This is a genomic window from Curvivirga aplysinae, assembly GCF_009711445.1.
GTDB lineage: Bacteria > Pseudomonadota > Alphaproteobacteria > UBA8366 > Aestuariispiraceae > Curvivirga > Curvivirga aplysinae.
Window position 1 is genome coordinate 1 of sequence record NZ_SMMC01000210.1, and the last position, 54,937, is coordinate 54,937.

49 protein-coding genes are annotated in these 54,937 nt (G+C 42.7%); 28 read left to right on the forward strand and 21 right to left on the reverse strand.

The window, feature by feature from the left end:
• Positions 1 to 39: 39 nt before the first annotated feature.
• Complete coding sequence (locus E1160_RS14845; protein WP_155156574.1) at positions 40 to 873, forward strand: hypothetical protein; 834 nt, start codon at positions 40 to 42, stop codon at positions 871 to 873.
• A gap of 59 nt (positions 874 to 932) precedes the next feature.
• On the opposite strand, the gene E1160_RS14850 is transcribed toward E1160_RS14845, so the two are convergent.
• Entirely contained in the window at positions 933 to 1,697 is a 765-nt protein-coding gene (locus E1160_RS14850) for an MOSC domain-containing protein (protein ID WP_155156576.1), read from the reverse strand.
• A gap of 144 nt (positions 1,698 to 1,841) precedes the next feature.
• Here E1160_RS14850 and E1160_RS14855 point away from each other — a divergent pair, with 144 nt between their 5' ends.
• The 6 genes from E1160_RS14855 (at position 1,842) to E1160_RS14880 (ending at position 9,453) form a co-directional block, all read left to right on the forward strand.
• Positions 1,842 to 2,438 carry a D-sedoheptulose 7-phosphate isomerase gene (locus tag E1160_RS14855; RefSeq protein WP_155156578.1) on the forward strand — a complete coding sequence of 199 codons (597 nt, stop codon included), beginning with the start codon at positions 1,842 to 1,844 and terminating at the stop codon, positions 2,436 to 2,438.
• 178 nt (positions 2,439 to 2,616) lie between these two features.
• On the forward strand, positions 2,617 to 5,370 hold the full coding sequence (secA, locus tag E1160_RS14860) for a preprotein translocase subunit SecA (RefSeq protein WP_155156580.1): 2,754 nt from the start codon (positions 2,617 to 2,619) through the stop codon (positions 5,368 to 5,370).
• Positions 5,371 to 5,504: 134 nt separating this feature from the next.
• Positions 5,505 to 6,158 (forward strand): NeuD/PglB/VioB family sugar acetyltransferase, encoded by a 654-nt coding sequence (locus tag E1160_RS14865; RefSeq protein WP_155156582.1) that lies wholly within the window; start codon positions 5,505 to 5,507, stop codon positions 6,156 to 6,158.
• A gap of 126 nt (positions 6,159 to 6,284) precedes the next feature.
• The gene (locus tag E1160_RS14870; RefSeq protein ID WP_155156584.1) at positions 6,285 to 7,358 is read left to right on the forward strand and encodes an alcohol dehydrogenase family protein; all 1,074 of its coding nucleotides are present in this window, start codon (positions 6,285 to 6,287) and stop codon (positions 7,356 to 7,358) included.
• 96 nt (positions 7,359 to 7,454) lie between these two features.
• The gene (gene msrP / locus E1160_RS14875; protein ID WP_328597167.1) at positions 7,455 to 8,438 is read left to right on the forward strand and encodes a protein-methionine-sulfoxide reductase catalytic subunit MsrP; all 984 of its coding nucleotides are present in this window, start codon (positions 7,455 to 7,457) and stop codon (positions 8,436 to 8,438) included.
• Between the two features lie 187 nt (positions 8,439 to 8,625).
• On the forward strand, positions 8,626 to 9,453 hold the full coding sequence (locus tag E1160_RS14880; protein ID WP_155156586.1) for a sulfite exporter TauE/SafE family protein: 828 nt from the start codon (positions 8,626 to 8,628) through the stop codon (positions 9,451 to 9,453).
• A 5-nt stretch (positions 9,454 to 9,458) separates the two neighbouring features.
• Here E1160_RS14880 and E1160_RS14885 read toward each other — a convergent pair whose 3' ends face one another.
• A complete protein-coding gene (locus E1160_RS14885) occupies positions 9,459 to 9,974 on the reverse strand; it encodes a PAS domain-containing protein (RefSeq protein WP_155156588.1) in 516 nt (171 codons plus the stop codon).
• 16 nt (positions 9,975 to 9,990) lie between these two features.
• On the reverse strand, positions 9,991 to 11,715 hold the full coding sequence (locus tag E1160_RS14890) for a U32 family peptidase C-terminal domain-containing protein (RefSeq protein ID WP_235914172.1): 1,725 nt from the start codon (positions 11,713 to 11,715) through the stop codon (positions 9,991 to 9,993).
• 389 nt (positions 11,716 to 12,104) lie between these two features.
• On the opposite strand from E1160_RS14890, the gene E1160_RS14895 reads away from it, so the two are divergent.
• On the forward strand, positions 12,105 to 13,982 hold the full coding sequence (locus E1160_RS14895) for a DEAD/DEAH box helicase (RefSeq protein WP_155156590.1): 1,878 nt from the start codon (positions 12,105 to 12,107) through the stop codon (positions 13,980 to 13,982).
• Between the two features lie 20 nt (positions 13,983 to 14,002).
• Here the strand turns inward: E1160_RS14895 and E1160_RS14900 are convergent, their stop codons facing one another.
• From E1160_RS14900 to E1160_RS14920, 5 genes are all read right to left on the reverse strand, one after another.
• Entirely contained in the window at positions 14,003 to 14,545 is a 543-nt protein-coding gene (locus E1160_RS14900) for a PAS domain-containing protein (protein WP_155156592.1), read from the reverse strand.
• Between the two features lie 23 nt (positions 14,546 to 14,568).
• Positions 14,569 to 15,132 (reverse strand): DUF3035 domain-containing protein, encoded by a 564-nt coding sequence (locus E1160_RS14905; RefSeq protein ID WP_155156593.1) that lies wholly within the window; start codon positions 15,130 to 15,132, stop codon positions 14,569 to 14,571.
• A gap of 66 nt (positions 15,133 to 15,198) precedes the next feature.
• A complete protein-coding gene (gene lspA / locus E1160_RS14910; RefSeq protein WP_235914173.1) occupies positions 15,199 to 15,738 on the reverse strand; it encodes a signal peptidase II in 540 nt (179 codons plus the stop codon).
• 5 nt (positions 15,739 to 15,743) lie between these two features.
• Positions 15,744 to 18,578 (reverse strand): isoleucine--tRNA ligase, encoded by a 2,835-nt coding sequence (ileS, locus tag E1160_RS14915; RefSeq protein WP_155156595.1) that lies wholly within the window; start codon positions 18,576 to 18,578, stop codon positions 15,744 to 15,746.
• 330 nt (positions 18,579 to 18,908) lie between these two features.
• Positions 18,909 to 19,865 carry a bifunctional riboflavin kinase/FAD synthetase gene (locus tag E1160_RS14920; protein WP_155156597.1) on the reverse strand — a complete coding sequence of 319 codons (957 nt, stop codon included), beginning with the start codon at positions 19,863 to 19,865 and terminating at the stop codon, positions 18,909 to 18,911.
• A 172-nt stretch (positions 19,866 to 20,037) separates the two neighbouring features.
• Between E1160_RS14920 and E1160_RS14925 the strand changes: the two genes are divergently transcribed.
• Entirely contained in the window at positions 20,038 to 21,153 is a 1,116-nt protein-coding gene (locus tag E1160_RS14925; RefSeq protein ID WP_155156599.1) for a CobW family GTP-binding protein, read from the forward strand.
• Between the two features lie 74 nt (positions 21,154 to 21,227).
• On the opposite strand, the gene E1160_RS14930 is transcribed toward E1160_RS14925, so the two are convergent.
• The 6 genes from E1160_RS14930 to E1160_RS14955 all read right to left on the reverse strand — a co-directional run bounded on the left by E1160_RS14930 (position 21,228) and on the right by E1160_RS14955 (position 28,197).
• On the reverse strand, positions 21,228 to 21,656 hold the full coding sequence (locus E1160_RS14930) for a GlcG/HbpS family heme-binding protein (RefSeq protein ID WP_155156601.1): 429 nt from the start codon (positions 21,654 to 21,656) through the stop codon (positions 21,228 to 21,230).
• 123 nt (positions 21,657 to 21,779) lie between these two features.
• Positions 21,780 to 22,907, reverse strand: a complete 1,128-nt coding sequence (locus tag E1160_RS14935) for a hypothetical protein (protein ID WP_155156604.1) — start codon at positions 22,905 to 22,907, stop codon at positions 21,780 to 21,782.
• Between the two features lie 109 nt (positions 22,908 to 23,016).
• A complete protein-coding gene (locus tag E1160_RS14940; protein WP_155156605.1) occupies positions 23,017 to 23,592 on the reverse strand; it encodes a sarcosine oxidase subunit gamma in 576 nt (191 codons plus the stop codon).
• 21 nt (positions 23,593 to 23,613) lie between these two features.
• On the reverse strand, positions 23,614 to 26,637 hold the full coding sequence (locus tag E1160_RS14945) for a sarcosine oxidase subunit alpha (protein WP_155156607.1): 3,024 nt from the start codon (positions 26,635 to 26,637) through the stop codon (positions 23,614 to 23,616).
• A 2-nt stretch (positions 26,638 to 26,639) separates the two neighbouring features.
• Positions 26,640 to 26,933, reverse strand: a complete 294-nt coding sequence (locus E1160_RS14950; RefSeq protein ID WP_155156609.1) for a sarcosine oxidase subunit delta — start codon at positions 26,931 to 26,933, stop codon at positions 26,640 to 26,642.
• Between the two features lie 19 nt (positions 26,934 to 26,952).
• On the reverse strand, positions 26,953 to 28,197 hold the full coding sequence (locus E1160_RS14955; RefSeq protein ID WP_155156611.1) for a sarcosine oxidase subunit beta family protein: 1,245 nt from the start codon (positions 28,195 to 28,197) through the stop codon (positions 26,953 to 26,955).
• A gap of 724 nt (positions 28,198 to 28,921) precedes the next feature.
• Between E1160_RS14955 and E1160_RS14960 the strand changes: the two genes are divergently transcribed.
• Positions 28,922 to 29,944, forward strand: a complete 1,023-nt coding sequence (locus E1160_RS14960) for a GlxA family transcriptional regulator (RefSeq protein WP_235914175.1) — start codon at positions 28,922 to 28,924, stop codon at positions 29,942 to 29,944.
• A gap of 50 nt (positions 29,945 to 29,994) precedes the next feature.
• Here the strand turns inward: E1160_RS14960 and E1160_RS14965 are convergent, their stop codons facing one another.
• Together E1160_RS14965 and E1160_RS14970 are read right to left on the reverse strand one after the other, a co-directional pair.
• Complete coding sequence (locus E1160_RS14965; protein WP_155156613.1) at positions 29,995 to 30,348, reverse strand: cell division protein ZapA; 354 nt, start codon at positions 30,346 to 30,348, stop codon at positions 29,995 to 29,997.
• Positions 30,345 to 30,647 (reverse strand): hypothetical protein, encoded by a 303-nt coding sequence (locus E1160_RS14970; protein ID WP_155156614.1) that lies wholly within the window; start codon positions 30,645 to 30,647, stop codon positions 30,345 to 30,347. The genes E1160_RS14965 and E1160_RS14970 overlap by 4 nt, the downstream gene beginning before the upstream one ends.
• A gap of 399 nt (positions 30,648 to 31,046) precedes the next feature.
• Between E1160_RS14970 and tkt the strand changes: the two genes are divergently transcribed.
• Both tkt and gap read left to right on the forward strand, forming a co-directional pair.
• The gene (gene tkt, locus E1160_RS14975) at positions 31,047 to 33,035 is read left to right on the forward strand and encodes a transketolase (RefSeq protein ID WP_155156616.1); all 1,989 of its coding nucleotides are present in this window, start codon (positions 31,047 to 31,049) and stop codon (positions 33,033 to 33,035) included.
• Between the two features lie 148 nt (positions 33,036 to 33,183).
• Entirely contained in the window at positions 33,184 to 34,188 is a 1,005-nt protein-coding gene (gene gap, locus E1160_RS14980) for a type I glyceraldehyde-3-phosphate dehydrogenase (protein WP_155156619.1), read from the forward strand.
• A gap of 53 nt (positions 34,189 to 34,241) precedes the next feature.
• Here gap and E1160_RS14985 read toward each other — a convergent pair whose 3' ends face one another.
• A complete protein-coding gene (locus tag E1160_RS14985) occupies positions 34,242 to 35,015 on the reverse strand; it encodes a type 2 periplasmic-binding domain-containing protein (protein WP_155156621.1) in 774 nt (257 codons plus the stop codon).
• A 220-nt stretch (positions 35,016 to 35,235) separates the two neighbouring features.
• Between E1160_RS14985 and E1160_RS14990 the strand changes: the two genes are divergently transcribed.
• The 10 genes from E1160_RS14990 to E1160_RS15035 all read left to right on the forward strand — a co-directional run bounded on the left by E1160_RS14990 (position 35,236) and on the right by E1160_RS15035 (position 45,447).
• Complete coding sequence (locus E1160_RS14990) at positions 35,236 to 36,300, forward strand: hypothetical protein (protein WP_155156622.1); 1,065 nt, start codon at positions 35,236 to 35,238, stop codon at positions 36,298 to 36,300.
• Positions 36,301 to 36,405: 105 nt separating this feature from the next.
• A complete protein-coding gene (locus E1160_RS14995) occupies positions 36,406 to 37,062 on the forward strand; it encodes a thiamine phosphate synthase (protein ID WP_155156624.1) in 657 nt (218 codons plus the stop codon).
• A 144-nt stretch (positions 37,063 to 37,206) separates the two neighbouring features.
• The gene (efp, locus tag E1160_RS15000) at positions 37,207 to 37,776 is read left to right on the forward strand and encodes an elongation factor P (protein ID WP_155156626.1); all 570 of its coding nucleotides are present in this window, start codon (positions 37,207 to 37,209) and stop codon (positions 37,774 to 37,776) included.
• Between the two features lie 30 nt (positions 37,777 to 37,806).
• Positions 37,807 to 38,613, forward strand: coding sequence for an inositol monophosphatase family protein (locus E1160_RS15005; protein ID WP_155156628.1), 807 nt, complete (start codon positions 37,807 to 37,809; stop codon positions 38,611 to 38,613).
• 235 nt (positions 38,614 to 38,848) lie between these two features.
• Entirely contained in the window at positions 38,849 to 39,976 is a 1,128-nt protein-coding gene (locus E1160_RS15010; protein WP_155156630.1) for an OmpA family protein, read from the forward strand.
• 165 nt (positions 39,977 to 40,141) lie between these two features.
• Positions 40,142 to 41,311: a MotA/TolQ/ExbB proton channel family protein gene (locus tag E1160_RS15015; RefSeq protein ID WP_155156632.1), complete on the forward strand. Its 1,170-nt coding sequence runs from the start codon at positions 40,142 to 40,144 to the stop codon at positions 41,309 to 41,311.
• Positions 41,312 to 41,341: 30 nt separating this feature from the next.
• Positions 41,342 to 42,523 (forward strand): peptidoglycan -binding protein, encoded by a 1,182-nt coding sequence (locus E1160_RS15020; RefSeq protein ID WP_155156634.1) that lies wholly within the window; start codon positions 41,342 to 41,344, stop codon positions 42,521 to 42,523.
• Between the two features lie 133 nt (positions 42,524 to 42,656).
• Positions 42,657 to 42,875 (forward strand): 50S ribosomal protein L31, encoded by a 219-nt coding sequence (gene rpmE / locus E1160_RS15025; protein ID WP_155156636.1) that lies wholly within the window; start codon positions 42,657 to 42,659, stop codon positions 42,873 to 42,875.
• 274 nt (positions 42,876 to 43,149) lie between these two features.
• Positions 43,150 to 43,602 (forward strand): Hsp20 family protein, encoded by a 453-nt coding sequence (locus tag E1160_RS15030; protein WP_155156638.1) that lies wholly within the window; start codon positions 43,150 to 43,152, stop codon positions 43,600 to 43,602.
• A 345-nt stretch (positions 43,603 to 43,947) separates the two neighbouring features.
• Positions 43,948 to 45,447: a CoA-acylating methylmalonate-semialdehyde dehydrogenase gene (locus E1160_RS15035; protein WP_155156640.1), complete on the forward strand. Its 1,500-nt coding sequence runs from the start codon at positions 43,948 to 43,950 to the stop codon at positions 45,445 to 45,447.
• 107 nt (positions 45,448 to 45,554) lie between these two features.
• Here the strand turns inward: E1160_RS15035 and E1160_RS15040 are convergent, their stop codons facing one another.
• Both E1160_RS15040 and E1160_RS15045 read right to left on the reverse strand, forming a co-directional pair.
• Positions 45,555 to 46,286 carry a glycerophosphodiester phosphodiesterase family protein gene (locus E1160_RS15040; RefSeq protein ID WP_155156642.1) on the reverse strand — a complete coding sequence of 244 codons (732 nt, stop codon included), beginning with the start codon at positions 46,284 to 46,286 and terminating at the stop codon, positions 45,555 to 45,557.
• A gap of 14 nt (positions 46,287 to 46,300) precedes the next feature.
• Complete coding sequence (locus E1160_RS15045; protein ID WP_155156644.1) at positions 46,301 to 47,266, reverse strand: calcium/sodium antiporter; 966 nt, start codon at positions 47,264 to 47,266, stop codon at positions 46,301 to 46,303.
• A gap of 377 nt (positions 47,267 to 47,643) precedes the next feature.
• Here E1160_RS15045 and pabB point away from each other — a divergent pair, with 377 nt between their 5' ends.
• The 6 genes from pabB to E1160_RS15075 all read left to right on the forward strand — a co-directional run bounded on the left by pabB (position 47,644) and on the right by E1160_RS15075 (position 53,310).
• On the forward strand, positions 47,644 to 49,107 hold the full coding sequence (gene pabB, locus E1160_RS15050) for an aminodeoxychorismate synthase component I (protein WP_155156647.1): 1,464 nt from the start codon (positions 47,644 to 47,646) through the stop codon (positions 49,105 to 49,107).
• Positions 49,104 to 49,700, forward strand: a complete 597-nt coding sequence (locus tag E1160_RS15055) for an anthranilate synthase component II (RefSeq protein ID WP_155156649.1) — start codon at positions 49,104 to 49,106, stop codon at positions 49,698 to 49,700. Before pabB ends, E1160_RS15055 begins: the two co-directional genes overlap by 4 nt.
• The gene (locus E1160_RS15060; RefSeq protein WP_155156651.1) at positions 49,697 to 50,473 is read left to right on the forward strand and encodes an aminotransferase class IV; all 777 of its coding nucleotides are present in this window, start codon (positions 49,697 to 49,699) and stop codon (positions 50,471 to 50,473) included. Before E1160_RS15055 ends, E1160_RS15060 begins: the two co-directional genes overlap by 4 nt.
• Before the next feature lie 567 nt (positions 50,474 to 51,040).
• Complete coding sequence (locus tag E1160_RS15065; protein ID WP_218048934.1) at positions 51,041 to 51,820, forward strand: alpha/beta fold hydrolase; 780 nt, start codon at positions 51,041 to 51,043, stop codon at positions 51,818 to 51,820.
• Positions 51,821 to 51,836: 16 nt separating this feature from the next.
• Positions 51,837 to 52,271, forward strand: a complete 435-nt coding sequence (locus tag E1160_RS15070; protein WP_155156655.1) for an acyl-CoA thioesterase — start codon at positions 51,837 to 51,839, stop codon at positions 52,269 to 52,271.
• 121 nt (positions 52,272 to 52,392) lie between these two features.
• Positions 52,393 to 53,310, forward strand: coding sequence for a hydrogen peroxide-inducible genes activator (locus E1160_RS15075; protein ID WP_155156657.1), 918 nt, complete (start codon positions 52,393 to 52,395; stop codon positions 53,308 to 53,310).
• A gap of 2 nt (positions 53,311 to 53,312) precedes the next feature.
• Here E1160_RS15075 and E1160_RS15080 read toward each other — a convergent pair whose 3' ends face one another.
• Both E1160_RS15080 and kynA read right to left on the reverse strand, forming a co-directional pair.
• Positions 53,313 to 53,936, reverse strand: a complete 624-nt coding sequence (locus tag E1160_RS15080; RefSeq protein ID WP_218048935.1) for a glutathione S-transferase family protein — start codon at positions 53,934 to 53,936, stop codon at positions 53,313 to 53,315.
• 70 nt (positions 53,937 to 54,006) lie between these two features.
• Complete coding sequence (gene kynA, locus E1160_RS15085; RefSeq protein ID WP_155156661.1) at positions 54,007 to 54,852, reverse strand: tryptophan 2,3-dioxygenase; 846 nt, start codon at positions 54,850 to 54,852, stop codon at positions 54,007 to 54,009.
• Between the last annotated feature and the right edge of the window lie 85 nt (positions 54,853 to 54,937).

Genomic DNA, 54,937 nt, shown 5'->3' on the forward strand with positions numbered 1-54,937 from the left:
TTTGTAATAGCATCGGTATAAAATAGGACACAATTGAATATGGAAATCGACAATACTACATCACAGGTCAACGCACCTCTTATTGGGCAAAATATTCTGTCTATCGGCCAAGGGACTAATGCTTTAGATAAAGATAAAGATAAAGACGACGGATACGGGCCCGCGTTTAAAATCAATCTATCCAAAGAAGCACAGACCCTTTCACTAAAAGCATCTAAGAAGGATGAAAACAACCCGATTGCAGCAGAAGTAAATGCTATGCTGAAAGATGTTTTTAGCGGTGTTGCAGAAGTCTTATCATTTGCAAATGAGGCGGGCAAAGAAGGCGCCGCAGACATTAATAAAGCGGGTGAGGAATTTCAAGAAGAAGTCCTAAAAATAGCAAAAGAAAATAACGGAAAACCTCTAAACGAAGATCAGATCATTAAGATTTTAAATGCCGAGGAAAAGTTTCTGAAAACCGCGGATAAAGCATTCAGTTTTGATGACATTGAAGAAAATGGCTTAAACAATTTTGGGGCGTATGGAAGTGAAGGCAATTCGAATGATGGTGCAAACCAGTCACAAAACACCACTGATCGACAAGCTTCTGGAGCCGAAGGAAAACAGTTAAGCAAGCAAGAACTTGAGGCACAAGAAGCAGTAATAGCAGGTGCAGAATCATCAGGGGCAGCTGCAGGATCAGCTGCAAGTAAAAAAGCAAATGCAGCCGCAAAAGCACGTTTAGCAGTTCTTGAAGCACAAGTAAGAGCAAAGAAAATAGAACTTAAATCTGCGGAAAACTCTGAACAGACCACCTTAAAAAATGAAATTACTAAGTTGGAAACTGAGGTAAAAACCTTAAAAGAAAAACAAAAGGCCGATAAGGCTTAATCACGACAAAAAAATAGGCGGCTCCAATTTGAGCCGCCTTACCTTCTATATAGTTAAATTCACTCCGATATTAGAACATCCTGCCCTTTGACAATCGTACCAGCCTCAACCACCTTCGCATAAACGCCCATTTCCATATGATCAAAGCCTTGTCTCAGGCTTAAGGGAATATTCATATCAATCTCCCCCGTGCCTGGAACAACATTTGTTGCTGCACAGCGCCCAATCCCTTCGGTCACTTCTAAAACAGCATCACCAATTTTAAGTTGCTTTCCAAGCCAATTGCGTTCTCGCCATGCCTCGGCACCTTCAATATATAAATTTCCTCGAAAGCGAATTGGATCGATAGCTTTACGAATTACACGAGTTTCCAAATCATTCACACTTGCAAGGTTAATAATAGATACCCATTTCGTTGGTACATCTTGGAAAGAGCTGCCCTTTGGCGCTTCCACAATTCGAGGACGACCACGTGGGCCTTGCTCAACAAAACCAGATAGAAAAGTTTGTAATATATTTCGTCCCATCGCTTCATCGAGGCGCCCCTTGCTTATGGTGCGACCTTTACGCAAAATACTGACGGTACGAGTTGCTTCATCAAACGAAAGCCCTAATTGTGCCAGTTTCTCATCTTTTGCAAGTTGAAGAAAATTCTTCTTCGGCGCCCATTCTACAGCAGCAGGATCAACATCAGAAGCAGCATGAATAATGCCCCATTTACGGTCAAAAGGTAAGCCGCGCTCTGGCTCTAAGTCCGCGCTATCCATATAATCTGCAGCTAGTCCTTTTACCGGGAAGCGGCAGATGTCTTTTATCGTAATCATCGTGGTATCAACATTTTATTTTTATACTGCACTGCAACATACATGAGGTTAGACTTTTGTAAAAGCTAAAAAATATGAATGTATATCTAGCTCCTCTTGTATCAGTCCTTGCAGCCCCGTTTCGAAGCGACTACATTTGCGCCCATGACTGAACTCGATAATTTTTATAATAGCGAATTTGATGATCATGCAGCGGTAGTTGCAGCAACCAAAGACGCATGCCGTGATGGCTTTACACATATGTTAGCCGGTTGTGTTGCAGCCATAAGAGACGGCAACAAGATAATGTTCTTCGGCAATGGCGGTAGCGCAGGTGATGCTCAACATCTGGCAACAGAGCTTGCGGTCCGTTATGTGAAAGATCGTGCACCTATTGCTGCTATAGCCCTGACCACGGACACATCGAGCCTCACCGCAATTGGTAACGACATGGGATTTGACGCATTATTCGAACGTCAGGTCCAAGCAATTGGCAAGCCGGGAGATATTGCAATTGGTATCTCGACAAGTGGTAAAAGTGAAAATGTGAATCGCGCTTTAATCGCTGCTAAGAAAATGGGCATTCAGCCTATGGGCCTAAGTGGTCGCGATGGTGGTGCAATGATAGATTTATGCGACCCTTGCATCATTGTTCCTAGTCAAGTAACCGCCCGTATACAGGAAATGCATATTACTTTAGGGCAAATGTTATGTGGTGCCTTGGAAATTGAACTTGGTCTTGTTTCACCTAGCTCAGACTGATTTTTCATTCTATTTCCTCAAAACGACTGTTATTTGTCGATTCTTCAATAATTCAGGGTGACTTCGCATTGACAGGTCCGCTCTGGAACACTATCTCAAATTGTTCAGTTTTCTATGAACTTCACGAATTTGATTCGTATCTTAATTTAATTTCTTAATTACAAATGGGGCGCCTTCCATGATTGGCGGATTATTAAAAGCTGTTTTCGGGTCTACAAATGATCGCATCGTAAAAACACTGGCAAAAAAAGTTGAGCGTATTAATGCGCTCGAACCAGAAATGGAAAAACTGTCAGATGATGCACTGAAAGCAAAAACCGATGAATTCAAAACACTCCTGTCCGAAGGGACAAGTGAAGATGACATTCTGGTAGAAGCCTTTGCCGTTGTCCGGGAAGCCTCCAAACGCGTATTAGGTATGCGCCATTTTGATGTTCAGCTTGTAGGAGCCATGGTCCTTCATAGTGGTAAGATTTCCGAAATGCGTACAGGTGAAGGTAAAACACTTGTTGCGACCTTGGCGGTTTATCTAAATGCACTTTCGGGAAAAGGCGTGCATGTCGTTACTGTGAACGATTATTTGGCTGCACGTGATGCCCGTTGGATGGGACAGCTTTATAACTGGCTTGGACTAACAATCGGAATTGTCGTGCCGGGCATGGATGATGCCTCTCGCCAGGCATCCTATAATGCGGACATTACATATACCACCAATAATGAACTAGGCTTCGATTATCTGCGTGATAACCTAAAAACCAGTATCGAACAGATGGTACAACGCGATCCTAACTTCGTGATTGTTGACGAAGTAGACTCCATCTTGGTGGATGAAGCCCGTACGCCACTGATTATTTCTGGCCCAGCAGAGGATTCATCAGAAACATATGCCGCAGTTGATAAATTAATTCCGTTAATGCAAGAAGAACATTACGAAATTGATGAAAAAGCCAAAAACATCACGATGACAGATGAAGGTACAGAATTCATCGAAGGTGTCCTTCGAGATCAAACCGACCTTCTTAACGATGGTAATATGTATGATGTGGAAAATGTCAGTATCGTCCATCACGTCAATCAAGGTTTACGCGCTCATAAGCTTTTCACAAAAGACGTAGATTACATCGTTCAGAACAATAAAGTTGTCATTATTGATGAATTTACAGGCCGCATGATGGAAGGTCGCCGTTACGGTGATGGCCTTCATCAAGCAATCGAAGCCAAAGAAGGTGTGCAAATTCAAAATGAAAATCAGACATTAGCTTCTGTAACCTTCCAGAATTACTTCCGCATGTATCCAAAACTTGCTGGTATGACAGGTACTGCAATGACGGAAGCGGCAGAGTTCGAAGAAATTTATAACTTGCCGGTTGTAGAAATCCCAACAAATAAGCCAACAGAACGTAAAGATTATGATGACGAAGTGTATCGTACATCGCGTGAACGTGATAACGCTGTTATCTTACAGGTAAAAGAATGTGTTGAAAAAGGACAGCCTGTCCTAGTTGGTACGGCAAGTATTGAACGTTCCGAAGAACTTTCCGCTTTGATGAAAAAAGCCGGTATCAAACATGAAACCCTGAACGCACGCCAACATGAACGCGAAGCGCATATTATTGCTGATGCAGGTATTCGTGGTGCAGTCACATTGGCGACCAATATGGCTGGTCGTGGTACTGATATTCAGCTAGGTGGTAACCTTGAAATGCGTCTAGAACGTGAATTGGCTGATATTAAAGACGAAGCAAAACGCGACAAACATACCGAAGAAATTACCGCTGAAATCGAAGCAGAGAAAAAGCTGGTTTTGGAAAATGGTGGTTTATATGTCATTGGTACAGAACGTCATGAAAGTCGTCGTATCGATAACCAATTACGTGGTCGTTCTGGCCGTCAAGGTGACCCGGGTGCTTCCAAATTTTATGTATCTCTTGAAGATGACCTAATGCGCATCTTCGGATCAGATCGCATGGATGGCATGCTCCGTAAACTGGGTCTAGAAGATGGTGAAGCTATCATCCATCCTTGGGTAAATAAAGCATTAGAAAAAGCACAACAAAAAGTCGAAGCACGTAACTTTGAAGTACGTAAGCAGCTTTTGAAATTCGACGATGTGATGAATGATCAACGTAAAGTGATCTTCGAACAACGTAAGGATTTGATGCGCGCGGAAGATGTCAGCGACACTATTGCCGATATGCGTGCTGAAGTCCTAGAGGATATGGTTAATCGCTGTATGCCTGCTGGTTCCATGCATGATCAATGGGACTTGGATGCATTACATGAAGAATGTATGCGCCTTTTCAGTATGGATATTCCTGTCCAAGAATGGGGCAATGAAGAAGGCATCGCGAACGAAGAGATGCTAGATCGCATTTCAACCGCTGTTAATAAGAAGATGGCAGAGAAAGCGGCAAATTATGGCCCTGAAATCATGCGGGCTGCGGAAAAATCCTTCTTGCTGCAAATCCTTGATCACCAATGGAAAGATCATTTATTACAACTAGATCACCTGCGTCAGGGTATTGGCCTTCGTGCATATGCGCAGCGTGATCCATTAAATGAATATAAACAGGAAAGTTTTAACCTGTTTGAGAACATGCTGGATAAGCTACGTGAACATGTTACACAATTCTTGTCTCATGTGGAATTCCGCACAGAACCAACACCGGAAGAAGCAGCAGCTGAGCAAGAACAACGTCAAGCTTCTGCATCTGCCGCTCAAGTCAATCAGGCTGGTGGTACAGCAACAGCTGGCGGCCAAGCTAGTCAATATGCATCTTTAGATGAAGCACCTGATGGCTGGGTGGAACATGCTGCTACAGGGCGTATTCTTGACCCTGAAAATGAAGAAACATGGGGAAAAGTTCCACGCAATGCGGAATGCCCTTGTGGATCGGGCAAAAAATACAAACATTGCCACGGCAAGGCATAACAAGTAAAACCGCAAAGTAAACACTTTGCGGTTTTCTTTTTTTATTGCCCCATTTTCGATCTTTGGCAATAATACCCTAGAACGTATTGATGTATTTAGACATTCAAGTCAGAGTTCGGAAAGGATAGGCAATCATGCCAAAGAAGCATAAGCCCCTTATTATCCTCGGCGCAGGTGCTGGCATTAGCTCTATACTCAGCATAGCCTATGCCCGAAATTATGTGGTTTCTAGACTGGTAGACCCACGCCTTGCAGGGGAAAGTAAATATGACGTACCCATCAAAGCTGATTTCCAAGATGTAGATCCAGATGAATATTATTTTGCGATCGGTGTAGGAGATAACACCCGTCGTGAAAAAATCTATCAGGAAACTTCCGCCAATTATCCTGAACTTGTCTTTTTGCCGTTAATCCATCCAAGTGCGGTCATTTCACAAGGTGCAAAAATTGGTGAAGGTACGATCATTATGCCAAATGTTGTGGTTGGTGCGCAATGTGATATTGGCCAATTCTGTATGTTAAATACAATGTCATCAATTGATCATGACGGGGTCATGGCTGACTTTTCATCCCTTGCCCCCGGCGCAATCTTAGCAGGACAAGTTACACTTGGCCCAAGAAGCAACATTGCTATAGGCGCTAAAGTTAAACATAGCGTAACTATTGGTGCGAATACAGTGATCGGCGCCAACAGTTATGTTCATAATGATATGGAAAACAATGTGGTGGCTTATGGCACGCCCGCACGAGTGATTAGAGCTCGCAGTAAAGATGATCCTTATTTATAAACAATAAGTTAACGACCTATATCGATTTTTCACTATTTCCCATCGAAATAATTCATTGCGTATTTCGATACATCTCGCCTTATAATTTCAAGAGCTAAATAAAACATATTGCTTAAGGAAGAAAAAATGAGCGAAGTAATGAAAGGCGTATACCTGACAGGCCATGGGGGTTTTGACAAACTTGAATATCGTAATGATATTCCTAAACCTGTGCCTAATCCAGATGAAGTTCTTGTCAAAATCGGTGCCGTTGCAGTCAACAATACTGACATTAACACGCGTGTCGGATGGTATTCCAAAGCTAATACGGGTGATACCGCTTCTATATCTTCAAGTGAAAATAGCAATTCTGCGGATTCAGATGATGCCTCATGGGGCGGTGATGCCCTTTCCTTCCCACGCATACAAGGCATTGATATTGCCGGTGAGATTGTTGCTGTTGGTTCAGGCACCGATGCAGATCGTATTGGATCACGTGTTTTGGTGGCCCCGTGCCTACCGGGAAAAACAATCAATGAAACTCGTTTTGTTGGATCTGAGTTAGATGGTGGTTTTGCCGAATATGTGGTGATCCCTTCCATCCATGTATTGGATATCAATTCAAATATGACGGATGCAGAGCTTGCCAGTTTCCCATGTTCTTACACTACGGCTGAAAATATGTTGGAACGCGCAAAAGTCTCGGCAGGCGAGAAAGTATTAATTACGGGCGCATCCGGTGGCGTAGGGTCAGCAGCCGTTCAGCTGGCAAAACGCCGTGGGGCGCATGTGATCGCAGTGGCGGGCGCTGCTAAAAAAGATGAAGTTATGGATGCAGGTGCGACAGAATTCTTTGATAGAGGTACAAATCTAATTGAAGCGCTAGGCACGGAAATCGTAGATGTCGTTATCGATGTTGTCGGCGGCAATAGTTGGCCCGACCTGCTTGAAATCTTAAAACGGAAAGGGCGTTACGCTGTTGCTGGTGCAATCGCGGGGCCGATGGTGGAACTGGATTTAAGAACCTTATATCTAAAAGATTTAACTTTGATTGGTGCCACAGCCCTAGAAGACTGCGTTTTCCCAAATTTAATTTCCTATATTGAACAACGTGAAATAAAACCATTGATCGCCAAGGAATATCCTCTATCTGACATTGTTCAGGCGCAAAAAGATTTCCTTGAGAAAAAACATACAGGAAAACTGGTTTTAATTCCTTAATCCTAGTTTCTAACACGCTGATCACATCTGTTTGATTTGGTTGTTATAGCTAAATCCTGCTATGTATAGATCTCCTAAAACATAGCAGGATTATTTATGATGCTGATTAAGAAGAACCGTGGATGGGATATTAAAGAATGCCATCTCACAGATGAAAGTCATTTCCGTAATCGCCGTAATTTAATTAAAGGTTTGGCTGCGGGATCAATTCTTGCTGCAGGCGGCGGCTCTTTACTTGGTAGCACATCAGCTTTGGCAAATGCACCATCACCGCATCCAATTGAGGATTTATTCCCATCAAAGCTTAATCCTGCCTATCCTCTTGATCGTGAATTAACTTTAGAAAAATACGCGACCAGTTACTGTAATTTCTATGAGTTTGGCAGCAGCAAAAACATCACCGATGAAGCCCAGGCCATGAAGCTAGAACCATGGACAATCACCTTTGATGGCATGGTCGAAAATGAAAAAAAAGTCGACGTATATGACTTGATCCGTCAAATGCCGATGGAAGAACGTACCTATCGTCATCGCTGTGTAGAAGCTTGGTCCATGGCTGTTCCTTGGACAGGCTTTGCGATGAAATCCCTCATTGATTTTGCAAAACCGTTATCCGGCGCGAAATATGTGCGTATGGAAACATTAGAAGATAAAGACACCATGCCTGGTCTATCTGCATTCTGGTACCCGTGGCCTTATGTGGAAGGTTTAACCATTGAAGAAGCAACCAACGACCTTACTTTTATGGCGACAGGCATTTACGGTAAACCAATGCCAAAACAAAATGGTGCTCCAATTCGCTTGGTAACACCATGGAAATACGGCTTCAAATCTATTAAGTCCATTGTTCGCATTACTTTCACTGACGAACGACCTGTCAGTTACTGGGAAGAAATCCAAGCATCAGAATATGGTTTCTGGGCAAATGTTAATCCGGATGTACCGCATCCACGCTGGCCACAATCACATGAGCGCGTATTGGGTACAAACCAGCGCGTCCCAACCATGCTTTATAATGGATATGGCGACTATGTAGCCGATATGTATAAAAACATAAAAAATGAAAAGTTATTTATGTAGAATAATTTTTCCTTTCAATACGTTTCATATCAATTTTTGAGGGCTTTGTTACGGTGCTGTCCTATCGTATCCTGCAAGCATCCCTTTATGCAGGATGTAATAATGCCCTCAACTTTCCCTTGCTAAATTTGTGATAAAAGCCACAATACCTTCTTAATAAATATCAATGAATTAGGGATGAGTTCCAATGGAAGGCTTGTTAACAGCTGAAACACTTTATCTTGCCTTGGGCATGCTTGCTTGCGGTGCTGTTGCCGGTGTTCTTGCTGGTTTATTGGGCGTAGGTGGCGGAATTGTTATCGTCCCGGTTTTATATACGACGCTCGGCTTCCTTAATATTGACCCTGACATCCAAATGCATATTGCGGTTGGTACGTCTCTTGCGACGATCATACCAACATCCATTTCGTCATCGCGTGCCCATCATAAACGTGGCGCCGTTGATTTCAGTCTTATAAAAATATGGGCCATTTCTATTGTCATTGGTGCTATTATTGGGATAGCGGTTGCCGGTCAGGTTAAAAGTCCGACACTAACAGCTGTCTTCGCTGTTATTGCTCTTATCGTCGCTTTAAATATGTTAACCAACCCCAATGGCAAGGCGATTTGGCAAAGCTTACCCGATAAACTGGTCGCACAACCGATCGCAGCGGCTGTTGGTGGTTTCTCTGTCCTCATGGGCATTGGTGGAGGTACTTTAAGTGTTCCAATCCTGACCCTGTTCAACTTTCCAATTCATAGGGCAGTCGGCACAGCCGCTTTATTTGGCTTGCTCATAAGTTTACCCGGAACGATTGGTTTTATTTATAACGGTTGGGGACATCCAAGCCTTCCAGCAGCAAGCCTAGGATATGTAAACCTCATCGGTTTAGCGCTTATTTCACCAGTAACAATGCTTTTTGCGCCACTTGGCGCTAAAATCGCCCATAGTATTAGTAAAAAAGCATTACGGATCGCTTTTGGGATTTTCCTACTCTTAACAAGTATACGTATGTTTTCCGGAAAATTGTTTTAAATAGCCTAACGGCCCTGATAGTCCCGGCCATCCCGCGCGTAGCGGACTGTGGCATAGACAATAACCATATCAGGATTCTTATGATCCTTCGCTAATGGTAAAAAAAGACATTCATCTAAAAGATGCATGTCTTTGTGGTCCATAACTTCATTATGTTCATAGAGAAATTTTCCGGTATTTAAGACGAGGTTATAATTATCTATCGCGGGATGTTCATTGGTCGCTAAATGCCCTTGGGCAACCAATCGCCCCGTGGGATCTTCTCCCCGCATCTCAACTTCCATGGTACCGACTAAACGATAACGAAGCTCACCGTCTTCGTTTTTATCAACCAAGGTTATACCCGGTAAAAAAGAGATCATCTCTTCAGGCGTAATATCCTGACGACCAGGCATTCCGTCTTCAGGCTGCTTGCTTTGCCAATATTCATAGAAAGCTTTAATTTTGGGATGGCAATATGTCAAAAAGCTCTCATCCTGACGTTGGTGATCCTTAATCAGTCTTTGAACAACGTTCGACATATTTACCTTTCCTAAATTATTCTGCGGCAGATACCTGCTCTATAGATTGATCTGATAAAGTAAGATCTTCTTTCATATCTCGATCAAACATTTCGCCCTGCTTCTTTTGCTTTAGTAACATACGAGCTTTTTCATAAATAGGATCATTCCAGAAAATCATACAACCATTACAACCTTTACCGCAACAGCCTTCTGTACCCATGCGCGGGGTTTTAAGCTTACGGTCTTTACTGCGATCCTTAATGGATGTGCGGAGTTGTTCAGCGCGTTTTTCGTATGTGCTTTCTTTACCAAGGCCCGCTTCCATCATACGGACTTCATAATCCACCTTCATACGATCCCATTGATCTTGGGTCAAAGGACGTTCTTTACGCAAGATAGTCATAACGGGGAAATTCTTTTTCAAATTTTCCAAATTTTCTTCATGGAACAATGAAAAAGGAATACGAATTTGTGGTTTTTTGCCCGGTTGCACAACTTCTACGGTTTCACCACTACGAATATCTTCAAATTCATACATGCGGATCATCATAGGGTCTTGTTGATACGGCGACATGAATTCAAGAACTTCACCTTTGGTAAGTTTATTCTTAATATCCACGATAAATGCATCATCGCGTACTTCTATTATCTGGCCTGCATATTCGTAATCACCGATATTCTGATTATCATCATAGGCGTGGGAGTAATTTGTTAAGCGACCTTCATGAAACGCCAGAGTATAGCCACGGTTTGGTACCGCTGTTAATTCATCCAAATATTTCTTCGGGTTCCAGTTCTCGGGATCATCATACCAATCATCAATCGCCATGCGATAAGCACGTGCCACCATACCTGCATAATATGCAGATTTACCACGTCCCTCGACTTTTAAACTATCCACGCCAATTTTTAGATAATCATCCAGCTTCGGCATGATACAAAGATCACGTGAATTCAGGATATATGATCCACGTGCATCTTCTTCCAATGGCATCAATTCACCTTGGCGATAATCTTCTTCCAAGAAGAATTCAAACTTATCCATCTCTTCTTCGGACAGCTCCAATTCTTTTAAGGTACCATCTTTAAGGCGGATATGAACTTTATACCCCCAGCGGCAACTATTCGCACAAGCTCCTTGGTTTGCTCCGCGCTCTGCCATAAAGTTTGATAACAAACAACGACCTGAATAGGTCATGCACATGGAGCCATGTACGAATGCTTCCAGTTTAATATCTGGACATTTCTCGCGGATCTCTGTTAGCTCTTCGTAAGAAACCTCACGACCAAGAACTGCCAACTTTGCCCCAATATCTTGCCAGAACTTCACCGACTGCCAGCTACAAATATTTGCCTGTGTAGAAACATGAAGTTCAAGTTCTGGTGCTTTTTCCTTCACAAACATGAAGACGCCTGGATCAGCAACAATCAAACCATCTGGATTTACCTGACGAACTGTCTCAATATATTCATCAAGCTTATTGATGTCTTTGTTATGCGAAAACAGATTAAGCGTTAGATAGACGCGTTTCCCACGGGCATGGGCAAATTCTACACCTTCAATCACATCTTCCAGCGTCACACTTGATTTAGTGCGCAAAGACATATCAGGTGTTCCCATATAAACCGCATCCGCGCCATATAGAATTGCTACCTTCAGCTTCTCTAGAGAGCCGGCAGGCATAAGTAATTCCGAACGTCGTCCGGTTGCAGTTTGGTATGTTGTTTGTTTATCAGAAACAGCTTTCATGTCAGCCATGGTCGATCCATCTGTACTTAAATTATTATCCACTTTTTTGTGAGTGGGCTTTCTATACCCTTATATAGCATGAAATTGCAAGTTTTCTCATAGAAAACGAAGAATTCTGGCTATGCAAAGCTGCTATGCAGCGAATGCAACTTGACTTGACCTGAAAAAACCTTCATTACCTGCGCCACCGAAAAAACATTCCGTGATTGCGCATAGAGGGTCGGCGACCAAACGCTGTAAAGAAATGCCCCTTAATCCGAATGCTGGTTTTAAATATTGATACTTCGTCACCCACGAGTGCGCCTGGTTGAACGACAAACTGACAAACTAACAATAAAGTTGCTGTGGAATTCGCTACGGCCCAATTCTGTCTTTGTCATATACTTAAGGATGAGCCCGTGAGCCATACGAATTTTGACGAATTCGGTCTGGATGACCGAATTCTACGTGCCCTTGCAGAAACCGGACATGAAGTCCCAACCCCAATCCAATCGCAAGCTATTCCAATGCTATTAGAAGGCAAAGATCTTCTTGCAGTTGCTCAAACAGGTACAGGTAAAACTGCCGCGTTTGCGATCCCAACAATCCAGTTACTTTCTGAAAAACCAATTAAAGTTGGACCAAATGAAGTTCGTGCCTTGATCTTGGCACCAACCCGTGAGCTAGCTGAACAAATTCATAAAAACATGCGTATCTATGCGAACCATTTCCGCATGAAGCATGTTGTTGTTTATGGTGGGACAACCTATCGTTTCCAAATTCAGGCAATGAAAAAAGGTGCAGACATTCTTGTGGCAACACCAGGTCGTTTAAAAGATTTGTTGGAACGTGGTGTTGTTAACTTAAACTTCCTTGAATTATTGATTCTTGATGAAGCTGACCGCATGTTAGACATGGGCTTCATCCATGACATCCGCCAATTGATTGAGCATATGCCGGAAGAACGTCAATCCTTACTCTTCTCTGCAACCATGCCGCCAAAAGTAAAAGAACTTGGTGCAAGCTTGCTGCAAAATCCTGAATCTATCGAAATCACACCGGAATCTACACCTGTAGATCGTATCACTCAAAAAGTGATGTTTGTAAGTGCAACTGACAAACTAAACTTACTTATGAAGATCTTCAAAGAGCAAAAAGAAGAATTAGAACGCGTTATTATCTTCACAAAGACAAAGTGGAAAGCGGATAAAGTTGCGGCTCACCTAGATCGTTCTGGCACACCATCTGAAGCTATTCATGGTGATAAGAAGCAAGCAAAACGCCAACGTGTTTTGAATGCCTTCCAGAAAGGTAGAATTAAAGTACTCGTCGCAACAGATGTCGCCGCACGCGGTATTGATGTTAGTAACATTACTCATGTGATTAACTTTGAACTACCAATGGAGCCAGAAAACTACGTCCATCGTATTGGCCGTACCGCCCGTGCGGGCACCACAGGTCATGCTATTGCATTTTGTGACAAGGCCGAAAAAGGCATCTTGAATTCCATTGAACGTATTATGAATATGAAGCTGGATGTGGATGAAAATCATGATTTTCATGACGAGACAGCTGCAAATTCTGGCCGTAAGAAAGATGGTGGACGTTCTCGTAACTCCCGTCCTTCAAAAGGCGGCGCGAAGAAAGAGCGTTGGAGCAAAGATCGCAAACAAGATCGCGCAGCTGCAAAAGATGCTCGTGCAAAAAGAGACCGCAAAAAAGCATCTGAAGATCAAGGTTTCTTTGATAATCCTTCTTCATATCAGGACAACGAAAAGAAACGCAGTCCGTTTAAGAAAGAACGTAGTTTTGATCGTGGACAAGATCGTGACGAACGAAAAGGTCGTAATGATGGCGGTGATCGCCAAGATCGTCGTGAACGCCGTGATCGTGACGACTATCCTGTACGCGGCGGACGTTTTAACCGTGATGAACGCAATGATCGCAGCGGAGACCGAAAATCTCGTGGAGATAGACCACGTCGTGACAATCGTGAAGACCGTTTTGATCATAAAGAAAAAAGTGATTTTAAACGCAAAGATTCCAACCGTGGAGACCGCAAAGATTTCCGTGACAAAAATGACTTTGACCGTCCTTCACGTGATGATCGTAAAACACGTGATCGCAAAAACGATGATCGTAAATGGACAAAAAAATCACGTGGTAAAAATGCGTCTGCTAAACCAGCATCTGACAGAAGCAAAGATATGCATAAAACATCCAAGCCACGTAAAGGACCAAGCAAGATGGATAGCGGTGGTGATCAACCACTCTTCAGAGGTCGCCCTAAGCGCTAAATATGAAAAGGGGAAGTTCTTTAACTTCCCCTTTTTAAATTCAATACATTTTGCCGCTTAGAAAAATCAGTGTAAGTTACACATAAGATGACATTAACCAATTGATCATCATCGGATAATGGCAGCATTACATATTCAAGATTTCTTACATATTTAGTGGAACGATGGGATGGTTTGCCATGATACCAGATAGGAATACCATCTTGGGCAACCATACGCATATTCATGTAACCAAGACTGTTATAAAAATCTTCTTCGATTTCATCCAAAAACTGCCCCGTTTTATCTTGTCCAACTTTTTCAACGATTTCTGTACCAGATAAGCGCACACGAAAACGCAACGGATTGTCATGAAATACATCTAACATCCATATACGAGGCATAAATTTTAGTAGGTCTGTGGGGTCTATATCTGCCCGAGAGGGAAAATTCCGTTTACCTTTACAAGACAACCAATACGCATAGAAATCTTTAATATCATCGCACATAAATTCCGTGGCATCCATTAAAGGGATTTCGGCTTTATTTATAAATTCAACCGGAATGTCCGGCGCGGTTAGCATGTAATCTCCTCATAAAAAGAGAATTAGAATAAAGAATTTTCACCTTCACGAATAATCATTGGTGTATCGCCTTCGGTCACAGGACGTCCAAGACCTGCATTCTCGCTTAGACGCGCATCTTCCGCTTCAGGGTCAACGATAATGCCTGGTTCTTTAGTTTTCCAGAACATGAAATCATCAACGAAACTCTCGTTAGCACGGGCCAAAGCATCTGATTCAGAATCAATCACGTCACGGATATCAGCTTTCGCGCCAACGGCCCCTGCTTCTTCAAGCATCGCAAATTCACCAGCATCGAACTGTGCTTGCACATTCGCTGCTGTTTTCCGTTTTTCACGACTACTTTGCAAACCAAACAAAGCGGCTTCGGCTTGACCTTTCACACGATCTTCTTCCGCTCGTTTGTCACGTGGATCAGGTGGACGCAAACCAAAATCAGGTGGCAATACCAACGGTGCACGTGTTGCAACCGCAAATTCGTCCGGTGCTTCTTTCTCTAGCCCTAGAACTTTACCTACGCTGCCACCACATGCCGTTAATAAGCTTAAACCAGCGGTTAAAAAAATTGATCTGACTAATACAGACATACCTGCATCCTTACCATTAATCTACCATGTAATATATGGCGATTCTTTTCTCATCGATCAAGCAATTTAAGCTGCTTCATCCTTTTTGACAATAAAGCCTTCTAGCAAAACAAGAATGGCGCCTACCGTAATCGCGCAATCGGAAATATTAAACGCTGGCCAATGATAATTTCCTACAAAAAAATCAAGAAAATCAAAAACCGCCCCAAATCGTATACGATCCATTATATTGCCGACAGCCCCCCCCAAAATTAGGCCTAAACTAAACGCAAGAAATCTATTATTTGCCTTTGTAAGCCAAACCATCATCCCAACTGCGATTGCGCTTGTAACAATAACCAATATCCATCTGGTCATATCCGCGGAGTTACTAAACAAACCAAAGCTGACGCCTTGGTTCCAAACCGTCACCAAATTGAAAAATGGCAGAAGCTCAATGCGATCTACCCAAGGAAAACCTTGCTGAGGTGGCCAGAAGGATAAATTGAATACGCCTTCCAGCATCCACCATTTACTCACCTGGTCGGCAACTGCGCAAATCACAGCTACCGTTAATCCCAGTTTCATAAATGGATATTTATCTGCCAATGTTTCACTTTCAGACAAAGGTCTTACTCCGCAGCGGCTAAATGAGATGTCGCTTCATCACAACGGTTACAAATAATATGTTCTTCTGTTATTTCTGGTAAAACTTTCCAGCAGCGCTCACATTTGCCGCCTTCAGCTTCCTTGGCAACAACACCAACACCTTCAACATCATCAAGCTTAAAGGCATCAGCAGAAACATCACCTGTTTCAATTGTGATATCTGATGTAATAGAAACTTCAGCCATATCAACATCAGACAAAATTGTCGCAATTTCTTCAGACACAGTCACAACAGGTGCCGCTTGCAAAGAAGATCCAATACGTTTTTCTGCACGTTCGATTTCTAATGCACCAAGAATAACTCTGCGTACATCACGGATTTTTGCCCATTTAGCTGCAAGATCTGCGTCATTCCAAGAAACCGGTGTTTCCGGGAATTGTTGTAGATGAACAGAGTTTTCCATGCTGTCACCATAACGTTCCAACCATGCTTCTTCAGTTGTGAAAGTTAAGATCGGCGCCATCCAGACAGCTAAACGGTTAAAAATCTCATCCAGAACAGTTAACGCAGCTAAACGTTTAGGATCATCTGATGCATCGCAATAAAGATTATCTTTACGAATATCGAAATAGAAAGAAGACAAATCGATCGCACAAAAGTCATGCAAGGCACGATACATTTTATGGAAATCATATTTATTACATGCTTCACGTACCAATATATCCAACTCTTGCAGACGATGAAGAACCCAACGTTCCAACTCTGGCATATCTTCTACAGCGACACGTTTGGAGGCATCATAATGCGCCATATTCCCCAACAACCAGCGGAAGGTATTACGGAAACGACGATAGTAATCTGCCAATTGTTTCAATGTGCCCTTACCGATACGCAAATCCATTGTGTAATCTTCGGAAACCACCCAAAGACGTAAGATATCCGCACCATATTGGTCATTCACTTCTTGTGGTGTTGTCACGTTCCCCAAGGATTTAGACATTTTCATGCCTTTTTCATCCAATACGAAACCATGAGTTAACACAGCATCATATGGCGCACGATCCCGTGTTCCACAGCCAACAAGTAAAGAGGAATGGAACCAGCCACGATGTTGGTCAGAACCTTCCAGATATAAATCTGCAGGCCATTTTAATTCATCACGACCTTCCAATACGAAGGCATGTGTAGAACCGGAATCAAACCATACATCCACGACGTCTTTTACTTGTTCAAAATCATCTGCGTTATATTGATTGCCCAAGAATTCTTGTGGATCACGAGAGAACCACGCATCTGCGCCTTCTTCTTCATAGGCCGCAAAAATACGATCGAGAACTTCCTGATCACGTAATGGTTCACCTGTTTGCTTGCTCACAAAAATTGGCAAAGGTACACCCCATGCACGTTGGCGGGATACACACCAATCAGGGCGGTTAGCAATCATGCTATGTAAACGATTACGACCTGTTTCAGGGAAGAAAGACGTATCATCAATCGCTTTCAACGCCTTCTCACGCAAGTCATTTGTTTCCATAGATACAAACCACTGTGGTGTATTACGGAAAATCAATGGTGCTTTGGAACGCCAACTATGCGGATAGCTATGGCGAATATTTTCTTTCGCCATCAAACATTTTCGCATTGCCAATTCACGCATGACAGCACCATTGGCTGTCCCTGTTTTACCATCACTTGTATAGGTACTTTCACCTGCAAAAATCGGCACGGATGGGTAATAGGTACCATCTTCGGCCACGGTATCTGGAATTGGCATACCATGCTTAATTGTCAATAATTCATAGTCATCTGCACCATGGCCCGGTGCACAATGCACAAATCCGGAACCTTGTTCCGTGGTAACAAATTCAGCTGCCAATACAGGCACGTCATATGGATAGCCTGCATCATGGAATGGGTGATGACAAATAGTTGCTTCCAAACTTTCAGCAGAAACAGATTGCAGATGCTTCCACTCAGCCACTTTGAAACGGCCCTGAACATCTTCTGCCATCGCATCTGCAACAACAATCTTCTGTCCCACTTCCGTTGCAGAACCTTCTTCCGCTTCAACCACTTCATATAGGCTATAGTTGATATGTGGACCAAAGGCGATACCGCGGTTTGCAGGGATGGTCCAAGGTGTTGTTGTCCAGATCACGATAGACGCATCTTCCAATGCCGGCTCGCCCGCTTTCTTAATCGGGAAACGTACAAAGATAGTTGTGGATTTATGTTCTTTATATTCAACTTCCGCCTCAGCCAAAGCTGTTTTCTCAACAACAGACCACATAACGGGTTTGGAGCCTTTATAAAGGCTACCATTCATCAAGAATTTGCCTAACTCACGGGCAATCTGTGCTTCCGCTTTGAAAGACATAGTATTGTAGTAATTATCCCAATCACCAAATACACCTAGACGTTTGAATTCTTCCCGTTGCGTATTGATCCACTCACCTGCAAATTCACGGCATTGCTTACGAAACTCGTTAATATCAACTTCGTCTTTGTCTAAGCCTTTTTCGCGATATTGTTCTTCGATTTTCCATTCAATCGGCAAACCGTGACAATCCCAACCAGGTACATACAAAGAATCTTTCCCCATAAATTGTTGAGAACGAACGATAATATCTTTCAAAATTTTGTTTAACGCATGACCGATATGCAAATGACCATTCGCATATGGAGGGCCGTCGTGAAGAACAAATTTCTCATTGCCTTTGGATTGTTCGCGTTGCTTTTGCCATAGGCCTTGATCTTCCCAACGTTTCAACATGACAGGTTCTGCTTTTGGCAAACCTGCACGCATTGGGAAATCAGTTTCTGGAAGGGCGATAGTATCTTTATAATCGACGGTCATGTCTCTTAATCCTGAAAGGCGCATCTGTTGGATTTCATGCGCAATAATCTAAATCTTTTCGAAATGGAAAGAGGCGAAATCTAGCTGTTTAGCAGATGTTTCAGCCTGTGGTCGTTACGGGTATTCGGAAAGTTCGAAACCACTGGAACGCCAAAATCCCGGTTCTTCCTCACATCCAGGTGCAGGAAGCCGGGCCAATAATTCGTATGCCAATCGGGCGCATAAATCCGATCTCTTTTACATCAGTAAATCTCATGGGCGCGACTTTATGCAGTCTCACCGCTTGGGTCAAGTAAACATCGGAAAAAAGCAGGAATGACAGGAAAAATTCTAAGCCCCAGCCGCGCGGGTCAGCAAAATACGTCGTGCGGTTTCGCTATCGATGGCAATTTGCGCTTTTAACTCATCCACGCCGTTAAATTTCTGTTCAGCACGAATAAATTCGATCAAGGCAACACGAACGGCTTTACCATATAAATCACGATCAAAGTCAAATACATGAACTTCCAAAAGTTCTGTCAAACCGTCAACCGTTGGCCTTTTACCCAGATTGGCAACGCCATCAAACCATTCAACGTCACCATCCACTTCAACACCTAGGCGCACGGCATAGACACCATATTTTGGTCGAATATATTCCCCAAGGGATAGGTTCGCTGTTGGGAAACCAATAGTGCGGCCTAATTGAGCTCCTTTATTTACATGAGCTTCAATTTCAAACGGACGACCAAGAATAGCAGCGGCCCAACCCGGTTGCCCTTCACGTAAGTAATCACGAATAATGGTCGAAGAATAAACTTCATCATCTGCACTGGATTGCGGATCAACTGCAGTGACACCAAAACCGCCCTTTTCCTTACCAAAGGCAGTCATCATGTCGGCATTACCAACACGGCCTTTGCCAAAGCAAAAATCATAACCAACAACTACATGTTTGGCTTTTAAACCATCAACGATCACCTGTTGTAAAAATTCTTCCGCAGTCAGTTCTGAAAAGTTTTCGTCAAAATTTAAAACAAATAAACTATCAACGTTTAAAGCTTCTATATGATGCACTTTATTACGCATTGGCGTTAGGCGGAACGGATCTTGATCCGGCTTAAAATATTGACGCGGATGTGGTTCAAAACTCATCACCTGCAACGGTGCGTCAAGATCACGTGCAAGTGCAGCCGCCATGCCGATAACAGCCTGGTGCCCACGATGTACCCCATCAAAATTTCCAAGAACCACGACGCCGCCTTGATGATCTGGCGGGGTGGTATCGTAATGCCTAAATAATTTCATGAGGCTAACATACTTGTTACGTCCCAATGCGCAAGGCTATTTTCGAAATAGCTTATTGAATAAGATCATGATTATTTATCATAACTGTTTAGTCAATAAACCGCTGGCAGTCTTTGGTATTTTTCGCTAAGACAGCTTAAATATTTTAGACTTGTTGCATCAGGAAATAGTCATGACCGACAATACACAAGAAACAGAACAAGAAATCGAACGTCTTCCGATTACCATCCTCACAGGTTTTCTAGGAAGTGGCAAAACCACCCTTTTAAAAAACCTGTTGCAACAAGATGACATGGCAAACACCGCCGTGGTAATTAATGAATTTGGTGAAGTGGGTCTTGATCATATGTTGGTCGAAACTGCGACCGAAGATATGATTGTGATGGATAGTGGCTGTTTATGCTGTACCATCCGTGGAGACTTGATCGAAACACTTCGTCGTTTATTGAAGCAACGTTGGAATGGTGAAATTCCAAAATTCGACCGTTTGATGATTGAAACCACAGGTCTAGCTGATCCAGCGCCAATTTTACATACCATTATTACCGATGCGGTGATTTCCCATCGTTATCGTTTGGATGGTGTTGTAACCTGTGTTGATGCAATGAATGCAATGGATCAGATGGATAAACAACCAGAAGCCGTGAAACAGGCAGCTGTGGCCGATAAGCTTTTGCTCACAAAAACAGACCTGGTCAAAGATGAAGCTGCATTAAATAATCTTGAGATACGTCTAAAAGATATCAATCCAGCCGCAACTGTGACCAAGCCTATCCAAGGTAAAGTTGCGGCAAGTGAACTTACAGGTTTTGGTTTATTCGATCCAGCAACAAAGACATCCGATGTCAAAGCATGGATGAAAGAGGAAGCCTATAAGGAAGAGCATGACCACCACCATCATGACCATCATCATGGGCATGGGCATGGTCATGGGCCTGGGCACGATCATGACCACGGACATCACCATCACGATGTGAACCGGCATGGTGACGGCATTAAGGCCTTTGTCTTTGAATATGATGAACCAATTAAATGGGACAGCTTTGTCGATTGGATGGAAAGTATGCTGGCGACCCATGGGGCAAACTTGCTTCGCATGAAAGGCATCTTAAATGTGATTGAGGCGGAAGGTCCTGTTGTGGTGCATGGCGTACAACATGTATTCCACCCACCTGCGCAGCTAGAAAAATGGCCGGACGATAATCGTAAATCACGTCTGGTGATGATCACGCGTAATATCAACAAAGAACCAATCGAAGCCACCTTTAAAAGCTTTATGGCGATGTAATATCCTGTAAGGTCCAGAAACAAAAAAGCCTGCAATCATTTGCAGGCTTTTATTTTTGTTAGTCGGTTTGGAGATTAAGCTTCCAAGCTTGCCAAGAAATGGTCAATCCCCGCTTGGGCACATTCCATATCCTGTTGTGGGGTACCGGAACTCAAACCGATACCCCCAACGACTTCGCCATTCACGGAAACAGGTAAACCGCCACCGACAACACAGAGACGACCGCCGATTGCTGTGTGAATACCGAAGGCTAAACTGCCCGGTTTACAGACTTCGTTATATTCATGGGTCGCTTTGCGTGCGGCTGCCGCCGTATAGGCTTTATCACCCGCAATAATCGCGCTAGTTACCTTACCGCCATTCATACGTTCAAAAGCAATTGGATTGCCAGATTCATCAACGATGGAAATACACATCGGCACCCCAATCTCGTTAGCTTTATTGCGCGCACCTTCGATCAATACATAAGCATCTTCAATAGATAAACGGTTCACTGTTAACATTTGTTATTCCTGTTTAAAAACTTGCAAATCATTATATTTAAAAACGTTTTATATGATTTTGCTTTCAAATGATAATCTCAATTCTTGGAAAGTCTTTCTAAAATTATATGAACGACAGCTTAATCAATTAATATCTATAAGCACCTCTGTTGAAGCGGGATACCAATCATATTCACTCGTAATCTTTAAACGGGTCGGACATAACTGATCTATCATTTCATTCAAACTGTTTAAAATTACATTACGCATGTCATCATCATAGAAGACCAAAATTTGATTTTTTGATTTATTTTTTTCAATTTCAGTCAATTGTTCCAATGAGCAGAAATCTCCGGCTTCAAAATCGATCCTGATATCTATCACTTCACCTAATGAAATAGTAAAAAAAGCATCTAAGATTTCAGCGTCAGGAAAATAAAACGACTCAATGAAAAATTTGTACTTAAAATCTTTGAGCTTTTTTTGCCCCTTCAAACTAACCAATACCTCATAAAACTTTTTCTCATGTAATTTTGCTATCTTCTCATCACTTAAGAATGTTGGTTTTACTTTCTCTAGTAAATCTAAAGCCTTAGCCCGTGACATATTTTCAAATGTCAAAATGATCCATGAATCCAGAAAATTCAATGGATTTAGAGATTCGTTAGTTTGAATATGATGGTTTGAACCTTCCTCCAGATCATGAATAAACCAAGAACCACTTAATTCTATGACCGCAGTATCCAAGCCACCATATAATGTAGTGACCTCATATTTTTTCTGCACTTCTCTCAACTTATTTTCCATACGAGAAAAAATTTCGTCGTTGGAATATCCACGAAAATAAAAAAAACTTACATCATCCCCCTTGAAGGAAAATTCAACGTTACGAGCATTTTCATAAACTTCTAAAATTAAGAGCACATCCTCAATATAAGTCCTATTAAACTCAATAAAGTCGAGCTGAATCATAACAGTAAACTCAGCCTGTGCGGTTTCGAAGTTTTTATATATATCATTCACAGGATATCGAATAGGAACATCATGATAATGAAACTGAAAAAGATCTTCAGCGACAGCTTTTAAATTCACATCAAATTCTTTTAGGAAAGAACATAAATCCCTAGATTTTATATCTTGAAACGTGATCTGAAGTAGATCATCACTGGCTTTGAGTTTTGGATCTTGGATGCGTGCGTCGTATTTTAGAAGCTTTTCAGCATATTGTGATTCAAACAAGCACCTCAACGTAGTTTTCAATAACTGAAACATATTCCTTCCCCTTAGCGAACATGAATTCGTCGTCCTATTTTAATCATAAAAAAAGGACGTTGAAATCTCAACGTCCTTTTTAAATTCTATTCAAGCTTCAAAATTCGGATTAACCAAACTCACGGGAAGCTTCAACAAAGTAGTTCCATAGATATTCGGCGAAGGAAATACGCACGTTTATATCATATGTTGGCTCTTCATCACGTTGCACCATGAAGATAGTTGCATGGGCAAAACGTGTGCCTGTGCAGTTACCCGCTTTAAATTTGCTTGGGTGCAAATCTAACGGGGAACCTTTTTTCAGCACTTCACGTGCTGCCGGACCGGAAAGGCGCATGGATGCGTAATAGTCAGATACGTTTACAACCTGACTTGGGGTTTCGCCCAATTTCTCACGCAATGCTGTTTCCAATGCCACTTCACCATCTTCAGGTGTCATGATCATCCATTCATCTGGGCCCATCCAATAGATGGAATATGTTTCGCCTTCGTTGAATGTCAAAGCTGTTGTTGGAATTTCAACACCAGTTACATCTTTAACCGCCATTACGAAATCTTTGTTGTCGGAGTCACCACGAATGATGACTTTGCCGACAAAACCATTGCTGGTTAGTTTTACGTTACCACCAACCGGACCTGCCAAGCCGTCCAGAGGGCTAACTTTTTTGATTGCTGTTTCAACCATTATTAATTCCTCCAGAACGTCTTAGGACGGTTCGCCATCGATACGTTTATTCTCCTTATCGAAGAAAATCGGATCGGTGATTGTTACTTTATGTGCCTTACCGCTCATAGTTGGAACCATGAAAGATTGACCTTTCAAGTTCTTACCGTCACGGATCAACGCCATCGCAATAGAACGACCACAGTTAGGCGACATGTAACTGGATGTTACGTGACCTAACATGTCCATAGGTGGTTTATCTTTCAACTCACGAACCAGATGCGCCCCTTCCATCAGAACCACATTCGGATCTTCGGTTAGAACACCAACCAATTGCTTACGGTCTGTACGGGCTGTATCGGTACGTGTGAAGGAACGGCGACCAAGGAAGTCACCTTTCTTCTTGGAGACGATCCAGTCCATATCAAGGTCCATAGGTGTGACAGAGCCATCTGTATCTTGACCTGCAATGATAAAGCCTTTTTCCGCACGAAGAACGTGCATGGTTTCAGTACCATATTGGCAGATATCAAATTCTTCACCAGCTTCCAACAAAGCATCCCATACATGCAAGCCATAGCGTGCAGGTACATTGATCTCGTAAGAAAGCTCACCTGTAAAGGAAATACGATAGATACGTGCTGGCACACCTGCGATATGACATTCTTTCATAGCCATGAACGGGAATGCTTCCGCAGATAGATCAATATCTACTAATTTCTCAAGAACCTTACGGGATTTAGGACCGTTCAAGATGGACACTGCCCATTGTTCTGTCACGGAAGTCGCATAAACATCCCAATCAGGATATTCAGTTTGAATCCATTCCTCAATCCAGTTCGCCACACGACCAGCGCCACCTGTTGTGGTTGTCATGTGATAGTGGTTTTCGCCAATGCATGTGGTCACACCATCATCGAATACCATGCCATGCTCATTACACATCAAGCCGTAACGACATTTGCCTGGTGCCAGTTTGCTCCATGCATTTGTGTAAAGAAGGTTCAATAGACGAGACGCATCTTTACCCTGAATGTCCAATTTACCCAATGTGGAACCATCCATGATACCTACGCTATCACGAACCGCTTTACATTCACGTTGAACAGCCGCATGCATATCTTCGCCCGCTTTCGGGAAATAGTATGGACGTTTCCAGTCACCTACATCCTCATAAATCGCGCCATTGCGATCATGGGCAGAATGCATTGGTGTTTTACGTGCTTGCAAGAATAGATCTTCGACATCATGACCAGCAATCGCACCGAATGTTACTGGTACGAATGGTGGGCGGAATGTTGTTGTTCCAACTTGTGGAATAGACACGCCACGGATTTGCGCCATGATTGCGATCGCGTTTACGTTGGATGTCTTACCTTGGTCGGTACCCATACCTGTTGTGGTATAGCGTTTTAAATGCTCAACAGAGATATAACCTTCACGTGCTGCCAAGTGGATGTCAGCAACTGTGGAGTCGTTTTGGAATTCGTGGAAATGTTTCTTGCCACGAGCCAAAGGACGATCCATCGGGATATACCACAATGTACGCATGTCACCATGTTCAACTTCTGGTGCGGATGGTGTTGCAGGTACAGATTGACCTTCACCAAAACCAGCAGCTTGTGCCGCTTTCAAACCAGCTTCAAGACCTTCGGACAATGCGCCTTCTAAAGTAAATGTACCGTTACAAGATCCAACGGAATAGTTATCCCACTGGCAATGATCAGGCACAAAGCTTGTTAGCTCTTCATCATAACGTAATTTACCACGTGCTTGAGAGAACAAGTTCACTGCAGGGTTCCAACCGGAAGACATCGCAACCACATCACAACCGATATGGAATTTTGTGCCTTTCACGCCGTCACCAGCTTCGTTCAGCTCCATAACTTCCACGCCTTTTAGACGACGGTAGCCTTTAGTCCCAACGATCGCAGCATTTGTATGGATTGTGATATCCAAACTACGTGCTTGTTCAACCAATGGGCCTTTTGGATCAACACGTGTGTCAACGATTTCAACACGACCACCATTTGCAAAAGCATCTAGGGCTGTTTTATACGCGCTGTCATTGTTAGTGAAGACAACCATGTCTTTACCCGGTAATACACCATAACGGTTGATATATGTGCGAACTGCAGATGCCAACATCACGCCTGGACGGTCATTGTCACCAAACAACATTGGACGTTCGAAAGAACCAGATGCCAAAACAACTTGTTTTGCACGGATTTTCCAGAAACGCTGACGTGGTGTGTCATTGCTGTCTTGTGGACCAAGATGGTCAGTGATTTTCTCCATCGCTGTGATGAAATTATGGTCAAAGTAGCCGATAACCGCTGTACGGTTCAAAATGGTTACTTCTTCCATTTCTTTCAATTCAGCCAACGCGGCATCAACCCAGTCCATTGCTGGTTTGCCATCGATTTCCGCGCCATGATCAGATAGTAAAGAACCACCGAATTCATTTTGTTCATCAATCAAGATTACACGCGCGCCTGTGCGCCCTGCTGTCAAAGCAGCAGATAGACCAGCAGGACCACCGCCTGCGATCAACACGTCACAATATTCGTGTTTCACAGCATATGTATCTGGATCGCCTTCTTCAGGCGCAACACCCATACCAGCAGAGGCACGAATAATTTCCTCATATTTCATCCACATGGATTTTGGCCACATGAATGTTTTATAGTAGAAACCAGCCGGGAAGAAACGGGATAGTTTGTTGTTGATACCACCAATGTCAAAGTTCAAAGACGGCCAGCAGTTTTGGCTAGACGCTTCAAGACCATCAAACATTTCAACAACTGTTGCACGTGTATTTGGATCAGAACGCTTACCGGAACCAATAGTTACGATTGCGTTTGGCTCTTCAGAACCTGCAGACAAAACACCACGTGGACGGTGATATTTAAAGGAACGACCCATTAGGTGCACGTTGTTTGCCAACAATGCAGAAGCCAATGTATCGCCTTCAAAGCCTTGGAAGGTTTTTCCATCAAATGTGAAAGAAACCGGTTTATTGCGATCAATACGACCGCCAGTTTTAATACGGTTAGACTGGCTCATTTTTATTTGCCCTCGTCAGAAGGAATAGCAGGCTTTTCTTCGCCTATTTTATAAGTATCTACGAACTGATCTGTCACAGAGTTGCGAAGCGCGTTGAACCAACGGCCACAACCATGATCATGAGACCAACGTTCGTACTGGTAACCTTTGATGTTTTGGCGGAAGAAAATATAATCCCCCCATTGCTCATCAGTTAACTCATCAGGGTTTTCAGGACGCGCGATATGCGCCTCACCATGACATGTAAATTCTGTTTGATCACGTTCACCGCAGAAAGGGCATTTAATAACTAACATCTAAACTTCTCCTCTTTCCTTAGTGAGCCACAGCCGCAGCTGCACCTTCATCAATCAATGCACCTGTATTAAAACGGTTCATTGTAAATGGTGCTGCAATTGGGTGAAGTTCACCATTTGCAATGGAATGTGCGAATACGTTACCGGAACCAGGTGTTGCCTTAAAGCCACCTGTACCCCAACCACAGTTGAAGAACATGTTTTCAACTGGTGTTTTTGTGATGATCGGAGAACGATCAACTGTCACATCAACAATACCGCCCCATTGACGCATCATGCGCAGACGAGATGTGAACGGGAACAATTCTTTCAATGGGCCAACAATGTGGTCCATCATATCGAAGCTACCGCGTTGGGAATAACTTACAAAGTTATCGGAACCCGCACCTACAACCAATTCACCTTTATCGGATTGTGAAAGGTATACGTGAACCGCACCAGACATGATCACTGTGTTGATCACTGGTTTCAATGGCTCAGACACCATCGCTTGCAGTGGGAAACTTTCTAGTGGCATACGGAAACCAGCCATATTCGCCATTACAGAAGAATGACCCGCTGTTACCACACCGACTTTCTTTGCACCAATATGACCACGGGAAGTTTCAACACCTTTCACAACGCCGTCTTGAATATCAAAGCCTGTTACTTCACAGTTTTGGATAATATCAACGCCCATATCGTCAGCTGCACGCGCATAGCCCCATGCAACCGCATCATGTCGTGCACTACCACCGCGACGTTGCAACAACGCACCAAGTACTGGATAACGACAATCCAAGTTGATTGTTGGCTCGATTTCCTTCACTTGTTCAGGTGTTAGGAATTCACTGTCGATACCGTTCAAGTGAATTGCATGGCCGCGGCGACCAATTTCCTGCATATCATGAACGTTGTGCGCCAAATGCAACAAACCACGTTGGGAGAACATCACATTGTAGTTTAAATCTTGGCTAAGATTTTCCCACAATTTCATCGCATGTTCATAAATCGCAGAAGATTCATCCCAGAGATAGTTGGAACGTACGATTGTTGTGTTACGACCTGTGTTACCACCGCCTAACCAGCCTTTCTCAAGAATAGCAACATTTGTAATGCCACATTCTTTTGCAAGGTAGTATGCTGTAGCCAAACCGTGGGCTCCACCACCAACGATCACAACATCGTATTCTTTCTTTGGATCCGGGCTACGCCAAGCCTTTTGCCAATTTTCATGATAACTCATCGCGTTACGGACGAGTGAGAAAACAGAATATTTATTCATTCTCTTCCCATTTCCTGCTCAAAAAACACCTGCTTCTTTGCCCTTCCCGAATGGAAGTTCAATTGGTCAGGCCGAAATAATGCTAAACTTAAATCCTTTTATGGGAGAAGAGCCTGCTATAAGCGCGGTTGCGCGACAGGAAAAAAGTAAAAAGCGACATAACACATCTTTTCTTAAAATCCTCGCCCTAATCCCGCAGAAAACCAAGGTTTAATGCAATTATAAAAAGCCATTTTTCTTTATATTATTACGGAAAAACGTCACGAGTGAAATCAATTTTAAAACTTACACCAATAATACTCAAAAATGCGACACAGTTGAAACCATATGTCACTCACATCGAACGTAATTTATTTACAAATTCTTACCACAAACACCTAGACGCCATTTCCCGATATGTCGCTTTAACGACAAGCCACCAATATTTAAGATTTCCTCTTTAAAAAAATTCATAGTAAACATCCTCAAAAGCGACTAACATTCACAATAATTGTCGCTACCGTGACAATATATTATATTTCAATTATAAAATGGGAATACATCTGATAAAGAAGAAGCATTTTAATAAAAACGCGATTGACAGAAATTTCACTTCCTATTATTTGGCAGTGCACTGCGTTAGAAATTAAAAAAAATGTAACAAACGCTTTTAGTGATTATTTGTCAGTAGGATCGATATAAAACGGCAACTCTACTGCATACAGTTTTATAAGGTAGCAAAGATATGCAAACAGCTGCGATGTATAAAGATGTAGGGGAAGACAAACCGGAACATATTTCTTTGTTCCTGATTCCACAGTTTTCTATGATTGCCTTCACAAGCCTTCTAGAACCATTACGTCTGGCAAATCAGATTGCTGAAAGAACCCTTTACACTTGGGAATTAATTAGCCGAGACGGCCTACCTGTCATGGCATCAAATGGCATAGAGATTACACCCAATACTACAGCAACAGAAGTGGTTCGCCCAACCAATGTCGTGGTATGCTCAGGGGTAGATGCACATATATATAATGATGCATTAACATTTGGTTACTTACGTCGTTGGGCACGCGAAGGCACGCAAATGGGAGCAATTTGTACGGGCGCACATATCTTAGCACATGCTGGTTTGTTAAATGGTTATCGCTGCACTATCCACTGGGCGAATTTAGATAGTTTTTCTGAAGAATTTCCGGATATTGATGTACGCGCTGAGCTATATGAGATTGATCGTGATCGCTTTACCTGTGCAGGCGGCACGGCCGCACTTGATATGATGTTAAACGAAGTCGGTCGTAAACATGGGTCTGATTTCGCGGGTGCCGTTTCAGAACAATTTATGCATGAACGAATCCGCGAAGGTAACGACAATCAGCGCTTACCATTACAAGCGCGCCTTCGTGTAAGTCATCCAAAATTGATCAAAGCAATTTCGGAGATGGAAAAAAACACTGAAGAAGCCCTAAGCCGTGATGAGATTGCACGCCGTGTAGGATTATCCCGTCGCCAACTGGAACGTTTGTTTAGTCGCTATCTCTCCACAAGTCCGGCACGCTATTATTTGAAACTTCGCTTAAATCGTGCTCGCAAACTACTCACACAAACAACAATGCCTGTGACAGAAGTTGCTTTTGCTAGTGGTTTTACATCCGCCTCTCATTTCTCCAAATGCTATCGGGATATGTTTGGCAAAACCCCACGGGCAGAGCGACGTGGTCTAGACATGATTGATGAAGAAGATGAAGCAGATTACGCAGAAGAATAATTCCGCAAAACTCGAATACAAAAATGCCCGCAAATTTGCGGGCATTTTTTTTAAGTTTCTACAGGCTGCTCCAACCTTGCAGCTATTGCCTCTATCCTATTGGTCATATTCGCAAATATTTCCAAAGTTCCTTGGTCCGGCGTGACTTGTGATGCGTTCTTTTGAAGCGTTATCATATCTTCTTTTAATCTCTCAACTTCAGCATATGCATCAGATAATTCATCAGCAACCACCAAGCCTGCCATCAGCATCAAGCGAGCATCCCCCACTTGCCCCATCGCAGCAGCGAGTTCCTCGACTCTATCACTAAAAAACTTGCCCAGTTTCTGTAGATGCTCTTCCTGGCCATCATCACAAGCAATATTATAGTTACGTCCGTTAATTTGAATATCTAATTGGCTCATAAGACAGCCCCTTGTTGATGCACTTCTTCATCAACTTCATCATCACCAGCGATTACAATATCAAGGCGCTGCAGCGCAGTACTTAAACGCTGAACTAAACCAGCCGCATCTTGACGTAACAATGCATTCTCCTGCTGTAGTTGATCACGCTCGGAACATAACTGTTCAATCTTTTTAGCCATTTCCGCGCCGTCTTCTAGATTCACATTTGATGCATTCTGCAGGCGCGTCTCCACAGCCCCTTCAAGACGCTCCAAAGCAGCATCTAAATTACGTGCAATTTCGTCCAACTGACTCATTTGCCTTTAAACCTTCCAACCTGCGACCCAACTGAAAGTCAATCATAGAATCTCCCAGTTATCTTAATTAATTACTTTGAAATTAAGTGGTGATCTCTTTCTCGTCAACAGGACAACTGGATTAATATAGCAAAGTAGAATGGATAGCACACAACTTCTTTGTGGGAATTTTGACGAATAAAGAGAAAGAATCATTGACCTTCCAGTCCATTTTGTGCATTTTGCGCGCGCTATCTGTGGGGAAATCTATTGGATAGTTATTTTGCGCAACTTGCCCCAAATAATCCGGCCCGGGTTTTTACCGGATATATAAGGGGAAAACCGAGCATCCCTTACTGATTCTATATGATATATGAGATGTAGGGCGATGTTGCTGGAACGCTAAAGAGCTTTATACATATGTCTGCTGTTTCGCATAAAGATTTGGCCAATGCTATCCGTGCTTTGGCTATGGATGCTGTCCAACAAGCAAATTCAGGTCACCCTGGCATGCCAATGGGCATGGCCGATGTGGCGACTGTTTTGTTCACTAAATTTCTAAAATTTGATCCAAAGACACCAAACTGGGCTGATCGTGACCGCTTTGTTTTGAGCGCAGGTCATGGTTCTATGCTTCAATATGCTTTGATGTATCTAACTGGGTATGAAGATATCACTTTAGAAGAGATCAAAAATTTTCGTCAGCTTCACGCGCGTACAGCAGGACATCCAGAATATGGTCATGCCGCAGGCATTGAAACAACGACTGGCCCTCTAGGTCAAGGTATCGCCAATGCGGTTGGCATGGCTCTGGCTGAACGCATCCTAAACGCACGTTTCGGTGACGATGTTGTTGATCACTACACCTATACAATCGCTGGTGATGGTTGCTTGATGGAAGGTATCTCTCATGAAGCAATCTCCATGGCTGGCCATTTGAAATTGGATCGTTTGATCGTATTATTCGATGATAACGGTATTACAATTGACGGTTCCACGGACGTTTCTGTATCAGATGATCAATTAGCACGTTTCAAAGCAAGCGGCTGGGACGTATCTGCTTGTGACGGTCACGATGCAGAGGCAGTTGAAAAAGCAATCGCAGCTGCAAAATTGACAGATAAGCCTTCCTTGATCGCTTGTAAGACGACAATCGGTTATGGTTCCCCTGCAAAAGCTGGTAAATCTTCTTCCCATGGTTCTCCATTAGGCGATGATGAAATCAAGCTAACAAAAGACGCTATCGGTTGGGCCCATGGTCCATTCGACATTCCAGCAGAAATTTTGGACGCATGGCGTGCTGCAGGCTCACGTGGTCAAGCAGATCGTGATGCCTGGAACACACGTATGGCATCTATTGATGCTGATAAACGTGCTGAGTTTGAACGTGGACAAGCCGGTGAGTTAAAGGATGGTTGGAAAGAAGCGCTTTACGCTTTCAAAAAACAAACATCTGAAGCACAAGAAAAAACAGCGACACGTAAATCTTCTGAATTGGTATTGAACGTTCTTACCGAAGCTATCCCTGAAATGTTGGGTGGTTCTGCAGATTTGACAGGCTCTAACAATACCAAAGCAAAAGGCATGGAAGGTATCCAAGCTGGCTCTTATGAAAACTCTTACGTTTACTATGGTGTTCGTGAACATGGCATGGCTGCAGCTATGAATGGTATCGCTCTTCACGGTGGTCTGATTCCTTACGGCGCGACATTCCTGGTCTTCACAGATTACTGTCGTCCATCCATGCGCCTATCTGCATTGATGGGTCTACGCGTTGGTTATGTAATGACTCACGATTCTATTGGCTTGGGCGAAGATGGTCCGACTCATCAACCCGTCGAACATCTAGCTGCATTGCGTGTTATTCCAAATATGCATGTTTTCCGTCCTTGTGACACAGTTGAAACTGCTGAAGCATGGGCATTAACACTTGAACACACAAATACACCTTCAACTATGGCATTAACACGTCAAGGTCTTCCAATTCTTCGTACCGAACATACTGAAGAAAACCTGACAGCCAAGGGCGGTTATGTATTACGTGAGGCTGAAGGTGGTGAACGTAAAGTTACCTTGATGGCAAGCGGTTCCGAAGTTGAAATCATGATGAATGCACGCGATGCGTTACAAGCAGAAGGTATCCCCACAGCAGTTGTTTCCATGCCATGCATGGAATTGTTTGATGCGCAACCACTAGACTATCGTTTATCCGTATTGGGTGAAGGTGCAGCACGTGTGGCTTGTGAGGCAGCTCTACGTGATAGTTGGGATAAATATTTAGGGATCAAAGGATCCTTCATTGGTATGAACGGTTTTGGGGCATCAGCACCAATAGCCGATCTCTACAAACATTTCGGCATCACTTCAGAAGCCGTTGTCGAAGCTGCCAAGGGGCAACTTGAGGCATAAATAACTATTGAATCGGCCCTTTACTCAAAAGGGCCGTTTCTTTATTGAGGCAAAAATACTAGAGGCGAATGGATAGCGACTTGCTATTCAGCTAGTAGGTCACAAACAAGGTTTGGGGCCATATTAAAAAGAAACGGAGACTTACAAAATGGCTATTCGCGTAGCAGTGAACGGTTTTGGTCGTATTGGACGTTTGGTGACACGTGCAATCTATGAATTAGGCCGCAACGATATTGAATTAGTAGCAATCAACACCCCTGGTTCCATCGACGCAACAACTCATTTGTTGCAATATGACAGTGTACATGGTCGTTTCCCTGGCGATGTAGAAGCTGGTGCTGACTGGTTGGATATGGGGATGGGTAAAGTAAAAGTTTCCAGCCATCGTGATCCGCATAATGCACCTTGGAAAAGTCTAGGCATTGATATTGTCCTTGAATGTTCCGGCCACTTTAACAGCACAGAAAAATCAAATTCTCACATTAAAGCAGGTGCCAAGAAAGTATTACTTTCCGCCCCTGCGAAAGATCAGACAAAAACCGTCGTTTATGGTGTAAACCATGAAGAAATCACAGCAGATGATTTAATTGTTTCTAACGCATCTTGTACAACAAACTGCTTAGCGCCAATGGCAAAAGTGCTAGAAGAAAATCTAGGTATTGAACATGGCTTCATGACAACAGTTCACGCCTATACAGGTGATCAACGCATCCTAGATAACAGCCATAAGGACCTTCGTCGTGCCCGTGCTGCAGGCTTATCCATGGTTCCAACTTCCACAGGTGCAGCCAAAGCTGTTGGCTTGGTATTACCATCCTTAAAAGGTAAATTAGATGGTTCTGCGATCCGTGTACCTACAGCAAATGTATCCTTGGTTGACTTGAAATTCAACTCTGTGCGCGACACAAGCATTGAAGAAATTAATCAATTAATGGCTGACGCAGCTTCTGGCCCAATGAAAGGCGTACTTGCTGTCAACAATCTTCCTTTGGTTTCCACAGATTTCAATCATCATCCAGCGAGCTCCATTTTTGACCAAACACAAACACAAGTGATGGATGGTCGCTTGGTGCAAGTGATGAGCTGGTATGATAATGAATGGGGCTTCTCTTGCCGTATGCTGGATACAGCAGCACATATGGGAAATATGTAATTCTATTTCCCCCAAATAATTCTAAAAAGCCTCAACAAGGATGTTGAGGCTTTTTAGTTTTGTAAACTTTCCGCCTCATCATGTTGTATAATTTCAGCGTGCCTGCCCAAATATTCTTGCGCTCGACCATCTTGGGCGAGTATGGGGATCACTTGATCGACATAACTGATAAATCGGCGGTTTTCTGGTGTATCATGACATACAAAATGCCCTGTCGCCTTAAATAATGTCAGCCGGGTTGAGTGAATTAAATCGTGGTATCCCAAATCATCAAAGGCAATCGCAATATCTGGATGGAAACCTATAATCGCCTCAATTCTGCCTGCCTTTAACATCTTCATTAAATTTTCATTATTACGCGCTGCATGTAAATACGGTGCCTTGTCTTGGATCAATCCCGCGGCAACATTGCCAATCACATGTCCAATAGGTAAATCTTTCAATTCATCAATCGAATGCGGAGGCTCTATACCTCTAGGGACATAAACATATACAGAAATAGCATCTACAGCTTTCGAAGAAAGCAAACCCATTTCCGATGCTTCAGGATAACGTGCCGCGATCGCACGTATATTGGCAGGAAAGGCACAAGAAGAAAAATCACGAATAAAATTTGTAGAATTCCGTTTTATTGGGGCATATTTTTTCTCAATCTCCCCTTCAAACCTATTTAATAAATCTTTTAAATAGAGGTTATATCCACGGTCTTCCTCAGGTGTTAAGCGGTCATCAAGTTCATATAAATGCAGAATCACTTCGGCCTTCACCGAATTGGCACATGTCAACAGTGATAAAAAAAGCGCCAATATCTGGGAGCTTCTCCGCATTCTTACAAACCTTCATTATATTTCTGGATACAACGTGCTCCCCTTGGTATGTATCATGAATTAGATAGCGTTCAATTAAAAGCTTTTCTCTAGCTTTTTATGAAAAAAACTGTTATAAAGCGTTTGTCAGAAGAATCTGGCCCGATGTTTGCTTTACATCGTGAGAGGAATTTTTTCACAAGTTAATTCCTGATTTTGCTAGAAAGGCGAGGATAAACAAGTGGCTATTACAGTAAATGGCGGCGCAGCAGCCGCAAGTATGTTGAATGTAGCTTTGTCAAAGACGAAGCCTGGGGAGTTTAAGCCCAAAACATCTGCTGTGACCAATATCCAAACAACGCTTAGTCAAAATGACGTTAACGCTAATAATCGTTTGATTATGAATTCTGCAATAAATCGTTTAAACGGTATTGCACAAGGTATTGTCGAGCCTAATCAAGATCGTGAATGGGAAGTTGTAGGTGCCTATCTTCAAGCGACAGGTCAACCTTATCAAATAAAAATCGCAACAAATGGTGCTCTTTCTGTGGAGGCGCAGGCAGACGGCAAATTGGATGACTTCAACCAAGCCCAAAAACTTGGTATTGCAAATGCAATACAAAAATTTGATAGCATCGCTATTCAGGTAGATCAGGAAACAGCACGTAACGGCTATTTAAACTCTTATAATACGGCTGCAGCCAGACTTATAATGATGCAGCAATTTGCACCGGCTCAAGATCCATGGGAAATAGACTTCCAGCGATATGCTGAACTTGGACGTCCCGTCCAAGTTGGCCTAAATGGACAAGGAGAAATTGTTGCAATTAACCAGCTAGAGCACGATTTTTCAGAAGTCGAGAATGTTGATGATCGTCTCAAACTTATCGCAGCACGTAATGAATTAAGTAATATATTAGATGGAACGTCTGCAGCAACTGAAGCATGGCATTATCTTGCTTTAGGGAATAAACAAGATGGCGATGACTATCTTATCGTACTAGACGACGATGGCAATGTCACCGTTAGGAATAATCTTCATCGTGACACTCCTAGTTCACAATTAAGCCTAAATCATATTACACCGCAATTCTTAAAAGATGATTTCAAAGTAGAGACATCTGCGCAATGGCAAGAAGATGCTGCAAACCTCTATCGTCAAGGTAAAGGTTTCTATTTCGATTTTGACAATACAGGAACTAATATTGTGACACGGGAACTCAATCTTACATATGCAATGAATCTGCATAAGCCCGTGGACCGGACGCAAGATATTATCAACGCTCAGCTTTCTATTCTCACCTAGAAAAAGAAATTATTTTGCATGACATTGGGGCCTATTGGGCCCCATTGCTATCTATACCATATATAGATAGCAATGCGTCAGAAAACTTTAAAATAGGAAACGTCCATGGCCGATATACTGCCCCCTGCAGAAATTTATCTTATTACGCCAGAAGAAATAGAATTTGATCAATTCAAATCCTCTTTAAAAAGCGTGCTGAGTGAAGTGCCAATTTCCTGTTTACAAATTCGTCTTCCAAATGCGGACAAGAACAGCCTTAAGGCCGCAGTTGAAATGCTTGCCCCCATCGCTTGGGAGCATGAAGCAGCCGTCTTATTATGTGATCAGCCTGACTTGGCAATCGAAATGGACCTAGATGGCGTGCATTTGGAAACGAATGTAGATGCCAAACACGTCAAAGCTGTTCGTAAAATTATTGGAAATGATCGTTCCATTGGCGTTTCTTGCTTAAATTCTACACATACAGCAATGCTTGCAGGCGAAGCAGGTGCTGACTATGTTAGTTTTGGTCCACTTTTCCCATCTCCAACCAAAGGTATGCCTGCGGAAGAAGGAGTTGAGGAATGTTTGCGTGCCTGGGCCTTAGCAATGGAAGTTCCTTGCGTAGCCATAGGTGGGATCACCACAGATAATGTAAATATTGCCTTGGCAACTGGTGCTGAATTCGTCGCGCCGTTATCAGGGATATGGCAACATCCCGATGGTCCAGCTGTTGCAGCTAAGATATTTTACGAAGCAACACAGACATACAAAAAATCTTAACAAACATACGCTATGCAGAAGGTGCAATGCTGTATTGCACAAATCCATTTTAGGAAAAGGCTTGTCTAGACCAGCTTTTTACCATATAGAAAACGCCGATTTTGTTCTTTGAAAATTTGGCACTCCAACTGATTGGTGAGACTCATGAAGATTGATGGCAACGCTATTCGTCCAGGTAACGTTATTGAACATAAAGGTGGCTTGTGGCGCGCAGTAAAAACACAACATGTAAAGCCTGGTAAAGGCGGCGCATTTTTACAAGTAGAATTAAAAGAAATTCGCACCGGCACAAAATTGAATGAGCGTTTCCGCTCTTCAGAAACAGTTGAAAGAGTGCGTTTGGAACAAAAAGAGTTCCAGTTCCTTTTCGCTGACGGTTCCGATTTTACATTTATGGATCAAGAAACTTTCGATCAAATCACATTGAACGAAGACATGATCGGTGAAGATCAGGCAAAGTTCCTACAGGACGGAATGGTTGTTGTGATAGAATCTTTTGAAGAAAGTCCAATCGGCGTGGAATTGCCACAACATGTCACTGTTGAGGTCTTAGAAGCAGATGCAGTTGTAAAAGGTCAGACCGCTTCCTCTTCCTATAAACCTGCTGTTGTTGAAGGTGGAGTACGTGTCATGGTACCGCCTTATGTTGAAACAGGTATCCGCATTGTAGTAAACACAGATGATGCAACTTTCGTAGAACGCGCGAAAGACTAGCTCTAACCATAAAAATGGAAGGCAAACACAATGTTTGTACGATCCCCAAATATCAACGTCATGATCAAAGCAGCCGAAAAGGCGGGCCGCGGTCTTGTACGTGACTTCGGTGAGGTAGAACAACTACAGGTTTCCAAAAAAGGGCCTGCCGATTTTGTATCTACAGCCGACAAACGCGCGGAAGAAACAATCCGCCGTGAACTGGAAAAAGCACGCCCTGAATATGGCTTTCTTATGGAAGAAGGTGGTATTGTTAAAGGTGAAGACGAAGATTACCGTTGGATCATCGACCCGCTTGACGGCACCACAAACTTTCTTCATGGCATTCCACATTTCGCCATTTCCATTGCCTTGGAAGAAAAAGGGGAAATTGTTGCTGGCGTTGTTTACGATCCTGTAAAAGATGAAATGTTCTGGGCGGAAAAAGGCAAAGGCGCCTTCGTGAATGATCGACGTTTACGTGTGTCGGCACGTACACGCCTATCAGAAAGTGTTTTCGCAACAGGCATTCCTTTCATGGGCCGCGATACCGAAGATGATGGCCATGGTTTATTTCTACGTCGCCTTGAGAAAATCATGGAAAAAACAGCGGGTGTTCGTCGTTTTGGTGCCGCATCCCTTGATCTCGCATATGTAGCTGCAGGTCGCTATGACGGTTTCTGGGAACGTGGACTAGCCCCATGGGATGTAGCTGCCGGCATATTATTGGTTAAAGAAGCTGGCGGCTTCGCAACAGATGCCCAAGGGCGCGCCTTCAGTTTCAAACGGGCTGATGTGGTTACAGCCAATGAAAAAATTCACAAAAGCTTATTAGATGTTTTGAGAAGCGCTAAATAAGCTTCTTATTCTATCAAAAACGAATCAAAAAGCCTCGCATTGGAAAATATTTTTCTCAATCGAGGCTTTTTTGTTTCCTTCAAAAATACAAATAACATATAAATTACAAATACTTAACTTATAAATCACGGCTTTTTCAAGCTAGCTATTGTCCGCGAAAGAAGCCTAGTCTATGATATTTTAAATGGGGATAGGCCACTGTTTCTGGCCTATGAAATAATTATGCGAGTTGGGAATGACTAAAACAGTAAAAACGCATTTTGCTACCGCTGCTTCTATAACAGCGTTGACTATTGGTCTATTCGCCACAGTGTTATCTACATCTGAGGCAAATGCACAAAACTCCTATTATTGGGGAAATACACAACTTGATAACGCAGTTAGTGTAAATTTAAATGTGTTAGATAGCCTAGGTGATCAACAGACCTTACCAGGTCTACTTAACCCGCGAGCTAGTGCAACCACTCCAGTTTTAACAAATGAACTACCACGTACAGTAAATTCAAATCCTATTACGCGTTCCACAAGTACAACCAATGGAATGCCTGTATCTGGTTTAACAACAAATGTTGCGCCGCAAGCAGCACCACGAGCGGTAAAACCAGCGGCATCGAAGGTCGCTGCCAGCCCGACACCAAAAGCAGCTGACGTCTCTACAATGCCATCTAGCGCCCTTGTGGCTGCGGCTCCAAAAACGGAAGCAGTTCCTACAAAATCAGCACCCAAGAAAGTTGAAGCCAAAGCAGAACCAAAAGTTGTAGCAACAGCGCCAGCGCCAAAACCAGCGCCTGCACCAAAGCCTGTTGCAAAGGCAGCTAAGCCTGCTCCAGCTCCTGTTCCGGCACCAGCTCCCCCGAAGGTTGAAGAACCCAAAGTTGTTGAAGCACCTAAGGTCGTTGAGGCTCCAAAAGAAGAACCCAAACAGGTTTCAATTACACCTGATGCTGCACCAGCTCCGGCACCTGTTCCAGCAGCCCCCAAGGTCGAAGAACCTGTACAACCTAAACAAACGGCTACGTTAACTAAACTAGAAGATAGTGATATTATCCAAAAGAAAGACGGCATCGTCAGTGTTGTATTTGACCCTGTTGAAACTGATTTACCGAAAGCTGCTGAGGGTGAGCTGGATAACATCGTGGCTCAAATGAAAGCAGATGAGAATTTAAAGCTGTTCCTTGAAGGATATGCCTATATTCCTGACGCATCACCAAACCAATCACGTCGCATGTCTTTATTCCGTGCAATTTCTGTTCGTAATTATCTTGTAAAACAAGAAATTCCTAGCCGACGGATTAAGGTACGCGCCTTTGGTGACAAGGCTGATGGTGGCAATACTGATCGTGTTGATATCTTTTTTGAGTAAAGCATTTATATTGCTATAGTGTTTTAAAGCCTGCGACTCCTTGAGTTTGCAGGCTTTATTCTTTCAGCTATGCATTTTTTCACTGACAGGATTCATAGAATCATCGTAATGGAATAAACATGTTTCTGCCCTATTCATGCCCCGATTGGCTTTGAAACTGGGTATATGACAAAACAGACATTTACAAATTCACAGCAATATGGCCGTCCCTTTGGTACATTGGACCTTTTCCGTGGGAGATTTACATTGAAACAGCCAACCCGTTACCTGATGATCATGATGATTTTCACCCTGACCATCATTGCCGGCGTCGTCTTAATTCACCAACCTCTCATGCAGGCATTCAACGCCAACATATTCCTAAACGGAATTATTCTGGCTGTTTTAGTAATTGGTATTGGGCATGCATTTAGAACTGTTGCCATGTTGGGCCGTGAAGTTACCTGGATTGAAGATTTCAAACGCGCATCTCAAGGGGGGGTAACACCATCAGGAAGACCACCTCGTCTGATGGCGCCTGCCGCGACCATGCTTGGTGACCGAAATGAAAGATCAGCTCAGTTGAATCTTTCCACCACAGCTATGCAAACCTTATTAGATGGTGTTGGCACGCGCCTTGATGAAACCCGTGAAACAGGCCGCTACATGGTCGGTCTTCTTGTTTTCCTTGGCCTGCTTGGCACTTTTTGGGGGTTAATGGGCACTGTTGCCAGTGTTGGCGATGTCGTAGCAAATTTAGAAATCAGTGGCGCAGGTGGTGAGATATCAGATGCACTAGCTGCCTTAAAAGAAGGCTTACAAGCGCCTTTATCCGGAATGGGCACGGCCTTTAGTTCTTCTCTATTTGGTTTAGCTGGCTCCCTAGTCCTCGGTTTCTTATCCCTTCAAGCTTCACAAGCGCAAAACCGTTTCTATAATGATTTTGAAGAATGGCTGTCTGGTCTGACACGATTGAGTGGTAGTGGTCCAATTGCAGATGGTGAACAATCTGTTTCTGCCTACACAAATGCATTACTTGAAAAAACAGCGGACAGTGTAGAATCTCTACAACGTCTAATTTCCCGCAGTGAAGAAGGTCGGTTGCAGGCTGAGCGCAATATGAATACCTTAAATGATCGCTTGGAAGATTTAGTGGATGTTATGAAATCCGGCCAAAGCAGCAGTGGTGGCATGGATGCATCTGCTGTCAGCACTTTACGCAATATTGAACATCACCTCTCTCATATGTCAAAGGATGCCCCCAAGGGACGTGAGGATGCCGTTCAGGAAATTCGTAGTGAAATCCGCTTACTTGCACGTACAATTGCGGCACTTGGCGAAACTTCTTCTAACTAAGATTTAGATACGATGTAAGGCGGATAGATCATGGCACTTGCAAGACGAAATCGCAATAATATGGATATCTGGCCAGGCTTTGTAGATGCCTTGGCAACCTTGTTGATGGTAATCATCTTCTTATTACTTATCTTTGTTATTTCACAAGTATTCCTAAATGATGCGTTGGTAGGACGTGACAAAGCCTTAGATAAATTAAATCTGCAAGTCTCGGAACTCGCAGATATGTTAAAACTTGAACGGGCCAGCAGTGCAGATTTACGCAATCAGGTATCTGATCTTTCGTCTGAGTTACGTGCCTCTCTTGCAAAGCGAGCAGATCTAGAAGCCCAACTAAAATCTTTAAGCGGTGAAAATGAAGGTCTAAAGAAAGAATTAGAAGCAAGTGAAGGTGCTTTGGCCGTTGTAAGTGCAGATCTTGAAGATGCCTATAAAACCATTGAAGCGAATAAAGAAACGATTGAGGCCCAATTAGGCCAACTCGCTTTATTGGAGAATCAGATCGAAGCGTTAAAAGCCTTAAAAGAAGAACTTGAATCTGAAGCGGCCTCTAAGTTGGCACAAGCTGATGAAGAAGTTGTTGCTGCACGTGCTGAAGCAGCCCTTCTTAACCAGCAACTAAAGGCACTAGGGGCACAAATAGAAGAACTCAACAACATCTTGGCGGCATCCGAATTAAAAGATGCGGAACAACAAGCCCAAATCGAAGCCTTAGGTAAGCGATTAAACAAGGCCCTTGCAAGCAAAGTGCAAGAGTTAAGTAAATATCGTAGCGAATTCTTTGGGCGACTACGCGAGATTTTAGGAAATCGTCGTGGCGTCCAAATTGTAAACGATCGCTTCGTTTTCCAATCTGAAGTCTTGTTTACATCCGGTTCAGCTGATCTAGGCCCTTCAGGTGAAGAACAGCTTTCACGCTTGGCAACTACTTTACTTGATATTTCCCGCGATATTCCGGAAAAACTAAATTGGGTTTTACAGGTAGAGGGTCATACCGATGCCCAACCTATCAGCACCGCGCAATTCCCATCTAACTGGGAACTATCCGCAGCACGCGCGATTTCCGTGGTGAAATTCCTACGTAGTCAGGGCCTGCCAGCGCAGCATCTGTCCGCCGTGGGATATGGGGAATTCCAACCACTTGATCCACGTGATGATGAAATCGCCTATCGTCGTAATCGCCGTATTGAATTAAAACTGACCCAACGCTAGGAAAAGCCAAATAAAAGCTTGCATCTGGTCTATTAATCCAGTAAATACGCGCGATCATTCATGAGAATGAAGTTATTTTAACCAAATACATCGCAGCCCACATTATGGCGCGATGGTTTGCAGGAGCCGAACAATGAAACAAGAAATCCACCCGGATTACCACTGGATCACTGTCGAAATGACAGATGGTACAACATACAAAACACGTTCCACATGGGGCAAAGAAGGCGACACAATGCGCCTAGAGATCGACCCAAAAGCTCACCCAGCGTGGACAGGCGGTCAGCAACGTATTCTTGAAGGTGGTCAAATGGCTCGCTTCAACAAACGTTTCTCTGGTTTCGGCCTATAAGAAACAGACTCCTTACATTTGTAAGTCAGAGTTTAAGAAAACCCGGATCATTTGGTCCGGGTTTTTCTTTTGTCAAAAATTTGAAAAATAAATCTTGAAAGCAAAAAATACACGCCCATATCAATAGGGTAACAAATGAAAAGGATGCCTAATGCTGGGTCCTTGAAGGTTACAAGTAAATCGTTTCGTCGACCATAATACCCATTAGGATCAAAAGGATCGGGTGGTGGCGTGACATTGACATTAATCGCTCATTGATAAGAGGATTTATATTATGCGAGATTTAGACTTTTCCCCATTATTCCGTAACGCAATCGGCTTTGACCGTATGGCACGTCTGATGGATAACATTGCCTCAGAAGGCGCAGGGAACAGTTACCCCCCTTACAATATCGAACAATTAGATGAAAATGGATATCAGATTTCCATGGCGGTCGCAGGCTTTTCCGATAACGAACTCGATATCGAAGTTCTGGAAAACCAACTCAAAGTAACAGGCAAAAAAGATCTGGATCAAGACTCTGAAGATCAGCGAAACTTCCTACATCGCGGCATTGCCCAACGCGCCTTTGAACGTCGTTTCTCACTAGCAGACTATATCAAAGTGACCGGTGCGAAACTGGAACATGGCCTTCTACATATCAAACTGGTTCGTGATATCCCCGAAGCTAAAAAGCCTAAAGCTGTTCAGATTGAAACATCTGCACCGAAATCTTTAGAAGCTTAAGTAACCCTATATCAGACGCTATAGGTGAGTCCCCTCCCTCTTCCCCTATACTTGCCTATAGCAAAAGGAATACGCGTGGTCATTTGATCACGCGTTTTCTTTTGAAACCTGTATTCACAACTGCTTACCATACGCATGCGTATGTTTTTTGTGTATTGGCTATTGCATGGAAACTTTTTTCCCCTATAGTACTGTCCAGAAACGCGGATTTCCGGCATTTATCAACTGGCCTATCGGTTTGCATAACACTGGCCCTTGAGAGTTGGAAGGCGCAGATATAAACCGAATAACGGTAAAATTCTGCAAACTTGCAGGTTAACAATAATAGTTGGTAGGAGTGCTTTCATGGCTGAAGAATTATTCCACTGGATCAATGGCGAACGCGTAAAAGGCAAAAGCGGTCGTTTTGGCGATGTGTTTAACCCGGCAACAGGCGAAGTAATTGGTCAATGCCCGTATGCGTCCAAAGAAGAAGTTGACGCTGCAGTTGCAAATGCAAAAGAAGCTTTCGAGATATGGTCTGAAACGCCAAGCGTGAAACGCGCACAAGTGATGTTCAAGTTCCGTGAAATCATGCTACGCGAATGGGATAACCTTGCCGAAGCAATGGGTAAAGAACATGGTAAGACCCTACCAGATGCTAAAGGTGAATTGGCACGTGGCCTAGAAGTTGTTGAATTCGCAACAGGTATTCCACATCTTCTAAAAGGTGAAAACAGCCAAAATGTAGGCGGCGGTATCGATATCACTTCTATCCGTATGCCGGTTGGTGTTGTTGGCGGTATTACCCCATTTAACTTCCCGGTTATGATTCCATTATGGATGGGTGTTATGGCTGTTGCATGTGGTAACACATATGTAAACAAACCATCTGAACGCGATCCATCTTCCTCCCTTATGCTTGCTGAAATGTGGAAAGAAGCTGGTCTTCCAGATGGCGTATGGAATGTGATTAACGGTGATAAAGTTGTTGTAGATAGCTTGTTACATCATCCAGATGTTGAAGCAATTTCCTTCGTAGGATCCACAGGTGTTGGTGAATATGTTTATCAAGAAGGTTGCAAACATAACAAACGTGTTCAATCTTTCTGTGGGGCGAAAAACCATATGGTGATTATGCCGGATGCAGATATGGACAACGCAGCTGATGCGCTTGTTTCTGCTGGTTTCGGTTCTGCTGGTGAACGTTGCATGGCGATTTCCGTTGCTGTTCCAGTTGGCAAAGGTACACAAGAGGCGTTGATCGAACGTTTGGTACCACGCATTGAAAAACTAAGCATTGGCGCATATGACGATCCAAATGCAGATGTTAACCCAGTGATTACAATGCAGGCTAAAGAGCGTATCGAAGGCTTGATCACATCTGGTGTTGAAGAAGGTGCTGACCTGCTTGTCGATGGTCGCGGTGCACGTTTACAAGGCTACGAAAACGGCTATTTCGTTGGTGCATCCTTGTTCAACAATGTTACAGAAAACATGAACATCTACAAGACAGAGATCTTTGGCCCTGTATTATCTGTGACAACACCACAAACATATGAAGATGCGGTTCGCATGGTGAATGAGCATGAATATGGTAACGGTGTAGCAATCTTTACACGTGATGGTGAATCTGCGCGTCACTTCCAACGTAATGTTGATGTTGGTATGGTTGGTGTAAACGTGCCAATCCCTGTGCCGTTGAGCTTCCACACATTCGGTGGTTCCAAACGTTCTAAATTCGGTGATACACAGATGTATGGTCCAGAATCCATCAACTTCTTCACCAAATTGCGTACAGTGAGCTCCCGTTGGCCAACAGGTGGCATCAAAGACGGTGTTCAACTGGCATTCCCATCTAACTAAGTTAGATATGGAAGCAGAAAAGATTAAGGGCAGCGAATTCGCTGCCCTTTTTATTTTCTTAAGCTTTCAAGCTAAACTTATATAAGTATCCATCTATAAGTATGTTTCTACTTTAAACCCTTCATGCGATCAGGGTAGTCCGTAAAAATACCTTCGACTCCCCAACCAATCAGTTCAGCAGCACGTTCTTTATCATTCACCGTATAACAACGTACTGGTGATCCAGAATCGATAAATGCCTTACATTGTGTTTCCGTCAACTTATCCGCATCTACATGGATGGCATCTGCCTTTAAACTCTCAACTTCATCTTGCCAATTCGAGGGAATATCTTCCCACAGAATCGCATGTTCTACACGCGGCAACACCTCATGAGAAGCTGCAAGGGCATCACGATCAAAACTAGAGATAATTGGTGATGGTAATTGGCTAGGCCAATTATCACGCACATATTCAGCTATCTTTTTACCCGTTTCTTCCTCAAAACCCTTATCAGGTTTCAATTCAAGGTTAACTCCCATTCCAAGAGCAGTTAACAGGCTCAAAAATTCGGATACTGTCGGAACAGTCTCGCCAATGAATTCATCACTGAACCAACGCCCGACATCTAATGCCTTAATCATATATAAGGGGGTCTCAGCACAGGTACGCTCCGCATTTGCGGTACGGCTAAAGTCATCATCATGAAAAAGAACGATGACACCGTCTGAGCTCAGCTTCAGGTCAACTTCAACCCATTTGCAACCTAGCGCGGCTGCCTTTGCAATTGCAGATAAAGTATTTTCAGGCGCATGACCAGATGCACCACGATGACCAAAAATTTTCGAAGAAAGACTCATAATTCAAATTCCCCTTAACCCATCAATCCAGGAACACGGAATGCCAAGCTACCGATATATACAAAATAGGCAACTAACAAGAACCCTGCATCCCAGCGGCAGATTTTATAATCTTTGAGCAACAAAGGCCCCAATGCCAAACATGCTGCCATCATGACCCAAACATCAATATGCGCAATATCGTCCGCAATTTCTAAAGGTGTAATCATTGCCGTAATACACAAAATGGATAAAACGTTGAATAGACATGAACCTACCACATTACCAATGGCTACATCTGTATGACGGCGCATTGCAGCAACTGCCGTTGCTGCCAGTTCAGGTAACGAGGTTCCCAATGCCACAATTGTTAAACCGATAACGGATTCAGGAATTCCAAAGGATGTCGCAATATTCACCGCCCCAATCACCAGAATATTTGCGCCCCCAACAAGCCCGATAAGACCGAGAATAATGAAAGCTGCAATAATGAGCCAATTTTCTGGTACATTCTGCATTTCTTCGGTTTCTTTTTCATGAAGCTCGGCAGCGTCATCCTGTTTTTTGTCTTGGTAATAAGACCATACAAGGAAGCTCACAAGTGCGCATAACATCATCACACCTTGCCAAAATACAATCCAACCTGTCATAGCCAGACCTGTTAATAAGGCCATAGCCAAAACCATCGCTGTGCCATCACGACGTAACGCTTTAGGATCGCAAACAAGCGGATAGATCAATCCACCCACGCCTAGGATTAGCAAAATATTAGAGATATTACTTCCAACGACATTGGCGATCGCCAAATCCGGTTGTCCGTGAAGAGCAGCTTTTACAGTCACAAGCAATTCAGGTGCCGAGGTACCAAATCCAATAACGGTCAAACCAATAATTGCAGGGCTAACACCAAGTTTCTTTGCCAAGGCAATTGCACCGCGTAAGCTGATTTCACCACCAACAAACAACAATACCAAACCTGCAATAATATAAATAAAATCCATAGATCCAGATACCACTAATATAACGTGTCGATATAATTTTTTAGTATGTCTTCAATAAACAGACAGACAAGTCTATACAACCCATCTTTTGTAGAAAGGTGTTAAACTTTCCTGATGATTTTGGGAAAACTGCCTTCATGAGCTGAATATGAGGTGTTCAGTTTAATTTACAAGCCCTTCACAACATGTTGAATGTTTTTCTATACCGAACTTTTGTCAGTATTGGCTGAAATCTGCTATGAAAAAACTGGAAAATTCCCTCAACACCAAGTATATGTCGCCCAAAGATTATAAATGGGTATAATGATTTGTTACTTTGAGACCTTGTCGACAAATAAATTCGACCCGAAGACAATAACGTGAAGACAGGCAAAGAAATGGCATTTCCTGCCCTTTATAAAGAAATTCCTTATCAGGATCCCGCATTGATCTTTCCTGTTCTGGAACAGGAAAAGCATCCATTATTCTTAGATAGTGCAATGGCAGACCCACGTTTGGGTGCAGTTTCTTATATCGCTATCGATCCATTTATCGTTTTTGAGGCAAAAGAAGGTAAATGTCAGCAAAATGGTGATACAATTTCTATTGACCCCATTACCTATTTAACTGACCTCTTAGACGCATATAAGTTAGAACGCCTCGAAGATGAAGATGTTCCCCTTTTCCAAGGAGGCGCCGCGGGTTTATTTAGCTATGATCTGGGGTGGTATCTTGAAAAACTACCTACTCATCAAGGTGATGATGCAAAGATACCAGAATTAGCAATTGGTCTATATGATCTAGTAATCGCATTTGATCATAATCAGCAACGTAGTTGGATTATTTCCACCGGTCAAAATTCTGATAGTGTAGAACCAGATGTGAATCTTGCTGAAAAACGATTATCTTATATACAAGGCCTGTTATCTCAGGCAACAGATTATAGTTGGCCTGACCAAATCATCCCCCCTTTAACTTGGCGAACAGATCTTAGCCGTCAGGATTATGAAGACCAAGTTCAAAAAGTTGTCGACTACATATATGCAGGCGATATTTTTCAGGCCAATCTATCACAGCAATTTCGGGCGCACTTACCTGAAGGCTTCAATCCGCTCGCTTTCTATAAAACTTTGCGCAAAGTAAATGCTGCGACATTTGCAGGTTACTTTAAAACCGATGACATGGTCATTGCCTCCTCATCACCGGAACGTTTCATCAAAGTTCAGGACGGACAAGCAGAGACACGCCCCATAAAAGGCACTCGTCCACGTTTTGATGATCCTGAGCAAGACCGTGCATCTGCAGCAGATTTACTAGCGGCAGAAAAAGACCGATCTGAAAATGTAATGATCGTTGATTTATTGCGTAATGATTTGTCAAAGAACTGCGCGCCACACACTGTTACTGTTCCAGAACTATGTGCACTTGAAAGTTATGCATCTGTTCATCATCTGGTTTCGAGTGTAACGGGTCGTTTAAAATCAAACCGCAGTAGTTTTGATTTACTTTCCGAAGCTTTTCCTGGCGGGTCAATCACCGGTGCTCCAAAATTACGTTCTATGGAAATTATTGCCGAACTAGAACCATGGCGCCGCGGTGCCTATTGTGGCTCTCTAGGTTTTATCAGTTTTGCGGGTGATATGGATACATCCATCTTGATCCGCACAGTTACCATAAAAGATGGAACTGCTCGCTTTAATGTAGGTGGCGGCATCGTGGCGGATTCTACTCCGGCAAGCGAATATGAAGAGACACTTGTAAAAGCACGCGGTATTTTTGACACTTTTGATGCGATGAGTTCTGGGCAGTCTGTTATCTTATCTGGCCGTAATGAAGAAAAAACTTCAAAGGTGGCATCATGATCCTCGTCATCGATAATTACGATTCTTTCGTCTATAACCTTGCCCGTTATTTTGAAGAGTTAGGGCGTGAGGTAAAAGTTGTACGTAATGATGTTCTGAGTTTAGAGGAAATCAAAGTCCTTGCGCCCGACGCCATTGTGATATCCCCAGGCCCGTGCACGCCAAATGAAGCCGGTTTATCCTTAGATATCATTAAAACATTTGCGCCAACCATACCAATTCTAGGTGTTTGTCTTGGGCATCAAGCTATTGGCCAGGTATTTGGTGGTGACACCGTGCGAGCGTCACAACCAATGCATGGTAAAACAAGCGATATTGAACATGATGGGAGCGGCTTATTTACTCACCTCCCTTCACCTTTGACTGTAACACGCTATCATTCTTTAGTTATCGATCCTGAGTTAACTCAGAATTCTCCATTGCGTGTTCAATCACAAACAGCTAACGGCGATATCATGGCTGTTTTTCATGAAGAATACCCTGTTTATGGTGTTCAGTTCCATCCAGAAGCGGCATTAACCCAAGGCGGTCACAAACTAATCGAGAACTTCCTTCAAATCACTGACCACTTTTGGCAGAAAGAAGCAGCATGATCTTTTGGGTTAATGGCGAATTAAGAGAAGACACCTCTGCGATTGCCATTAATGATCGCGGTTTCCTTCTTGGCGATGGGATTTTTGAAACTTTTTATGTAGAAAATGGTCTCGCTTGCGAAGTGACAGAACATCTAGACCGTCTCTATCAAGGTCTTAATATTCTTGATATTGCATGTTCTTATTCAAAACAGGAACTCGCCGAAGCTATCCAATCTTGCCTCAAAAGAAACAAGCTGGAAATTGGCTCTCTTCGCCTAACTGTTTCACGTGGTATAGGACCACGCGGATTACTTCCCCCTACAAATTGTCAAAATACTGTACTTATTACTTGCGTTGCAGGTAGCATTAAACGCAATGAATTCCCCCCTATAAGCCTAACAATTTCAAGAATTAGACGAAATGAAACATCGCCAACCAGCCGTTTTAAAACTATTGGTGGCTATCTTGATAATGTCTTAGCACTTAAAGAAGCAAAAGACGCCGGTTTCGATGATGCGATCTTGCTGAACACAAAAGGCCATATAGCATGTACAAGTAGTGCAAATATTTTTCTTAATATTGAGGATATTTGGTATACCCCTCAAAAAGAAGATGGCATTCTATCTGGCATTTATCGTGGCATAGCCATCAAGAAACTCAAGGTTGACAAACAAATTATTCTAGAACGTAGTCTTTCTTTATCCGATCTGGAGAAAGCCGGCAAAGTCTTGATTTCCAACTCACTTATCGGCTTGAGAAAAGTTTATTCCGTCAATATCACCAAAAACTAATTTTACTATGCAATTGTACAATTAGTATTATTATTACAATTTTAAATAATTTTTTGACATTTACTTAGAATTGATCTAACGTTTAGTTATTAATCTACCAGTGTCTACCCCATGGGCCCATAACCCACCCTTACCCAACACTCGGGCCCTGACACTCAATAAAAAAGACCCCTGTTCGCCTGAGCCGTCTATACTTAGACGGCTCATTTGTCTTTACATTACAAAAAACAACCTAAAGTTTAATGTTTAGCATGTATAACTAGAACTTATTTGCGCGGAACAGAAAAACAGGAAAAAACAAGTAAAAAAAGTTTCATTTTTGTTAATTTTTTGCTTTGCCAAATTCACATATAGGGGTAACTTTCTTTCAGCGCAGGTAAGCGAGTTGAACAGGGGACACGGTTCAGAGTCGGAAATAATCCAGACCAACTGTGTATCAACAAGCAAAAATGCGAGAGAGGTCGTCCAAATTGAGACGGCCTCTTTTCATATCTACGTCATTTTGCAACTATATTTTATATGCATTGCATAAACGAAAATCATACCAATCAATATGGGGAGGCAGTTATGCCATTTAATTCTTTTGCGTCCGATATTTCCTTAATCTTACATGGCGAAGCGAATGATAACCCAACCATCCTATTTTTACATGGGGCAGGTATGGATCATACTGTTTGGTCAGAGCAAATTACTCCACTTATAAATGCCGGTTTTCATGTTGCAGAATTAGACCTTCCTCAACATGGTAGCAGCAAAGGGGAAGCAGCAAGCAGTATTACAGACATGGCTGAGGACGTGATATCAATTATCAATGCCTCTGGATTAGAAGATATTTTAATCACAGGCCATTCTATGGGCGCCTTGATCTCTTTGGCCGTCGCAGCCTCAGGTAATAAAAATGTCTCCTCGGCATGTTTCTGTGGGGTGTCAAGCCGTATGCCTGTTCATCCAGACTTATTAGGACTAGCTGAAGCAAATGATATTGCGGCTGCAAAAATGATAGCTAAATGGAGTTATGGTAGCGCCCTATCCGATGAAGCTAAAGAAGCTCGAATTGATACAACTATCACTTTGGTTGATGGTTGTGCTGATGGTGTACTTGGTAAAGATATGAATGCTTGTAATAATTTTTCCGAAGCACAAGAGTTAACCGAAAAAATCGACATCCCGGTTCTTTTACTTCTTGGGGAAGAAGATAAGATGACCCCAGTTAAAGGTGGCGAAAAGCTGGAAGCAATGCTTTCCAAGAGCCATAAGGTAATCTTACCTAAAGCTGGACATATGATGATGCAAGAAGATGCAGAAGGTTTTAACAAAGCCCTTATGGATTTTGCAGGCATAGAGTAATCAAGGCAGCTCTTTTATGGCAGAAAATAGAAAGCTCACACGTCAAGATTTCAGACATTTTTTATCTATCCCCACACGATGGATGGATAATGATGTTTATGGACATGTGAACAATGTGACCTATTACAGCTATTTCGACACTGTGGTGAATGAGCATCTTATAACACATGCCAAACTTGATCCAAAAACCAGTAGAGAGATCGGTCTGGTGGTTGAAACCAAATGCAAGTTTATGGAAGAGCTTTCCTTCCCCGAGATCATAGACGCAGGTTTACGCGTTTCCAAACTAGGCAATAGCAGTATCATTTATGAAATAGGCCTTTTTAAAAAAGAAAAAAGTACCCCATCAGCATTTGGTCATTTTGTACATGTATATGTTGATAGAGAAGAAAAGCGGCCAGTTACAATTCCTCAACGGGTAAGAAATGCTGTCGAACCTTTGCTTATTTAGGCACTGATACCTCCGTTTATTTAATCTAATTCATTAGACAAATATCTAACAATAAGTATGATAGCGGCTCATTATCGAAAAAATCGATAAATCCAATTTTCACTAGGATTTACGTTCCGCAATGCCTTTACCAACGATCCGCCAGCTTCAATATCTACAAGCCGTCTCTGAAACACTTAATTTTAGTCTCGCCGCAGATCAATGTTTTGTGACGCAATCCACACTTTCTTCCGGGATAAAAGAATTAGAAAATATGATTGGTGCTCAAGTTGTAGAACGCACCAAGCGAAAAGTCATGCTTACGGATCTGGGTCAAGAAGTTCTGCATAAAGGTAACCAAATCATAGAGTTGGCACAGGAAATTGAATATATTGCCAAGGAAAAAGATACACCATTAAGCGGACCTGTGCGCCTTGGAGTTATTCCAACTATTGCCCCATTTTTACTCCCCCGGCTACTACCAGACTTACAAAATGAATATCCCCAAGCAAAATTTTCAATTCAAGAAGATCTTAGCGCCAATCTGATACAAAAACTACAAACGGGAAGACTAGATATACTACTTCTAGCTTTGCCGTATGAATCAGCAAGTACAAAATCATTTGTTTTATGTGATGATAGTTTTCTTTTAGCAGAACAGATATCTGACAAAAATGTCGATACACCTTTATCAGTAAGTGACATTATGAGAGACGACCGCCCACTTCTTCTACTTGAAGATGGTCACTGTTTAAGAGATCACGCATTATCGGCATGCCGTCTAGATGTTGCTTCTGACGAATTTAGGGCATCTTCCTTACATACTTTGGTTGCCTTAGTTGCCCAAGGGTCAGGTATTACTCTATTGCCAGAAATCGCCTTAAACAAAAACTCTTCTGGTAATTTATCCAAATTCGCGGACTTACATTTGCGTAAATTCAAAGATCCACAACCCATTAGACATATTGGTCTTTGTTGGCGACAAAGCAGTAGCCGGGATTCTGACTTCACCCTACTTGCAAACTATATGAAAGAATGGCTGAAAAAGCATCGGACTTAATTTTAGGCCGTGATATGCCTATAGGTAATAGGTTTATAATCACCTAGTGCCTCTATCCGCTTAATCCAATCTTGTATAGCTGGATATCGATCCAATTCAAAACCACCTTCTTCGGCCACATGTGTATAGGCAAATAACGCTATATCTGCGATGCTGATGCTATTTCCAACAAGCCATCCAGAAGGGCTATATTTAACGCCCATTTCAAGGATGTCCAATGCTTCATAGCCCGCCTTTTGTTTTTCTGGGACACGTTTCTTCTGCTCATCGGTCATATTAATATAATGATGCCAAAACCTTAGCACCGCGATATTTGGCTCATGAGAATATTGCTCGAAGAAAAGCCAGCTCATAACTTGTGCCTGGGCAAACTCATCTTCAGGCATTAACGCTGTATCACGCGCTAGATAAGTCAGGATGGCATTGGATTCAAAAAGAATGCGACCATCTTCAATCTGTATGGCAGGGATTTTCCCCACTGGATTGATCTGCAAAAAATCTGCCGATCGCGTTTCACCTTTTAAAATATTTTTCTCAATTAACTTATAATCTAGCCCAAGCAGATGCATGGTTAATCTTACTTTATACCCGTTACCGGATTCTAAGAAATCATATAAAGTAATCATTAAAGACCTCATTCCTATAAATGAAAGAAACAAAACTTATCTCAGTTCTTTCATATGCGATAGAGTGGTTCTAAAGCGACGCACGTAAATCCCAAAGTTCAGGAAAGAAACAATATTGAAGCGCTTTTTCGAGATAGTTAATTCCGGCCGTCCCACCTGTCCCTCTGCGATGTCCAATAATTCGAGAAACTGTTTTTAAATGTCGGAAACGCCATTGTTGGAAACTATCTTCCAGATCAACCAGCTTCTCTGCTAATTCATATAAATCCCAGAATTCTTCCGTATTATGATAAATCTTACTCCATGCGGCCTCAACAGAAGCATGAGCTTTATGACGCTCCTGCCAGTCTCGATTAACAATTGCGGGATCAATATCAAAACCACGACGTTCTAGTAGCAGTATAGCTTGGTCATACAGACTTGGATCAGACAAAGCCTTCTCTAGCTTAACACGCAAATCTTCCCGATGAGCATGAGGTTTTAATAAAGCACGGTTTTTATTGCCCAAACGATATTCTATCTCTCGATATTGATAAGATTGAAAACCAGATGATTGCCCCAAACTATCCCGAAAACTTAAATAATCAGCAGGTGTCATAGTTGCCAAAACACTCCAGCTTTGAATCATTTGAGTTTGAATTTTGGAAACACGTGACAACATCTTAAAAGCCGGAGAAAGATTATCTTCTGAAATAAGTTTCTGTGCAGCCGCAATTTCATGAATAATCAATTTCATCCATAATTCTGTTGCTTGATGAATGATAATGAAAAGTGGCTCATCATGTTCCGAGCTTTGTGGATATTGCGCTGATAAAATCTTATCTAATCCCAAGTAATCACCATAAGACATTTCACCATCAAAATTTTCATGCGCGCCTTCTGGCATGACCTGCACGTCATTAAAGTCCTGACTCATTGTTTAACCCCACCTATCTCTTCTCTCATTCTTTTACTATTACACATATTGGAAAATATAATCAGGATAAAGTGCGCTGATACAT

Excerpts from the sequence above, each read along its gene's own strand:
- E1160_RS14845 (WP_155156574.1), top strand. The coding sequence starts at position 40 with ATGGAAATCGACAATACTACATCACAGGTCAACGCACCTCTTATTGGG.
- E1160_RS14850 (WP_155156576.1), bottom strand. The coding sequence starts at position 1,697 with ATGATTACGATAAAAGACATCTGCCGCTTCCCGGTAAAAGGACTAGCT.
- E1160_RS14855 (WP_155156578.1), top strand. The coding sequence starts at position 1,842 with ATGACTGAACTCGATAATTTTTATAATAGCGAATTTGATGATCATGCA.
- secA (WP_155156580.1), top strand. The coding sequence starts at position 2,617 with ATGATTGGCGGATTATTAAAAGCTGTTTTCGGGTCTACAAATGATCGC.
- E1160_RS14865 (WP_155156582.1), top strand. The coding sequence starts at position 5,505 with ATGCCAAAGAAGCATAAGCCCCTTATTATCCTCGGCGCAGGTGCTGGC.
- E1160_RS14870 (WP_155156584.1), top strand. The coding sequence starts at position 6,285 with ATGAGCGAAGTAATGAAAGGCGTATACCTGACAGGCCATGGGGGTTTT.
- msrP (WP_328597167.1), top strand. The coding sequence starts at position 7,455 with ATGATGCTGATTAAGAAGAACCGTGGATGGGATATTAAAGAATGCCAT.
- E1160_RS14880 (WP_155156586.1), top strand. The coding sequence starts at position 8,626 with ATGGAAGGCTTGTTAACAGCTGAAACACTTTATCTTGCCTTGGGCATG.
- E1160_RS14885 (WP_155156588.1), bottom strand. The coding sequence starts at position 9,974 with ATGTCGAACGTTGTTCAAAGACTGATTAAGGATCACCAACGTCAGGAT.
- E1160_RS14890 (WP_235914172.1), bottom strand. The coding sequence starts at position 11,715 with ATGGCTGACATGAAAGCTGTTTCTGATAAACAAACAACATACCAAACT.
- E1160_RS14900 (WP_155156592.1), bottom strand. The coding sequence starts at position 14,545 with ATGCTAACCGCGCCGGACATTCCGGTTGAATTTATAAATAAAGCCGAA.
- E1160_RS14905 (WP_155156593.1), bottom strand. The coding sequence starts at position 15,132 with ATGTCTGTATTAGTCAGATCAATTTTTTTAACCGCTGGTTTAAGCTTA.
- ileS (WP_155156595.1), bottom strand. The coding sequence starts at position 18,578 with ATGACCGTCGATTATAAAGATACTATCGCCCTTCCAGAAACTGATTTC.
- E1160_RS14920 (WP_155156597.1), bottom strand. The coding sequence starts at position 19,865 with ATGAAATTATTTAGGCATTACGATACCACCCCGCCAGATCATCAAGGC.
- E1160_RS14925 (WP_155156599.1), top strand. The coding sequence starts at position 20,038 with ATGACCGACAATACACAAGAAACAGAACAAGAAATCGAACGTCTTCCG.
- E1160_RS14930 (WP_155156601.1), bottom strand. The coding sequence starts at position 21,656 with ATGTTAACAGTGAACCGTTTATCTATTGAAGATGCTTATGTATTGATC.
- E1160_RS14935 (WP_155156604.1), bottom strand. The coding sequence starts at position 22,907 with ATGTTTCAGTTATTGAAAACTACGTTGAGGTGCTTGTTTGAATCACAA.
- E1160_RS14940 (WP_155156605.1), bottom strand. The coding sequence starts at position 23,592 with ATGGTTGAAACAGCAATCAAAAAAGTTAGCCCTCTGGACGGCTTGGCA.
- E1160_RS14945 (WP_155156607.1), bottom strand. The coding sequence starts at position 26,637 with ATGAGCCAGTCTAACCGTATTAAAACTGGCGGTCGTATTGATCGCAAT.
- E1160_RS14950 (WP_155156609.1), bottom strand. The coding sequence starts at position 26,933 with ATGTTAGTTATTAAATGCCCTTTCTGCGGTGAACGTGATCAAACAGAA.
- E1160_RS14955 (WP_155156611.1), bottom strand. The coding sequence starts at position 28,197 with ATGAATAAATATTCTGTTTTCTCACTCGTCCGTAACGCGATGAGTTAT.
- E1160_RS14960 (WP_235914175.1), top strand. The coding sequence starts at position 28,922 with ATGCAAACAGCTGCGATGTATAAAGATGTAGGGGAAGACAAACCGGAA.
- E1160_RS14965 (WP_155156613.1), bottom strand. The coding sequence starts at position 30,348 with ATGAGCCAATTAGATATTCAAATTAACGGACGTAACTATAATATTGCT.
- E1160_RS14970 (WP_155156614.1), bottom strand. The coding sequence starts at position 30,647 with ATGAGTCAGTTGGACGAAATTGCACGTAATTTAGATGCTGCTTTGGAG.
- tkt (WP_155156616.1), top strand. The coding sequence starts at position 31,047 with ATGTCTGCTGTTTCGCATAAAGATTTGGCCAATGCTATCCGTGCTTTG.
- gap (WP_155156619.1), top strand. The coding sequence starts at position 33,184 with ATGGCTATTCGCGTAGCAGTGAACGGTTTTGGTCGTATTGGACGTTTG.
- E1160_RS14985 (WP_155156621.1), bottom strand. The coding sequence starts at position 35,015 with ATGCGGAGAAGCTCCCAGATATTGGCGCTTTTTTTATCACTGTTGACA.
- E1160_RS14995 (WP_155156624.1), top strand. The coding sequence starts at position 36,406 with ATGGCCGATATACTGCCCCCTGCAGAAATTTATCTTATTACGCCAGAA.
- efp (WP_155156626.1), top strand. The coding sequence starts at position 37,207 with ATGAAGATTGATGGCAACGCTATTCGTCCAGGTAACGTTATTGAACAT.
- E1160_RS15005 (WP_155156628.1), top strand. The coding sequence starts at position 37,807 with ATGTTTGTACGATCCCCAAATATCAACGTCATGATCAAAGCAGCCGAA.
- E1160_RS15010 (WP_155156630.1), top strand. The coding sequence starts at position 38,849 with ATGACTAAAACAGTAAAAACGCATTTTGCTACCGCTGCTTCTATAACA.
- E1160_RS15015 (WP_155156632.1), top strand. The coding sequence starts at position 40,142 with ATGACAAAACAGACATTTACAAATTCACAGCAATATGGCCGTCCCTTT.
- E1160_RS15020 (WP_155156634.1), top strand. The coding sequence starts at position 41,342 with ATGGCACTTGCAAGACGAAATCGCAATAATATGGATATCTGGCCAGGC.
- rpmE (WP_155156636.1), top strand. The coding sequence starts at position 42,657 with ATGAAACAAGAAATCCACCCGGATTACCACTGGATCACTGTCGAAATG.
- E1160_RS15030 (WP_155156638.1), top strand. The coding sequence starts at position 43,150 with ATGCGAGATTTAGACTTTTCCCCATTATTCCGTAACGCAATCGGCTTT.
- E1160_RS15035 (WP_155156640.1), top strand. The coding sequence starts at position 43,948 with ATGGCTGAAGAATTATTCCACTGGATCAATGGCGAACGCGTAAAAGGC.
- E1160_RS15040 (WP_155156642.1), bottom strand. The coding sequence starts at position 46,286 with ATGAGTCTTTCTTCGAAAATTTTTGGTCATCGTGGTGCATCTGGTCAT.
- E1160_RS15045 (WP_155156644.1), bottom strand. The coding sequence starts at position 47,266 with ATGGATTTTATTTATATTATTGCAGGTTTGGTATTGTTGTTTGTTGGT.
- pabB (WP_155156647.1), top strand. The coding sequence starts at position 47,644 with ATGGCATTTCCTGCCCTTTATAAAGAAATTCCTTATCAGGATCCCGCA.
- E1160_RS15055 (WP_155156649.1), top strand. The coding sequence starts at position 49,104 with ATGATCCTCGTCATCGATAATTACGATTCTTTCGTCTATAACCTTGCC.
- E1160_RS15060 (WP_155156651.1), top strand. The coding sequence starts at position 49,697 with ATGATCTTTTGGGTTAATGGCGAATTAAGAGAAGACACCTCTGCGATT.
- E1160_RS15065 (WP_218048934.1), top strand. The coding sequence starts at position 51,041 with ATGCCATTTAATTCTTTTGCGTCCGATATTTCCTTAATCTTACATGGC.
- E1160_RS15070 (WP_155156655.1), top strand. The coding sequence starts at position 51,837 with ATGGCAGAAAATAGAAAGCTCACACGTCAAGATTTCAGACATTTTTTA.
- E1160_RS15075 (WP_155156657.1), top strand. The coding sequence starts at position 52,393 with ATGCCTTTACCAACGATCCGCCAGCTTCAATATCTACAAGCCGTCTCT.
- E1160_RS15080 (WP_218048935.1), bottom strand. The coding sequence starts at position 53,936 with ATGATTACTTTATATGATTTCTTAGAATCCGGTAACGGGTATAAAGTA.
- kynA (WP_155156661.1), bottom strand. The coding sequence starts at position 54,852 with ATGAGTCAGGACTTTAATGACGTGCAGGTCATGCCAGAAGGCGCGCAT.